Genomic DNA, 56,990 nt, shown 5'->3' with positions numbered 1-56,990 from the left:
AATCGGCCGAACCGAGCAGCATGGCGTGCAGCACGTCGGCAAGGCTGCCTTGCTCGATGAGCGCACCGAGGGGCATCGAGCAGGCCTCACCCGCCGCCACCCCGCTGCCCTGCAACCAGATCTGGCGCACCGCCAGCAAGCCGCCCCCCAGCGCCAGGCCCAACGCCGCAGCCGCATAGCGACGCGCACCCGGCTGACCCGGTGCATGCAGGCGCGCGGCCAGGCAGACACCGGCAAACACAACCAGCAATACACGCTGGCTCTGGCACAGCGGGCAAGGCACCAGCCCTTTGGTGAATTCGAGGTAAAACGCACCGGCGAGAATCAGTAACGACGCGACGAAAGCCAGGGAGAACAATGAGCGCAAACAGGCCAATGGCATGGCAAGTCCAGGTGCGGGAAAGACATGTAACAACGGTAGAGGAAAATCGAGCCTTGTTTCAAGGCACGACAGGCGCGATAAATCGCTGAAACATAAGGGAAGTGTCGAAGAGTTGAGGTGGATATTTCCTCTGTAACTCAGCGAAAAGTTACCCACCCCCGCAACCAGCCAAACAGTACGGGTTTAACCTGGGGCTAAACCCGTACGACGTCAGGCCCGGACGGCTTCAGGCAGAGGCAAGGCCAGCAGGCGCTCATCCAACAGGCCCAGGCCCTCCTGAAACAGCTGGTTGCTGCGCTCGGTGTCGCCCAGGCCGGCCAGCAGACGGGCCAGCTCGGCGCAGGCCTCAGGGTTGCGCTGCCGGCGCAGGCTGTCTTCGAAGTAGTCGCGCGCCTTGCCCCACAGACGATTCTGCAGGCTCAGACGACCCAGGGTCAGCAACAGGCTGGGATCGTCCGGGTGCTGCTTGAGCCAGCCCTCGGCCGTCTGCAACTGACGCGCCGGGTCGCCGCCTCGCACCAGCCCGTACAGCCGGGCCAGGTGGCTTTCGTATTCGCGCTGCAGGGCCGTACGCAGGACCTTCTCGGCGTCGCTTTCGGCGCCCAGCTGGCGCAGTTGCTCGGCATACGCCAGCACCAGTTGCGGCTCCTGGCGTTGTGCCGAGGTCAGTTGCTGCCAGGCACGTTCAAGGGACTGCTGTGCGGTCTGGTCGTCCTGATCGCGGCGTGCGGCCAGGCTCAGGTTTTCGCCCCAGGCCCGCCGCTCCAACTCGCCCAGTTCCGCGGCAGACAACACCTTGTCCTTGCGCAGCTCCGGCAGCAGGCGGATCACCGCGCTCCAGTCGCCACGCTGCTGGTACAGACGCTGCAACTGGCGCAGCACCTGCACGTTGTGCGGGTGGCGCTCGTGCATCGCCTGCAGGGTCACCAACGCTGCCTCGGTGTCACCGCGGTCGACCTGCAACTGCGCGTGGGTCAGGGCGATGGCCAGCTCGGCTTGCGGCTGGCGTTCCAGGGCACGTTCCAGCAGGTTGTCGCTGTCCTCGGTGCGCCCCAGTTCGTTGGCAGCGCGGGCCGCCCCGAGGTAATAGAGCAGCGGCTGGCGTTCGGCCTCGGCAGCGCGATGCAGATGGCGCTGGGCACTGGCCCAGCGGCCCTCGGCCAGGTCCAGTTGCCCCTGCTCGATGGCCAGGCGTGTACGCCGGCTGCGGTTGCGCCGCGACCATGGGTTGACCACCCCGCCCGAGGTGAACACCAGGCCCAGCACGAAGCGCACCATCAGCACCACGAGCACCACGGCCAGCAGCAGGGCCAGGGTCGCCCACAGGCTCGACTCGTAGCGGAAGCTGTCGTAGGCGATCAGCACGTATCCGCTATGCCGGGCCACGGCGATACCCAGCAGGGTCGCGGCGACGATCGCCACCACCACCCACAGGTAGGCACGTTTCATGGGGTGCCCTCCTCATGACCTTGTGCCGCCGGCTGGCGCGTGATCGATTCTTCGGCGGGCAGGTGGCGACGCTCGAGGTAGGCCTGGACCGCACCGAGGCTGTCGGCCAGGTCCGGCGTCACTACCGACACCGGCTCGTTCGCCACCGCGTTGAGCTGTTCGAGCATCGACTGGCTCTGCTCGTTGTCGTGGTTGAAGTTGGCCAGCAGCACGCTGCGCGCTTCATCCAGCGCCTGGGCATAGACCTTCGGCTCGCCGTTGAGCGCGGCCCACTGCGCCTGCTCCAGGGTCAGGCTCAGGGCCAGGCGCACCTGGTTCAGGGCCTGGCCGGCCAGCAACGGCTTGACGTTCTTGTCGGCATTGAAATCGATACGGAAGTAGCGCGACAGCTGCGCCCACCACTGTGACCAGCGGCTGGCACCGTCGCCGTCGGCAGCCAGGCCGAACAGCGGTTCGCCGCCTTCTTCGAATTCGGGGGCCATGGCGGTGAGCTGCACTACCTGCTCGCGCAGCGCGGCCAGCTTGAGGAACAGCCCGGTGCGGTCCGGTTGCTTTACGCTGTTCAGGGTGGCCAGGCTGCGTGCCAGCTGTTCGCGGGCAGCGAACGAGGCCGGGTCGCTCTGCTCGCGCAGGATCTGGTCGGCGCCTTCGACCAGCGCTCGAGCGCTGGTGATGTCCTGCAATGCCGACAGGCGCAGGCTGGCCAGGCGCAGCAGGTGCTCGGCCTCGGCCAGGCGCCAGTCCTTGCGGCTGGCACCGAGCACGGTCTCCAGGCGCTGGCTCAGACGTTGCTGGTCGCCCTGCAATTGCGCCACCAGGCGCCGGCGCTCTTCGAGCTCGGCGGCCGGTGGCAGGTCGGCCAGGCGTGACGACAGTCGCTGCTCGCCCTGCTGCAAGGCCTGGGCCTGGGCATTCAAGGCCTGCAATTGTTCGCTCTGGAGCTGGTTGGCGCCCTGCAGGTGGCGTACCTGCCAGACACCCCAGCCACCGATTGCGACACCTGCCGCACCCAGCAGCAGGGCGAACAGTGCCAGACCGGTGCCGGCCCGCTTGGCAGGGGCGGCGGGCGTTTGCGCGGGCGCTTCTGGCGCCGGCTGCAGATCATCGTTGGGCAAGGCAGTTTCGCTCACGTATCCATCCTTTGCATTGGGGCACCTCGCCAGACAGCTTAGCGCCTTAGGAGGCGGGCGCAGGGGTTTCCTGCAACGCCGCCAGCAAAGCCGTGGCACTGGCACCACGGCAATCCACTACATTCTGTGCGCCAGCGGCGCGGGCCTGCTCGGCAACACGCGGGCTCGGCACGAACAGCGGCCACGCGGCCAGTCGCGACCAGTCGCTGCCAGCCAGCTGGCGCAGGTGTTCAAGACCCTGCCCACTGCTGACCACCACGCCGTTCAGGCGTTCCGCATCGATGCGTCGCATCAGCGTGCCGACCGGGTACTCGGGCAGGCAGCGGCGGTACAGGGGCAGATAATCGACACTAGCACCCTGCGCGGTCAATCGCTCGGCCAACAGCTCGCGACCGTCTTCGCCGCGCATGATCAGAAAGCGCGGCTGGGGCTGTGCGAAAACTTCCTGCAGCCGGGTCAGCTGCAGCAGGGCTTCGCTGTCATCCCCCTGTGGCGGGAAGTGCACTTCGCAGCCATGGGCCTGCAGGATCGCGGCGGTAGCCGCCCCCACCGTGAACCACGGCAGGGCCGGCGTGCGGGGCCAGTACTGGTCGAGCAGGGCCAGGCCGAGCCGGGCTGCCGGCTTGCTGACCACGATGACCGCAGCATAGTCGGCCAGGCCGAGCACGGTGCTGCGCTGCGCATCGGTCACCGGCAGCGCTTCGATCTCGAGCAGCGGCAGGCTGCTGCCGAACACCCCGGCCTGGGCCAGGGTCGCGGCCAGTGCCACGCAGTCGTCGGCCGGCCGGGTCAGCAGCAGGCGCCAGCCGTTCACGGGTGGCCGGCCTCGCCATACACCGCCTTGAGAATGTCTTCGGCGCCCTGGTTCAGCAGGTCTTCGGCGACGCGTACACCCAGTGCATCCGCGTCTGCGCGCGGTGCACGTGCCTCGGCGCTGAGCAACAGGCCACCGGCCGGCTCGCCCACCAGGCCGCGCAACCACAGCTGCTCGCCCTCGAGCACGGCGTAACAGGCGATCGGTACCTGGCAGCCGCCGTTGAGGTGCTTGTTCATGGCCCGTTCGGCCACCACGCGGTCAGCCGTATCGGCGTGGTGCAGCGGCGCAAGCAAGGCATGGATTTCGGCGTCGGTGGTGCGGCACTCGATGCCTACCGCGCCCTGGCCACCGGCTGGCAGGCTGTCGTCGACGCTGATGCTGGCGGTGATGCGGTCTTCGAAACCGAGGCGGATCAAACCGGCAGCCGCCAGGATGATCGCGTCGTACTCGCCGGCATCGAGCTTGGCCAGGCGGGTGTTGACGTTGCCGCGCAGGAAGCGGATCTCGAGATCGGGGCGGCGGGTCAGCAACTGCGCCTGGCGACGCAGGCTGGAGGTGCCGACAATGGCGCCTGCCGGCAGTGCATCGAGGCTGGCATAGGTGTTGGAGACAAAGGCATCGCGCGGGTCTTCGCGTTCGCAGATGCAGAACAGGCCCAAGCCTTCGGGGAAGTCCATCGGCACGTCTTTCATCGAGTGCACGGCGATGTCGGCTTCCTGCTCCAGCAACGCGGTTTCCAGCTCCTTGACGAACAGGCCCTTGCCGCCGATCTTCGACAGTGGCGAGTCGAGCAGCTTGTCGCCGCGGCTGACCATCGGCACCAGGGTCACCACCAGGCCGGGGTGTGCCTGTTCGAGGCGGGCTTTTACATAGTCGGCCTGCCACAGGGCAAGGGCACTTTTGCGCGTGGCAATGCGGATTTCACGAGTGGACATGGATCGATCCGTACGAGATAGATGCGCGGGATGATAACAGCTCAATCCGGGCTGCTAGCAGATCTATGTCAGTGGAGGGGTCGACCGTCCCTGGTCAAGCAGTGCTCCCGCCCCGCCCTAAAGCTGCTGCATCATCTTGCGTACGCCGGCCACATGGCGGCGGCTGACAATCAGGGCATCGCCATTGAGGCCCTTGAGAAAAAGCTGGAAATGCCCCAGCGGCGTGCGCTGCAGGCGTTCGATACGGTCGCGGGCCACCAGCGCGTTGCGGTGGATACGCACGAAGCGCTCGCCGAACTCGTCTTCCAGAGCCTTGAGCGGTTCGTCCAGCAGCACCTCGCCGCCCTCATGACGCAAGGTCACGTACTTGTGATCGGCGATGAAGTAGATCACCTGGTCGATGGGAATCAGCTCGATGCCCTTGCGGGTCCTGGCGCTGATGTGGCTGCGCGGCCCGTTGCCGCTTTCGGCGCCGGGGCGGGTCAGCGCCGCCAGCTGCACGCGGTTCGGGCGCTCGGCCTTGCGCAGCGCGTCGCGCAGGGCATCGGCCTGAACCGGCTTGAGCAGATGGCCCAGGGTGCTGTCCTTGAACGCCTGCACGGTGAATTCGTCATCCCCCGTACAGAACACCACGGCCGGTGGCGCTTCGCGCTCGCACAACCGGGCCGCCACCTGCAGCCCGTCCATGCCGGGCATGCGGATGTCGAGCAGGACCACCTCGGGCTTGAGGCTGTCGATCAATGCCAGGGCCTCTTCGCCATTGGTGGCGCTGGGCTCCAGCACGGTATAGCCCTCCAGCTCGCCGAGCATTCGGCTCAGGCGTTCCCGGGCTTGGGGTTCGTCATCAACGATCAGGACATTCATATAGCGCTGGATTCCTGCGTGAGTCTCGCACAAGGATAGCGTAGACAGGTGAAGTGACGACCGTCACGGCGATCCACGCTCAGACTCGCACGAGGGCTAAAGATTCACTGGGAGGGCGAAACCTGCCAATCCTCTGTCCAACTGTAGACGGTTGCAGGCACGCTGCCGTTCAATCGATAAATATCCTTTTGCATCGCCCCTGTCGTGGCCCCCGGCTGCGACACAAACCCGCAGTTGCGCCGACCGCCGAGCCCCGTGAGCCCCGGCAACCCTGCTATCATCTGCGCCACTTTTTCCGTTCACGCCTTACACGAGTGAATCCATGAGCACCGACAAGACCAACCAGTCCTGGGGCGGCCGTTTCAGCGAGCCGGTCGACGCCTTCGTCGCCCGCTTCACCGCCTCCGTCACCTTCGACCAGCGCCTGTACCGCCACGACATCATGGGTTCGATCGCCCACGCCACCATGCTGGCCAAGGTCGGCGTGCTCACCGATGCCGAGCGCGACAGCATCATCGACGGCCTGACCACCATCCAGGGCGAAATCGAGGCCGGCAACTTCGACTGGCGCATCGACCTCGAAGACGTGCACATGAACATCGAGGCACGCCTGACCGACCGCATCGGCATCACCGGCAAGAAGCTGCACACCGGGCGCAGCCGCAACGACCAGGTGGCCACCGACATCCGCCTGTGGCTGCGCGACGAGATCGACCTGATCCTGGCCGAGATCACCCGCCTGCAAAAAGGCCTGCTGGAGCAGGCCGAGCGCGAAGCCGACACCATCATGCCGGGCTTCACCCACCTGCAGACCGCCCAGCCGGTGACCTTCGGGCATCATCTGCTGGCCTGGTTCGAAATGCTCAGCCGCGACTACGAGCGCCTGGTGGACTGCCGCAAGCGCACCAACCGCATGCCGTTGGGCAGCGCCGCACTGGCCGGTACCACCTACCCGATCGACCGTGAACTGACCTGCTCGCTGCTGGGCTTCGAAGCGGTGGGCGGCAACTCGCTGGACGGCGTGTCCGACCGTGACTTCGCCATCGAATTCTGCGCGGCGGCCAGCATCGCGATGATGCACCTGTCGCGCTTTTCCGAAGAGCTGGTGCTGTGGACCAGCGCGCAGTTCCAGTTCATCGACCTGCCGGACCGCTTCTGCACCGGCAGCTCGATCATGCCGCAGAAAAAGAACCCCGACGTCCCCGAGCTGGTACGCGGCAAGACCGGCCGCGTGTTCGGCGCCCTGACCGGCCTGCTGACCCTGATGAAGGGCCAGCCGCTGGCCTACAACAAGGACAACCAGGAAGACAAGGAACCGCTGTTCGATGCCGCCGATACCCTGCGCGATTCGCTGCGGGCATTTGCCGACATGATCCCGGCGATCAAGCCAAAGCACGCGATCATGCGCGAAGCCGCGCTGCGCGGGTTCTCCACCGCCACCGACCTGGCTGACTACCTGGTACGCCGCGGCCTGCCGTTCCGTGATTGCCACGAGATCGTCGGCCACGCGGTGAAGTACGGCGTGGACACCGGCAAGGACCTGGCCGAGATGAGCCTGGACGAACTGCGCCAGTTCAGCGACCAGATCGAGCAGGACGTGTTTGCCGTGCTGACCCTGGAAGGCTCGGTGAACGCTCGCAACCACATCGGCGGCACCGCACCGGCCCAGGTACGTGCAGCCGTGGCCCGCGGCCAGGCGCTGCTGGCCAGCCGCTGAGGCATTCGCCAGGCCCGTCTGGCGGGCCTGGCTGCGCTGAAGTCAGCGCTTGCCGGTACGCACCATCTCGAGGAAGGCCGGCATCTGGGCTTCCTTGTCTGCGGCGTTTCTCTGCACGTTGGGGTTCTGCTTGAAGTGTTCGAGCAGGGCCTTGGCCTGCGGGAAGTCCGCCAGCACATCCATATCGAACACCTTCTTGCCCACCGCATACGCCAGGTCGACGCTGTAGCAGAACAGGATGTCCGCCAGGGTCATCTGCTCGCCCGCCACATAGGGAGCGAAGGCACCGTTGCGCTTGAGGGCGGCAAGACCCGCCAGCAGCTCGGCCTTGGCCTTTTGCTTGATGGCCGGGTCCACCTGGGCACCGAAGAACGCCTCGGGGTAGCAGGCTCGGGCCGGCAGCTCGATGTACAGCTCGATCTCCTTGGCCAGTTCGCGCACCTTGGCCTGGGCGAACACGCCCTCGGGCAGCAGCGCCTTGCCGGGCTGGGTCTGCTCGATATAGTCAAGGATCAGGTTGGTCTCACTGAGAAAGCCGTGCTCGGTCTCCAGCACCGGCACCTTGCCGCAGGGGCTGATCTTCAGTGATGCGGGGCCGGGGCCGCCGAAAAACAGCACCTCTTCGAAGGGCACGCCCTTTTCCAGCAGCGCCAGTTTGACCATGTTGTAGTAGTTGCTGACTGCAAAACCGTGAAGCTTGAGCATGAAACATGCCTCCAGGCCGAAAGGGGTTGGCCTGGCCTTTATAGACGCTACCGCAGGCACTGACCAGCATCATGCAGTTGCTCGATAGCCAGGCATTGGCGTGCACTGCATGGCAAACTGGATGCCCATTCCGAGGAGAGCGCCCATGAGCGAGCCCACCGATATCGACAATGACGAAGAAGCGTTCGCCGAATCGACCCTGATCCAGGCCATCGAGAACCAGATCGAGAACGACAACCCGCCAGCGGCCAAGGCCACGTTCAACAAGCTGACGCTGGTGGGCTACGAGCGCGAGGACATCCTCAACCTGATGGCCCACGTGCTGGCCTGCGAGATCGACGCCATGCTCGAGGACGACCGAGCGTTCGATACGCAGTGGTACGAAACCGCCCTGCGTGCGCTGCCTGAGTTGCCACCCGAAAAGGACTGAAGCAATTACCGGCTGGCGTGGCTACACTGCAACTTCATGTACCCCTGCAAGGGTGCTGCCCTCCACTTCAGGAAAGTCCGGAGTATCTATGTCGTTTACCCCCGAGCTGATTGCCGAACTGGAAATACTCGCGCTGTTCAACCTGGACAGCACGCAGGAAGGACTGAAAGTCCATGCCACCGCAGCACCCCAGGCGATTGCCGCCGCCAAGCGCCTGTTCTCCAAGGAACTGATCACCCAGGAAGACGGCGGCTACCTGACCCCGCTGGGCCGCGATGCGGCGCAGAACGTACAGCAGTTGCTGATCATCCTGAACACGGTCGCCGAGCCGGCTTGAGAGCTTCGCTGAAGCCTTCGCCGGCAAGGCCGGCTCCTGCAGATCGGTACAGGAGCCGGCCTTGCCGGCGAAGGCCACAACCGGTCAATACGTCAGGCGCTGACAAAATGGCGCCAGAAACCAAATAGATTTCAGCCCCTCGCCCCGTAGCGGCTAAACTCGCCATTGCTCCCGTGATGGCCAGTTAGAGCCCTGCAATGAACCACCCCCACGAAATTCGACCCGACCTCGACGAAGGCATCGATCGCAAGGTGCTCAGCCAGTTGCGCAAGCGCTTCCTGGCCATCAACCAGGGTCGACTGGCACGCGCCATGGAAGGGTTGTCGAGCCGCCAGCAGCAGGTGCTCAACCTGCTGGCGCTGTTCTTCCACGTCAATCACCCGCTGCTGCCCGGCTACGTATCGGGCACCACTCCGGCGGGAATCTCGTGCTACGAGCCCGACGTCGAGGCGCTCGCCGAGGCCCAGCGCCTGACCCGCTCGTTCACCTACCGCAAGCGCCACGGCCAGCCACCGCGCCCGCTGCTGGGGCTGTACCTGATGGGCAGCCTGGGCACCCTGGCCCAGGCCGATGAAAGCGACATGGACGTGTGGCTGTGCCACGCCCCCGGGCTCAGCGAGGCCGAGCTGAGCGAGCTGCGCAGAAAGTGCGTGTTGCTGGAGGTCTGGGCCGCGTCCCAGGGCGCCGAACTGCACCTGTTCCTGATCGAGCCGGAGCGCTTCGTCACCGGCGAGCGCAATACCGCACTGAGTTCCGACGACTGCGGCACCACCCAGCACTACCTGCTGCTGGACGAGTTCTACCGCACCGCGCTGTGGCTGGCCGGGCGCACGCCGCTGTGGTGGCTGGTGCCGGTCTACGAGGAAGGCAGCTACGCGCATTACACCCAGACCCTGCTGTCCAAGCGCTTCATCCGCGCCGACGAGAACCTGGACCTCGGCCACCTGGCCCACATCCCGCCCGGCGAGTTCGTGGGCGCCGGGTTGTGGCAGCTGTTCAAGGGCATCGAGTCACCCTACAAGTCGCTGCTCAAGCTGCTGCTGACCGAGGTGTATGCCAGCGAACATCCGCACGTGCAGTGCCTGAGCCTGCAGTTCAAGCAGGCAGTGTTCGCCAACCGCCTCGACCTCGACGAGCTGGACCCGTACATGATGGTGTACCGGCGTATCGAGCAGTACCTGCTGCACCGCGGCGAGGCCCAGCGCCTGGAACTGGTGCGACGCAGCCTGTACCTGAAGGTGAACAAGAAGATCAGCCTGCTGGCGCGCCAGCGCAGCGGCGGCTGGCAGCGCGACCTGCTCGAGCGCCTGACCCGCGAGTGGGGCTGGGACGAGCGCCAGCTGATGCTGCTGGACAGCCGCAGCCAGTGGAAGGTGCGCCAGGTGGAAGCCGAACGGCGCATCCTGGTGGCCGAACTCAACCACAGCTACCGTTTTCTCGGCCAGTTCGCACGCAACCCTCAAGCTGCCACGCGCCTCGACCAGCGCGACCTCAACGTGCTGGGCCGACGCCTCTACGCCGCCTTCGAGCGGCGCGCCGGCAAGGTCGAGTTCATCAACCCGGGCATCGCCCCGGACCTGGCCGAAGACACCCTGACCCTGGTCCAGGCACCCAATCGCCAGGAGCCTGGGCAAACCCACTGGAGCCTGTACAGCGGCAACCTGAACGCCCATGAGTGGGAGCAGTTCGTGCCGTTCAAGCGCTGCCGCGAATTGCTCGAACTGCTGGCCTGGGCGCACCGCAACGGGGTGATCGACAGCACCACGCGCCTGGCGCTCAACCCCGGCAGCAGCGACCTGAGCGAGTACGAGCTGTTCAACCTGCTGGGCAGCCTGCAGCAGAGCGTGGCCCTGCCGTTCAAGGAAGTCAGCGAGGCGCGCCTGCTGCAACCGAGCGTGGCGGACGAGATCCTGCTGCTGGTCAACGTCGGCATCGACCCGCTGCAGCATCACCGCGACCTCAACATCCTGATGACCACCGAGCGCACCGACTCGCTGAGCTACGCCGGGGTGCGCGAGAACCTGGTGCTGACCCTGGACCAGGTGACCCTCAACAGCTGGAACGAAGTGCTGGTGCAGCGGTATGACGGCGAGCACGCCCTGATGCGCAACCTGCGCGACTACCTCAACAGCCTGGGCAGCAAGGGCCACCTGCCTACGCTGAACGTGCGCTGCTTCTGCCACAACCGCGCCCAGGCCATCGCCCAGCGGGTCGAAGAGGTGTTCGCCACCGCTCAGGCGCTGCTTGCCGAAGGCCTGGGGCATCGCTACCTGATACAGGTGCAGCAGCACACCCATGTACTGGAATTGCACCACGGGGCGGTCAACCTGGTCAGCCTGGACAGTCAGGATGCACTGTTGGCGTACCTGGGCGAGGAACGTGCCGAGTACACCCCGCTGCATCTGGACGCCAACGTGCTGGAAGACCACGACCTGGCGCTGGTGCTGCCCCAGGGCCAGCCGCAGTGCCTGCAGGTGTTCTACCGGGTGCAGGAGAACTGGGCCGACGTCTACGTGCTGGATGAATTCAATGCGCTGTGGCAGCAACGCCTGCCCTACCACGACGACAGCAGCCTGTTGCTGCCGCTGCAGCGCTTTCTGCAATCGGTGGTGTTCCGGCACAACGCACGGCTGCCGCTGGAAGAGCTGCCGGCACAGGGCGCGCTGGACATCCTCTACTATCAGCTGTCGCCCTCCGGTATCGGCCGGGCACGCCAGCTGGAGCCGCGCCAGGCACCGCCCACCACGCTGGGCAGCACCGCCTACGAAGTGCAGGCGATCATCCAGGCAGGCGTCGAAGACGCCTTGCAGGTGACGTTGTACTGCAACCAGAAGGAGTTTTCGGAGCTCGAGTATGGCGACCAGCTGTATGCGGTGGTCGCCCGCGAGATCGTCGGCCAGCGCCGTGACGCCCAGCGCTACCGCTGCTACATCACCGACCTGGACCTGTCCGACCTGCTTGCCGAAGGCCAGGGCTCGAGCATCCTGTACCTGCGCTACAAGCAGGAACTGGAGCGGGTGCTGAACCAGGCGCTGGAAGCGGCCTGATCAGAGGTCGAAGTCGCCTGCGGCTTCGGGCTGGTACTCGACTTCGAGCAGCTTGAGCTTGAGGGTCTTGCCGCCGGGCACCGGCCAGTCGATCTGCTCGCCCACCGACAGGCCGAGCAATGCGCTGCCCATCGGCGCCAGGATCGAGACCGTGCCTTCGGCGCCGGCGTCCTTCGGGTACACCAGGGTCAGGTGGTAGTCCTTGCCGCTGACTTCATCGCGGCAATGCACGCGCGAGTTCATGGTCACGACACCGGCCGGAACCTCCTCGTGGCTCACTACCTGCTCGGCGCGGTCCAGCTCGTCCTGCAGGGCGAGCACACCCGGCGAGTCCTGCGTCTTTTCATCGAGGCCATCGATCAGACGCTCGAGACGCTGTACGTCCAATCGGGTGAGGATAAGGGAAGGCTTGGTGCTCATGATCCAGTCAGACTCCTTGTTCATGGGTAAAAGTGCTGGGCGTTATAAAGCAAAACCCCGCCCAAGGGCGGGGTTTGCATGTTTTTCGGCCAGGCCGATCAACCTCGACACTACCACAGCACAATAAATACACAAGAGGCTCGCCGTCGCAGCCTAGCCGGCCGCCTGGCGTCGTGCCTGTGCCTGGGCGCAGATCTCGCGGCGGCGCTGGTCGTCGGCGCTGCGCCACTGGCGAATGTCCTCGACATGGCGAAAGCAGCCCAGGCACACCTTGGCCTCGTCCAGCCGGCACAGGCTGATGCAGGGCGACGGCACCGCCGGGCTGACATTGCTGTACAGCGGCTTGGCCGGTTTGGCAGCAGTGCTCATCTCAGATCTCGTCGAAGTCGAGCTTTTCGCCGACCCGCTCCCAGACGATGCGCTCGAGCATCTCGCCGAGCAGTTCCTCGGTCTTCTCACAGGTCCATTTGCCGCTGGCTTCGTCATAGTCGAAATGGAAACCACCCGACCTGTCGGCCAGCCACAGCTGGCGCAGCGGCTCCTGGCGGCTGAAGATCAACTGGCTGCCGTTGTCGAACTTGATGGTAAGAACGCCCGCCGAGTTCTCCATGTCCAGGTCCAGGTCGGTTTCATCGAACAGGTCTTCCAGGGCCTGTTGGGTCGCGTCGACCAGGTCGTGAAAACGCGCTTCGCTCAAACTCATTGCAAGAACCTCGAAAATGTCTGCACACACGCAAGCCGGGCAAGATACGAGCGCCGCGCCACGAATGCAAAGGTTAACGCCCGCAGCCGACACCCTGCACGGGCGCCTGTCCGACGGCGCAGCGGCTACATAGGCAAGGCGCCGGGCGCTCGGTATACTCGGGCGCAATACTGCTTAAATTCAAAGGATTTCGCCATGAAGCGCCTGATTTCCTCCCTCGCGGCGCTAGTCGCGATTGCCTGCCTCGTCTCCGCTTGCGGTCAGAAAGGCCCACTGTACCTGCCTGAAGACGGCAAAGACGGCAAAAAGTCGCAATCGCACCAGCACTGATTAAGGGATCCCCATGGACGCTTTCAACTACCGCGACGGCGAGCTGTTCGCGGAAGGCGTGGCGCTGTCGGCGATTGCCGAACGCTTCGGCACGCCTACCTACGTGTACTCGCGGGCGCATATCGAAGCCCAGTACCGTAGCTACGCCGATGCATTGCAGGGTGTTTCGCACCTGGTGTGCTTCGCCGTAAAAGCCAACTCCAACCTCGGCGTGCTGAACGTGCTGGCACGACTGGGCGCAGGCTTCGACATCGTCTCGGGCGGTGAACTGGAGCGTGTGCTGGCCGCCGGCGGGCGCGCCGACCGTGTGGTGTTCTCCGGCGTGGGCAAGACCCGCGACGACATGCGCCGCGCCCTCGAAGTGGGCGTGCACTGCTTCAACGTCGAGTCCACCGACGAGCTGGAGCGCCTGCAGGTGGTTGCCGCCGAAATGGGCGTACGCGCGCCGATCTCGCTGCGGGTCAACCCGGATGTCGATGCCGGCACCCACCCGTACATTTCCACCGGCCTCAAAGAGAACAAGTTCGGTATCGCCATTGCCGATGCCGAAGAAGTCTACGTGCGCGCCGCGCAGCTGCCGAACCTGGAAATCGTCGGCGTCGACTGCCACATCGGTTCGCAGCTGACAACGCTGGAGCCCTTCCTCGATGCCCTCGACCGCCTGCTGGCGCTGATCGACCGCCTCGGCGAGTGCGGCATCTACCTGCGCCACCTGGACCTGGGCGGCGGCGTGGGCGTGCGCTATCGCGACGAAGAGCCGCCACTGGCCGGCGACTACATCAAGGCCATCCGCGAGCGCGTGGGCGACCGCGACCTGGCGCTGGTATTCGAACCGGGCCGCTACATCGTGGCCAATGCCGGCGTGCTGCTGACCCGCGTCGAGTACCTCAAGCACACCGAGCACAAGGACTTCGCCATCGTCGACGCGGCGATGAACGACCTGATCCGCCCGGCGCTGTACCAGGCCTGGATGGACGTGACCGCCGTGCAGCCGCGTGATGGCGAGCCGCGCAGCTATGACGTGGTCGGCCCGATCTGCGAGACCGGCGACTTCCTGGCCAAGGACCGTGCGCTGAACCTGGCCGAAGGCGACCTGCTGGCCGTGCATTCGGCCGGTGCCTACGGTTTCGTCATGAGTTCGAACTACAACACCCGTGGTCGCTGCGCCGAAGTACTGGTGGATGCCGATCAGGCCTTCGAAGTGCGCCGTCGCGAAACCGTGGCCGAGCTGTTTGCCGGCGAAAGCCTGCTGCCGGAGTGACCCCATGCTGCTGCGTTTTACCAAGATGCACGGCCTGGGCAACGACTTCATGGTCCTCGACCTGGTCAGCCAGCACGCGCACATCCTGCCCAAGCACGCCAAGCAATGGGGTGACCGGCACACCGGCATCGGTTTCGACCAACTGCTGATCGTCGAGGCGCCGAGCAATCCGGACGTGGACTTTCGCTACCGGATCTTCAACGCCGACGGGTCCGAGGTCGAGCAGTGCGGCAACGGTGCGCGCTGCTTCGCGCGCTTCGTGCTGGACAAGCGCCTGACGGCGAAAAAGCGCATCCGCGTCGAGACCAAGAGCGGCATCATCGAACTCGATGTGCGCGGCGACGGGCAGATCAGCGTCGACATGGGCCCACCGCGCCTGGTGCCGTCCGAGATCCCCTTCGACGCCCCCGCCCAGGCCCTGAGCTACCCGCTGGAAGTGGCCGGTCGCACGGTCAACCTGGCTGCCGTGTCGATGGGCAACCCCCATGCGGTGCTGCGCGTCGACGACATCAACAGCGCCCCGGTGCACGACCTCGGCCCGCAGATCGAGAACCACCCGCGCTTCCCGCAGCGGGTCAACGTCGGCTTCCTCCAGGTCATCGACCGCCACCGCGCCCAGTTGCGCGTGTGGGAGCGCGGCGCCGGGGAAACCCAGGCCTGCGGCACCGGTGCCTGCGCCGCGGCGGTGGCTGCCATCAGCCAGGGCTGGATGGATTCGCCGCTGCTGATCGACCTGCCCGGAGGGCGCCTGTCCATCGAATGGGGCGGCCCGGGCCGGCCTGTAGTGATGACAGGCCCTGCCGTACGCGTGTATGAAGGACAGGTTCGCCTATGAGTGAGTACCAGCCATGACCGACCAGCCCCACACGCCCACCGCAGAGCCCGACGCCTCCGACGCCCAGGGCTCGACGCCCAGCGTCGGGGCCCAGGACGTGGTGGCTTACCTGCGTGCCAACCCGGCGTTCTTCGCCGAGCATGACGACCTGCTGCTGGAGCTGCAGGTCCCTCACCAGCGCGGCGACAGCGTGTCGCTGGTGGAGCGCCAGCTCAAGCTGCTGCGCGACCGCAACATCGAGATGCGCCACCGCCTCTCGCACCTGATGGACGTGGCCCGCGACAACGACCGGCTGTTCGAGAAGACCCGCCGGCTGATCCTCGACCTGCTCGACGCCGACAGCCTCGAGGCCGTGGTGATGGCCGTCGAGGACAGCCTGCGCCAGGAGTTCAAGGTGCCGTTCGTGAGCCTGATCCTGTTCGGCGATACCGTGGCCCCCGTGGGCCGCTGGGTCAACCCGACCGAAGCGCAACAGGCCATCGGCGGCCTGCTGTGCGCGGGCAAGACGGTCAGCGGCACCCTGCGCGACCACGAGCTGGACTTCCTGTTCGGCGAGGCCCAGCGCCCCGAAGTCGGCTCCAGTGCCGTCGCCGCGCTCGACTATCAGGGCCTGCATGGCGTGCTCGCCATCGCCAGCCACGACCCGCAGCACTACAAGAGCAGCGTCGGCACCCTGTTCCTGAGCTACATCGCCGAAGTGCTCGGCCGCGTGCTACCGCGCTTTACCCAGACCCTGCGCCCGGTACGCTGATGGAGCGCCAGCTGGACGCGTTCATCGCGCACCTGCGCAACGAGCGCCAGGTGTCGGAGCATACCCAGCTGGCCTACCGGCGTGACCTGGCCAACGTGCTGGCCTACTGCGGGAAAACCGGCATCGCCAGCTGGAGCGCCCTGCAGATCCAGCACCTGCGCCAGTTCGTGGCGCGCCAGCACCATGCCGGGCAGTCGTCGCGCAGCCTGGCGCGCATGCTTTCGGCGGTGCGCGGCCTGTACCGCTACCTGAACCGCGAAGGCCTGTGCGACCACGACCCGGCCAACGGCCTGGCCGCGCCCAAGGGCGAGCGCCGGCTGCCAAAGACCCTCGATACCGACCGCGCGCTGCAATTGCTCGAAGGCGCTGTGGACGACGACTTTCTCGCCCGCCGCGACCAGGCCATGCTCGAGCTGTTCTACTCCTCGGGCCTGCGCCTGTCGGAGCTGACCAGCCTCGATCTCGATCAGCTCGACCTGCCAGCCGGCCTGGTGCAGGTGCATGGCAAGGGCAGCAAGACCCGCGTGCTGCCGGTAGGCCGCAAAGCCCGAGAGGCACTGGAAAAGTGGCTGGCGCTGCGCGGCATCAGCGCCCCGCAGGACAACGCGGTGTTCGTCAGCCAGCAAGGCCGGCGCCTGGGCCCGCGGGCGATCCAGCTGCGGGTCCAGGCGGCGGGCAGCCGCGAGCTGGGGCAGAACCTGCACCCGCACATGCTGCGCCACTCCTTCGCCAGCCACCTGCTCGAATCGTCCCAGGACCTGCGTGCGGTGCAGGAAATGCTCGGGCATGCCGACATCGCCACCACGCAGATCTACACTCACCTGGACTTCCAGCACCTGGCGAGCGTCTATGACAGCGCCCACCCAAGGGCCAAACGCAGCAAGGACAGTGACTCATGAGCATTCAGCTGATCACCTTCGACCTGGACGACACCCTGTGGGACACCGCCCCGGTCATTGTCAGTGCCGAGGCCGTGCTGCGCGACTGGCTGGCGGCGAATGCACCCGACCTGGGCGCGGTGCCGGTGGAGCACCTGTATGCCATTCGCGAGCGCCTGGTGCAGGCCGAGCCGGGCCTGCGGCATCGCATCAGCGCCTTGCGGCGCAAGGTGCTGTTCCATGCCATGAGCGACGTCGGCTACAGCGAAGCCAGGGCCCACGCCCTGGCCAACGAGGGCTTTGAAGTGTTCCTGCATGCGCGCCACCAGGTGGATATCTTCCCCGAGGTGCAGCCAGTGCTGGAGGTGCTGCGCCATCGCTACACCCTGGGCGTGGTTACCAATGGCAATGCCGACGTGAGGCGCCTGGGGCTGGCCGACTATTTCAGGTTCGCCCTGTGCGCCGAGGACCTGGGCATCGGCAAGCCCGACCCGCAGCCGTTTCTCGAAGCATTGCGCCAGGGCCAGGCCGAGGCCGGCAATGCCGTGCATATCGGCGACCACCCGGGCGACGACATCGCCGGAGCCCAGCAGGCCGGCCTGCGCGCGATATGGTTCAACCCGCAGGGCAAGGCGTGGACGGCCAAGGGGCAGCCGGATGCCGAGATCCAGCGCCTGTCGCAGCTGCCTGAGCTGTTGCTCAGTTGGCGTTAGCCCCGCTGGCCCCATCGCGGGTCAAGCCCGCTCCCACAAGGGTTGCGGTGATCGTTGTAGGAGCGCGCCTGCCCCGCCATAGCGTCAGCAGCGGCAACCGATAACGCCACCCACAAAAAAGCCCGCAGCGACGGCGGGCTCTTCTGTTCGACGGCACCCCTCAGATAGGACGGCTACCGTACTTGTTGTCTGGCTTCTTGGGCGGATCGGCGACCACGTTGGCCTCCACTTCCTGCACCTTGCCGCCACGCGACAGGAACTCTTCCATCGCCTTGGCGAGCGCGTCGCGCTCCTTCTGCTTGGCTTCCATGCTGGGCATTTCGTCGACCGAGACCGCAGCCTTGGACTTGCCCTTGGCTACCGGTGCGGGGCTGTCGTCACCGCTGTCATCGGCAACGTCGTCGGCAGCCGCTTCCAGGCCTTCATCGGTATCGTCTTCGTCGCCCACTTCGAGGTCGTCGTTTTCCAGATCATCGTCGCTCATGTTCTACCTCATGACTTGCGAAAAGCAGATAAGTTATAGACCAACAGCGCCAGGTGCGGCCACTGCCGGAAAAATCCAGGGCCACGGGTAGCCCGCGGCCAGCGGCGCCCGCCCTACCGCCTGGCGAGCACCGTGCGGGCCCGTGCAGGGCCCGACAAAAAGAAAGAGCTGCCGGCATTGCTTCACCAGCTGACCCCGCCGTGAGCGGCCTGTTCAATGCCAAGCCTAGCAAAGGGTATCGAAGTGCGCGGACAGGTCATCCGCACCCTACGGCGCGCATTCTAGCGTGATGTGTGAAAAAGCAAAGTGCCTAAATATCCTTGTTCGCTGTAAGTTTTATGCTTGATGGCCATTACAGCGTCAAGCGCCTGCAAATGCCCCCGTGGAAACCGTTTGCGTGCCCTTGGATGGACAAAATCCAGGCAAAAAAATGCCCGGCAAGCCGGGCATGTTTTTTCGAGCATGTTACAGGTTGTAGCCACGCTCGTTGTGCTGCGCGAGGTCGAGGCCGACCGCTTCTTCCTCTTCGTTGACCCGCAGGCCCATCACCAGGTCCAGCACCTTCAGAATCACGTAGGTGACGATGGCGGTGTAGATCACCGTGAAGCCCACGCCCTTGGCCTGCACCCAGACCTGTGCGCCGATATCTTCGACGGTACCGAAGCCGCCCAGTGCAGGGGCCGCGAACACGCCGGTGAGAATCGCGCCGACGATGCCGCCGATGCCATGCACGCCGAAGGCGTCCAGGGAGTCGTCATAGCCCATCTTGCGCTTGAGGCTGGTGGCGCAGAAGAAGCACACCACACCCGATACCAGGCCGATCACCAGCGCGCCCATCGGGCCTACGGTGCCCGCAGCCGGGGTGATCGCCACCAGGCCCGCCACCACACCGGAGGCGATGCCCAGGGCGCTGGGTTTGCCGTGGGTGATCCACTCGGCGAACATCCAGCCCAGCGCAGCGGCGGCCGTGGCGATCTGGGTCACCAGCATGGCCATGCCGGCGGTGCCGTTGGCAGCGGCTGCGGAGCCGGCGTTGAAGCCGAACCAGCCGATCCACAGCATGGCCGCGCCCATCAGGGTGTAGCCCAGGTTGTGCGGGGCCATCGGGGTGGTCGGGAAACCCTTGCGCTTGCCCAGCACCAGGCACGCCACCAGGCCTGCGATACCCGCATTGATATGCACCACGGTGCCACCGGCAAAGTCCAGTACGCCCCAGTCCCACATCAGGCCGCCGGCACCGGACCAGACCATGTGCGCGATCGGTGCGTAGACCAGGGTGAACCACACGGCCATGAAGATCAGCATGGCCGAGAACTTCATGCGCTCGGCAAAGGCACCGACGATCAGGGCCGGAGTGATGATGGCGAAGGTCATCTGGAAGGTGATGAACACCGCCTCGGGGAACAACGAGGTCAGGCTCGCGGGGGTGACGCCGGCCAGGAAGGCCTTGGAGAACCCGCCGACGAAGGAATTGAAGTTGACCACGCCCTCTTCCATACCCGTGGTATCGAACGCCAGGCTGTAGCCGTAGACCATCCACAGAATGCTGATCAGGCCGGTGATGGCGAAACACTGCATCATCACCGAAAGCACGTTCTTGGAACGCACCATGCCGCCGTAGAACAACGCCAGGCCCGGGATGGTCATGAACAGCACCAGCGCGGTGGCGGTCAACATCCAGGCGGTGTCGCCGGAGTTGAGCACGGGGGCGGCTGCCTCCTCTGCCATGGCCATGCCAGGCATTACGAGGGACAAAAGGGCTCCTAGCCCTGCGAACTGACGCAGAGTCATATTGTTATCTCCTGGGGCGTTGGGGTTTGGGGCGGCGTTACTTAGATCGCGTCGGTATCGGTTTCACCGGTACGGATGCGGATGGCCTGTTCCAGATTGACCACGAAAATCTTGCCGTCACCGATCTTGCCGGTGTTGGCCGCCTTGGTGATCGCCTCGATGACCCGGTCCAGGTCCTTGTCGTCGATGGCGACATCGATCTTCACCTTGGGCAGGAAATCGACTACGTATTCAGCACCGCGATACAGCTCGGTGTGGCCTTTCTGCCGTCCGAAGCCTTTGACTTCCGTGACGGTAATGCCCTGCACGCCGATTTCGGACAGCGACTCGCGCACGTCGTCCAACTTGAATGGCTTGATGATGGCAGTGACTAGCTTCATGAAACTCTCTCCCGAATTGGTGGACTTGCCCCAGGAAAACAAACCCGTCTCAAGTCTAAGCGCAGTGCCTGGCTTTGTAACGCTTCGTCGGCCTCAATCCCAAGGCCCGACACCAGTGCATGAGTCACTTGGCTCTAAGCAGAAACCTTGCCATGTCTGCCAAAGCCACCAATTACAACGGCTTGCGTGCCTTGCTTGGAATTGGCCAGTCGCCAGCAGGGCAAACACGCACAAAAATGGTGCGCTACCGATCGGGGGAATGCGCGAAAAGCGTGCGGGGCGAGCGGGCGTGGGGTGCGTGTTACACTGGCCGCCTCTTTGCATTTACCGGACGGACCAACATGCTCGCGCCCAAAGCCTTTCTCGATGCCCTGAGCGACCAGGCCTCGCGCCTGTTCAGCGGTGACACCGCGCAGCCGCGCAGCGAACTGGAAAGCCAGTTCAAGGCGCTGCTGCAAAGTGGTTTCAGCAAGCTGGAACTGGTCAGCCGTGAGGAGTTCGACAGCCAGATGGTAGTGCTGGCCCGCACCCGCGCACGCCTGGAGGCGCTGGAGGCCAAGGTCGAAGAGATGGAAGCGCGGCTGAACCCGGCGGCTGCCGAGTAGAGCGCAGCGCAGCCTTCGTCGGCGGGGCCGGCGCCTGCAGGGTCATGCAGGGGCCTGCCTCACCTTCTCATACCGCACATCCCCCTCCTCCAACTGCGCCACCACCTCCCACCCCCAAGCGGCGATAGAAGCCATTGGCACGCACGCCGTCGCGGCCCGAAGGCTGCACCGGGGCGCCGTGATCTTGACCAGCGCTCCTGGCCCCGTCAACCGCTGCAAAACCTCGACTCACTCTCCCCCGCGCACCCTGCGCGCGCACCACTATCCTTGCCCCAGCCGCAGGACGCGGCATTGTCCCGATCATGGAGTGTGCATGTCCCTCGCCCTTGTCCACAGCCGCGCCCAGGTGGGCGTACTGGCCCCTGCGGTCACCATCGAAGCGCACCTGGCCAACGGCCTGCCCAACCTGACCCTGGTCGGCCTGCCCGAAGCCACGGTAAAGGAAAGCAAGGACCGTGTGCGCAGCGCCATCCTCAACTCCGGCCTGGAGTTCCCCGCGCGGCGCATCACCCTCAACCTCGCCCCCGCCGACCTGCCCAAGGATGGCGGACGCTTCGACCTGGCCATAGCCCTGGGCATCCTGGCCGCCAACGGGCAGATGCCGATCGCCTCGCTGCACGCAGTGGAATGCCTGGGCGAGCTGGCGCTGTCGGGGGCGGTGCGCTGCGTGCAGGGCGTGCTGCCTGCCGCCCTTGCCGCCCGCGAAGCCGGGCGCGCCCTGGTGGTGCCACGGGAGAATGCCGAGGAGGCCTGCCTGGCTTCGGGCCTGGTGGTGTACGCCGTAGACCACCTGCTGGAACTGGTCGCGCACCTCAACGGCCAGCAGCCCCTCGAACCCTACAAGGCCAACGGCCTGGTCCTACACAGCCAGCCCTACCCCGACCTCAACGAGGTGCAGGGCCAGCTTGCCGCCAAGCGTGCCCTGCTGGTCGCGGCGGCCGGGGCCCACAACCTGCTGTTCAGCGGGCCACCCGGCACCGGCAAGACTCTGCTCGCCAGCCGCCTGCCCGGCCTGCTGCCACCGCTGAACGAGCGCGAAGCGCTGGAGGTGGCGGCCATCCAGTCGGTCGCCAGCCCGCTGCCGCTCAACAGCTGGCCGCAGCGTCCGTTTCGCCACCCGCATCACTCGGCGTCGGGGGCCGCACTGGTCGGCGGTGGCAGCCGCCCGCAACCCGGCGAGATCACCCTGGCCCACCATGGCGTGCTGTTTCTGGATGAGTTGCCGGAGTTCGAGCGGCGCGTGCTGGAAGTGCTGCGCGAGCCCCTGGAATCGGGCGAAATCGTGATCGCCCGGGCCAAGGACAAGATCCGCTTCCCGGCCCGCTTCCAATTGGTGGCGGCGATGAACCCCTGCCCCTGCGGCTACCATGGCGACCCCACCGGTCGCTGCCGATGCAGCAGCGACCAGATCCAGCGCTACCGCAACAAGCTCTCCGGCCCGTTGCTTGATCGCATCGACCTGCACCTGACCGTCGCCCGTGAAGCCACGGCGCTCTCGCACTGCACCGACAACGGCCCCGCCAGTGCCCACATCGCAGGGCAGGTGGCTGCCGCACGCGAACGACAACAACAGCGCCAGGGCTGTGCCAACGCCTTTCTCGAGCTGCCCGGCCTGCGCCAGCACTGCGCGCTGTCCGCTGACGATCAGCAATGGCTGGAAACCGCGTGCGAACGACTAACCTTGTCGCTACGGGCCGCGCACCGCCTGCTCAAGGTGGCGCGTACGCTGGCCGATCTGGAAAAGGCCGCACACATTGCGCGTGTGCACCTGGCCGAGGCCCTGCAGTACCGCCCCGGGCCTTAGGTGCCTTGACGCCCATCGGTTTGTGCAATGCCGGGCGCAGCCTCATCATGCGCCCTCACTGTTCAACGCTGCCGCCGTAGCAGCCCCCTGGAGCCGAGCGATGCCACACGAAGGCAGCCTTTTGCAAACAGCCGTCATCTTCCTGCTTGCCGCGGTCATTGCGGTGCCCCTGGCCAAGCGTTTGCAACTGGGCGCCGTGATCGGCTACCTGCTCGCAGGCGTCGCCATCGGCCCCCAGGTCCTGGGGCTGATCCGCGACACCGAAAGCGTCGCGCACATTTCCGAGCTGGGTGTGGTGCTGTTGCTGTTCATCATCGGCCTGGAGCTTTCGCCGCGCCGCCTGTGGCTGATGCGCAAATCGGTGTTCGGCGTGGGGCTGGCGCAGGTGCTGCTGACGGGCGCCGTGATCGGCGCCATTGCCCTGTTCGGCTTCGGCCAGCCGATGCCCGCCGCCGTGTTCGTCGGCCTGGGCCTGGCGTTATCGTCCACCGCCCTTGGCCTGCAGAGCCTGGCCGAAAGCAAGCAGCTCAACGCCCCCCATGGACGCCTGGCCTTCGCCGTGCTGCTGTTCCAGGATATCGCGGCCATTCCGCTGATCGCCCTGGTGCCCCTGTTGGCCGCCAGCGGCCCGGACACCAGCCACGGCGACAGCCTGGCACATGGCCTGAAGGTGTTCGCCAGCATCGCGGTGGTAATCGTCGGCGGCCGCTATCTGCTGCGCCCGGTGTTTCGCATCGTCGCCCGTACCGGGCTGCCGGAAGTCTCCACCGCCACCGCGCTGCTGGTGGTGATCGGTACCGCCTGGCTGATGGAAGAAGCCGGCATCTCCATGGCACTGGGCGCCTTCCTCGCCGGCCTGCTGCTGGCTGACTCCGAGTACCGCCATGAGCTCGAATCGCAGATCGAGCCCTTCAAGGGCCTGCTGCTCGGGCTGTTCTTCATCAGCGTGGGCATGGGGGCCAACCTGGGCATGCTGCTGCAGAGCCCGGGCCTGCTGTTGGGCCTGACCCTGTTGCTGGTGGCAGTCAAGTTGCCACTGTTGATGCTGGTCGGCCGCATCGGGGGGCTGAACGCGGGCAATGCGTTGCGCCTGGGGGTGGTACTGGCGGCAGGCGGCGAATTTGCCTTCGTGGTATTCAAGCTGGGCAAGGATCAGGGCCTGTTCGACACCTACACCTATGACCTGCTGCTGATGACCATCACCCTGTCGATGGCCGTCACGCCTCTGTTGCTGCTGGCCTGCACGCGCCTGCTCAAGCACCGCCAGGCACCCCGTGAAGTGCCCGAGCAGTACCGGCAGATCCAGACCGACGCGCCGCGCGTGGTAATCGTCGGCATGGGGCGCATGGGCCAGATCGTCTCGCGCATATTGCGTGCCCAGAAGATTCCCTTCGTTGCCCTGGACACCTCGGTGGACGCCATCGAGCTGACCCGCACCTTCGAGCAGGCACCGGTATTCTACGGCGACCCGCTGCGAGCAGAAGTGCTGCATGCCGCCAAGGTGGGCGAGGCCGAGTACTTCGTGATCACCACCGATGACCCCGAAGTAACGACCCGCACCGCTGAACGGGTCAAGCGCCTGTACCCGCACCTCAAGGTGCTCGCCCGTGCGCGTAACCGCCAGCATGTGCACAAGCTGACCGATGTGGGCGCGGTGCCGATCCGCGAGACGTTCTACTCAAGCCTGGAAATGACCCGTCGCGCCCTGGTGGGGCTGGGGCTTTCCGAAGCGCAGGCAGCAGACCGTATCCAGCGCTTCACCGAACATGACGAGCAGGTGCTGGAAACCCAGGGCCTGGTGCGCAATGACCGCGCCAAGGTCATGCAGAACGCCAAGGAAGCACGGGCGGAGTTGGCGCGGCTGTTCGAGTCGGATGCAGACTGAGCGCTACAGCAACGCGCTCAAGCGCAGCTGCGACGCCTGCGAGCAGAACACCAGCCGCGCATCCCCGGCCGACATCACCACGGGCACCAGGTCCAGGCGAATGCGCGGCAGCAGGCGGTTGAGCATCTGCTGGCAATCCCGGCGCAGGTAGCTGTCTTCGCCGGTCAGGCGGCTGACCAGGCGGAAAGTCAGCGAGTCCCGCGCCAGTACCAGCAAAATGTAGCGCCGTGTGCCGGTCTCGCGCAGCAGCCACACGCCGGTCGCCAGTTTCAGCAGCGGCGTGAGCGTCTCGATCAGCTTGTTGCGCTCCACGGGCACCAGGTCGTGGGGCACCCACTCGCCGTCTTCACCGTCATCGTCGCTATCGGCACGCTGCAGGGCATCGGCCTCGCGTCGATAGTGCTCGGCCGCGCCGCGGTCATCGCTGCGCAGGGCCAGCACGCTGAGCTTGCGCAGGCTGTACAGCTGCAACGGCCCGCGCTGCTCGGCCACCTGCCGCCACAGTGCTGCTGCGGCGTCCGGGTGCCCGGCCTGGGCATGACACTCGGCCAGCTGATAGCGCACCGCCGCGTCCGGCGCCTGCTGCAGTGCGTCTTCCAGCAAACGCTGCGCCTCATCGCCCGCCTCGCCAAGGGTGCGGTACAGCCAGGCCAGCCGGGCAATCTCGTGGCCCGACAGCGCACGGATACGCCGTTTGCGCTGCAGGTCGTGCTGCTCGGCCACCAATGCCTCGCGCTCGTCACGGGCGCGCTGGCAATGCCGGGCATTGTCATCGGCCTGCTGTTCGTCCAGGCGCTGCGCCAATGGCAGGTGCTGCTCACCCAGCCAGGCCTGCGCCGCGCTGGGCTGGCTGCGCTGCCACACCAGTGCCGCATCGGGCTGATCGGGTGCCCCCCCCAGCGCCGCCAGGCGGTCGGCCAGCGCCGGGTGGGTATCGCTGTCGTCGGTCTCGTTGCACAGTGCGCCATGCAGCCAGCTGCGGGCCTCGGCAATGTCCTGCGGCAGGCTCGGCGCACCGCTGCGGGCCAGGTCGGTCAATGGCGTGGCGCTGCCGTCAAGAAACACCTTCGGCCAGAACGCCTGCTCCAGTGCCCGCCCCTGCAAGGCCAGGCCGACCAGCGCCTCGCGCATCGCCTCGACCCCGCCTACCCGCGCCGCCTCGGCGTCGGCCTGGTACTCGCAGCGCCGCGCAAAATCCATGCTCACGGCCAGAAAACGCGGCACGTACCAGCCCACGAACAGACGCAGCGGCGCGCTCGACAACGAGCGATGGCGCTCCAGCCGCTCGCTCGCCGCCTGCCATTGCAGCCGTGCGAAATACACGCGGCTGGCATAGCGGCCATGACGCTGGGCGATGTGCGCGCACTCATGCGCCAGGATCGCCGCACAGGCCCGCGGCGACAGCGTGTCGAGCAAGGGCAGGCCCAGCCACATCACGTTGCGCGTCCTGCGAAACAGTACGTGGTGCTGGCGGATACTGGCGTTGAAGTCGTCGTTCAGGTACACCGCATCCAGCGCAGGCGCGCCGAGTGCCAGGCGCAACCGCTCGATTTCCTCGAACAGCTGCGGCGCGTCCACTGCCTGCAGGGCGATGCCGTCCTCGCTGGAATCGGCACGCGTCGCAAAGGGCAGCTTGAGCATGCTGTAGCCGAACATGCCCGCTGGCAGGGTCACGAACCCGGCCAGCAGCCCCGCAGCACCGGGCAGCCACATGCACATCGCCAGCGGCAGCGCGCACAGGGCCAGCCCGCCCACCAGCAGAAAGCCGTTGCCCAGCAGCAGCCAGGCACGAAGTCGCAACCGTTGCAGTGCGGCCATGGGCGTTACTGCGCCGGCTTGGGCGGCAGGTCGTCGGCGCCGACCTTGCCACGCCCCAGGAACGCACCGAACACGCTGGTGACACTCTTGAGCAGGCTGTGGGAGTTGAGCACCTCGTACTGGACTTCTTGGATGCCTTCGTTGTCGGGCAACTGGGTCACGGCATGCTGCGCCCACTCGATGGCAGCGAAGCGGCTTTGCTGAACGCCCTGCCCGCGCAGGTAGGCCAGTGCGATCTCGGCACTGGTACGCGCCGAGACCCAGTCATCGTCACAGTCGACCAGCGAACGCAGGTACTTCACGCCGGTTTCCTGCTCTTCGGCAGTGCCGAAGTCGCGCAGCAGGATGCCGATGCGGATGCGCGCGCGCTGTTCTGCCCGCGACGATTGGCGGGCGCCTTCGAACAGGCGCAGCACCTCGTCGAGGTTGGCACGCACACGCATGTCCAGCTCGTCGTCGAAAAGCTTTTTCCAGGCCAGGTTGAACATGCTCTGCGGGCAGCCGTCCTGGGCACCGCGCTCCAGCCAGCGCAGGCTTTCGCCCTCGTCCACATAGCGTTGCGGGGCCTCTTCACGGGCACCGGTGTGTACCTCGTGCAGGAAATAGGCCGCGCCCGGCAGGCCACGCTCGCCCCATTGCACCGCCAGGAAGTAACCCTCGTCGTGGCGCCCACCGTCCCACAGGAATGACGGCAGGCTGACGATGTCCAGGCCCGAGTCCCCCAGGTCGTGTTCGCCCAGCACCCGCGCGCGGTCCAGCAAGGCCGGCACACACTGCGGGTCCTTGTCGAAACCCCACAGGCCGAACTGGTGACCGACAGCCTTGATCGCCACCGGCACGCCCAACTCGTTCATCGCGCACATGCGCTCGACCGCCACCTTGAAGGCACCGGTTTCGTCGGCCATGTTGGCCACCATGGTGAGGTAGACGAAGCTGTGGAACGGCCCCTCGACATGGCGGAAGTATTCGCCTTCGGGGAAGGCCTGCACGCTCGCGACCTGCATCGCCATCGCACGTGGCTGGTTGTCCAGCGAATAGCTGCAGAACTGGCCGAAGTAACCCAGCGCATAACCGCGGTAGGCTGGCAGCAGGTCGCGCTGCAGCCAGGCCTCGAAGTGCTCGAGGTACTCGCGTGCAGCGTTGAATTCCTCCTTGGCGGGGTAATCCTCGTGGATGTCGTAGAACGCCAGCCAGCGGATCGCATTGCGCTGCGCCTCGCTCAGCGCGGCGCACAGCGGCCCGCTGGCAAAGCCTTCGATGTCTTCGTAGCTGCCGCCCCAGCGCGGCAACAGGTAGTTGGCATAGTTGAGCAGCGCTTCCAGGCAGTCCGGGCGCCACTCCATCACGCGGTGCAGCCAGTAATCCTGACCCTGGTCCATCTCGTGCGCCTGGCGTTGCGGCAGGCCGGCCGGCAGCGCCGTGGGGGCCTGTTGCAAGGGCGTCAGGCCGTAGTGGGCCAGGTGTTCGACCGCCATCTCCAGCAGTTCGGGGTCCTGGTTGTCGCTGGCCATGCCCTTGGCAGGCTCGCCACCGAACAGCGCGTTCAGCCACGCCGGCTCATGGAAGTGCGCGCACAGCTCCATCAGGGTGACGCCTGCAGCCACCGGCTGCGGCGAACGTTCGAGCGCCGCCAGCAGGTGCACCGCCGACAGTTCACAGGCCAGCGCCGCGCCCAGCCAGCAGTCGTCGGTCACGCTGTTGGCCCAGCCGTTGCCGCGGATATTGCCGGCGCGGCCATAGCAGTAGTTGCCCAGGAACAGGCGCGGATGGAAGGCATCCGGGCAGGCGGCGACCCACGCCTGCAGAAAGCGTGCGATCTCCGGCGCCGGGGTCACACTGAAGTCGAACAGCGTGCCGGTGCGGGCGGTGTCCAGATAATGGTGGGTACCAGGCTCAGCGCTGCTCCACTCGGCCTGCAGGGTATCGAAATAGCTGTTCAGCTCGGCGAAGGACTCGGTACGAACCAGGTCACGCAGGTGGAGGCGAATATGGGGAATGTTGTGCAAGTGGCACCCTTCAAGTCCGTTTTAGCGAGCGCGTTCAGCGCAAAGGCGCTCATGATGGCGGCGAAGGCTAAACGACACTACCGATTGGATCCAGTCCAATTGAAAAAATCGCGGGTGTTAATGATTCTCGACCGGGCGCGAGCGGTACGGGGCGTTGAAAATGCGGGCAGGTGGACGGCATGCGGGCAATGCCGAAGGCCATCGACCAGGGCATCCCTGTCGATGGCCGCGCACTGGAGCGGGGGTTACAGCAGCACGCGCAGGCACTGCCCGGCGTGGTACAGCGAAAAGCCGGTTTCGTAGAAGCCGGTGCGCAGCAACGGGGCCGATACCGGTTTCATCGGGGCGAACGGGATCGGCAGTGCATCCGGATCGTCCTGCAGCAGGTACTGTGCGAAGGCCTTGCCGATCACAGTACCGGTGGTGTTGCCACGGCCGTTGTAACCGGTGACCGCAACGATGCCCGGGGCCGGTTCGAACAGGCGCATCAGGTGGTCCGGGGTGAAGTCGATACAGCCGGTCCAGTGCATTTCCCAGTCGACCTTGCCCAGTTGCGGGAAGTAGTGCCCCTGGATGCGGTCGGCCCAGCTGCGCACGAACCACGCCGGCTTGTTGTCGACCCGGCCCATGCTGCCCAGCAGCAGGCGGCCCTGGTCGTCGCGACGGATGCTGCTGAGCACCGTGCGCGTGTCCCACGAGCCCTGGCCGTGCTTGAGCACGTTGTCGGCCGCAGCGCCCTGCAGGGGCTTGGAAGCCACCTGGTAGTAGTAGCCGCGAAAGTACTGCTTCTGCAACGCGGTCCAGTCGCCCTCGGTGTAGGCACCGGTGGAGATCACCACCTTGTCGGCGCTGACCGCGCCATGGGCAGTCTTCACCAGCCAGGCGCTGCCTTCGCGGGTGAGCCCGGTGACAGCGGACTGTTCGAACACCTGCCCACCCAGACGGCGTACCGCAGCGGCCAGGCCACGGGTGTAGCCCATGGGGTTGATGGTGCCGGCGCGGCGGTCGAGCAACGCGGCGGAAATCTTGTCGGTACCGCAGTATTCCTGGCACTGCGCACCGGTCAGCAGCTCGACATCGGCACCGCGTCGGCTCCATTGCTGGTGACGCGATTGCAGGTCGGCTACGCCGTTGGCGTTGTGCGCCATGTGCAGGGTGCCTTCGTTGCGTGCCTGGCAGTCGATGCCCAGGCGTTCGATCATGGCGAACACCTCGGCCGGGGCTTCACCCAGTACCTTGTTCAGGCGGCTGCCCTGTTGCTGGCCCAGGGTGGCCTCGACATCGTCGGGGCGGATCCAGGTGCCGGCATTGACCAGCCCGACGTTGCGCCCCGAGCCACCATGGCCGATGACACGGGCTTCGAGCAGCGCGACGGACTTGCCCTGCTCGAGCAGGTTGATGGCCGTGCACAGACCGGTGATACCCCCGCCGATCACGCACACATCGGCCTTGATCTGTGCCGTCAGTGCAGCGGCAGGCGCCGCAGGCGGAGTGACGAACTCCCACAGACATTCTTGACGCAGGTCGGTCATGGCCGCCTCCGTTGGTTGGCCTTGGAACGGGAAGTACCCTTCACCGGCAAGGCCGGCCCCTACACGGTTGCGGTAGGAGCCGGCCTTGCCGGCGAAGGGGCCGACGCGGTTATCAGTCGAACACGATGCCCTGCGCCAGCGGCAGCTCGCGCGAGTAGTTCACGGTGTTGGTCTGACGACGCATGTAGGCCTTCCACGAATCGGAACCCGACTCACGGCCACCGCCGGTCTCTTTCTCGCCACCGAACGCGCCACCGATCTCGGCACCGCTGGTGCCGATGTTGACGTTGGCGATGCCGCAGTCGCTGCCCGCCGCGCTCTGGAAGCGCTCGGCCTCACGCAGGTCGGTGGTGAAGATGCACGAGCTCAGGCCCTGTGGCACTTCGTTGTTCAGGCGCAGCGCTTCGTCGAACTCGTCATAGGCCAGCACGTAGAGAATCGGCGCGAAGGTTTCATGGCGCACCACGTCGCTCTGACCAGGCATCTCGACGATCGCCGGGCTCACGTAGTAGGCATCCGGGTACTGCTGCTGCAACTGGCGCTCGCCACCGAACACGCTGCCGCCTTCATCACGGGCACGGGCCAGGGAGTCCTGCATGGCGGTGAACGAACCCTTGTCGATCAGCGGGCCGACCAGGTTGTCCTGGCGCGGGTCGCCGATACGTACCTTGGCGTAGGCGGCTTTGACGCGGGCCACCACTTCGTCCTTGATGGAGCGGTGCACGATCAGGCGACGCAGGGTGGTGCAGCGCTGCCCGGCGGTACCCACGGCGCTGAACAGAATGCCGCGCACGGCCAGGTCCAGGTCGGCGCTCGGGGCCAGAATCATTGCGTTGTTGCCACCCAGCTCGAGGATGCTGCGACCGAAGCGTGCCGCCACGCGTGGGCCGACTTCGCGCCCCATGCGGGTGCTGCCGGTGGCGCTAACCAGCGGTACGCGCGGGTCGTCGACCAGTGCCTGGCCGGCGTCGCGGTCGCCGATGATCAGCTGCGCCAGGCCTTGCGGCGCTTCGCCAAAGGCTTTCAGGGCTTTTTCGAACAGCGCCTGGCAGGCCAGTGCGGTCAGCGGGGTCTTTTCCGATGGCTTCCAGATCACGGCGTTGCCGCATACCAGCGCCAGGGTGGTGTTCCACGCCCACACGGCCACCGGAAAGTTGAAGGCGCTGATCACGCCAACCACACCCAGCGGGTGCCAGGTTTCACGCATGTGGTGGCCCGGGCGCTCGGAGGCGATGGTCAGGCCATACAGCTGGCGCGACAGGCCGACGGCGAAGTCGCAGATGTCGATCATTTCCTGCACTTCGCCCAGGCCTTCCTGGGTGATCTTGCCGGCTTCGATGGATACCAGTTCGCCCAGTTGCGCCTTGTGCTCACGCAGCACTTCACCAAACAGGCGGATCAGCTCACCGCGACGCGGCGCCGGCACGTTGCGCCAGGCCAGGAAGGCCTGTTCGGCCTGTTCGATCTTACCCAGTACCTGAGCCTTGGACTCCAGGTGCACCGAGGCAATCGCGCTGCCGTCGATCGGGGTGTGAACGGGATGGTTGCCATGGGTGTAGGCAGAGGCCGGTACACCCAGGCGGTCGAGCAATCCATCAACCATTATTCTTCTCCTGCAAGGCGGTGAGTGGTTGTAATTGGTGATGGGATCAGTATTAATCCGATCACTCTGGCGCTACAAACGACCTTTATTCTGCACATCATTCCGCCAGGTAATGATTCGACGGGTGAGTGATACCGCTATGTCCAAACGTCTGGTGCCGTCGATGGCCGCCCTGCAATGCTTCGAGGCGGCCGCCCGACACCTGAGCTTCACCCGCGCTGCGCAAGAGCTGCACCTGACCCAGAGCGCGGTGAGCAAGCAGGTGGCGCAGCTCGAAGACATGCTGCGCCATCATCTGTTCCTGCGGATCCGCCGACGCCTGCAGCTGACCCCGGCGGGCGCGCTGTACCTGGCCGAGGTGAACAAGATCCTCACCCAGGTCGACATGTCCAGCCGCTACATCCTGTCCTACGGTCAGCAGACCGAAGTGCTCAAGGTGGCCACCCAGCCGAGCTTCGGCGTGCGCTGGCTGATCCCGCACCTGAAGGGCTTCGGCAAGCGCTACCCGAATATACACCTGGATATCTGCAACGAGATGGAGCCTTTCGCCCTGCTGCAGAACACCGCCGACGTGGTGTTCTTCTATGGCCAGGGCACCTGGCCAGGGGCCACGTGCATCGAGCTGTTCGGCGACGAGGTTGTGCCGGTGTGCGCCCCGGAACTGCTGCAGGGGCATACCCTGACCGAGGCCGGCGAGCTGGCCGAGCGCGTGTTGCTGCAAAGCACCTCGCGCCCGGAGGCCTGGCACGAGTGGTTTCTGGAACAGGGCCTGCACTCGGCCAACAGCTACCACGGCCCGCGCTTCGATACCTTCTATATGTGCGTGGGCGCCGCGTTATCGGGCTGCGGCGTGGCGCTGGTGCCGCGCTATCTGGTGGAGCAGGAACTGGCCGAGGGCAAGCTGGTGATACCGTGGCCCTACGCGATGCGCAGCAGCGGCGCGTACTTTGTGGCGTTCGCCGAGCATGCCGCCGAGGTACCCAAGGTGCGCAGCCTGGTGGAATGGATCCGTGAACAGGCGACCGCGCCGAGGTCCTGAATTACAGGAATGATCCCTCGAATTTTTTTCGCTTGTGCCCGGCCTGCATTCCTCGCTTTCATGTAAGGGTGACTTTTACCACCAGGAAGCTTTCGATGCCCGCTCAAGATTTCGTCAGCCCGGACAGCATTCGCGCGCAGTTTTCCGCGGCCATGTCGCTCATGTACAAGCAGGAGGTGCCGCTCTACGGCACCCTGCTGGAACTGGTGAGCGAGATCAATCAACAGGTGATGACCCAGCAGCCCAAGGTGGCCGAGGCGCTACGCTGGACCGGCGAGATCGAACGCCTGGACCAGGAACGCCACGGCGCCATCCGCGTCGGCACCGCCCAGGAACTGGCGACCATCGGCCGCCTGTTCGCGGTGATGGGCATGTACCCGGTGGGCTACTACGACCTCAGCTCGGCCGGCGTACCGGTGCACTCCACCGCGTTTCGCGCGGTGCACGAGCAGTCGCTGCACATCAGCCCGTTCCGCGTGTTCACCTCGCTGCTGCGCCTGGAGCTGATCGACAACCCGGCCCTGCGCGAGCTGGCCGCATCGATCCTGGCCAAGCGGCAGATCTTCACCCCGCGTGCCTTGCAGCTGATTGCCCAGTTCGAAGCCGACGCAGGCCTGAATGCCGCCGACGCCGAGGCGTTCGTCAATGAAGCACTGCACACCTTCCGCTGGCACCACGACGCGACGGTCACGGCCGAGCAGTACCAGCAACTGCACGACCAGCACCGCCTGATCGCCGATGTGGTGGCCTTCAAGGGCCCGCACATCAACCACCTGACGCCGCGCACCCTGGACATCGATGCGATCCAGGTCGGCATGCCGGCCAAGGGCATTCCGCCCAAGGCCGTGATCGAGGGCCCGCCACCGCGTTGTTGCCCGATCCTGTTGCGTCAGACCAGCTTCAAGGCCTTGCAGGAGCGCGTGGCATTCACCGACCAGCAGGGCAGCGAAGGGGGCAGCCATACCGCACGCTTCGGCGAGATCGAGCAACGCGGCGCGGCGCTGACCCCCAAGGGTCGCGTGCTGTACGACCAGTTGCTGGACGCAGCGCGGGCCGACCTGGGCGGCGTGCCGGCCGAGGCCAATGCCGAGCGCTACATGAGCCTGCTGGGCAAGCGTTTCGAAGCCTTCCCGGACGACCTGGCGCAGATGCGCGAGCAGGGGCTGGCGTACTTCCGCTACTTCCCGACCGAAGCCGGCCTGAGTGCCCGCGACCAAGCGCAGCGGCCGACCTCGCTGAACGCGTTGATCGAAGCCGGGCATGTGCACTTCGAAGCCCTGGTCTACGAGGACTTCCTGCCGGTGAGTGCGGCGGGGATCTTCCAGTCCAACCTGGGCGAAGGCGCGCAGAGCGAGTACGGCAGCAATGCCAACCGCGACGCGTTCGAGCAGGCTCTGGGCAAGTCGGTGCAGGATGAGCTGGCGCTGTATGCCGAGAGCGAGCGGCGCTCGCTGGCAGCGTGTGCGCAGGCGTTGAACCTGCCTGGGCTGATTTAACAGCTTCGCCGGCAAGGTCGGCTCCTACACTGCAGGAGCCGGCCTTGCCGGCGAAGGGGCCCTCAATGCCCCACCTCAAACCGCCCCACTTCTGCCCGCAGCTGCCCCGCCAAGCCCTCCAGCTCCCGCGCCGTAGCCGCCAGGTTGGCTGCCACCTCGCGCTGCTCGCTGTTGGCCAGCGCAATACTCTGCAAGTTGCTGCTCAGCAACGTCGCCGTGCTGCTCTGCTCCTGAGTCGCGGTGGTGATCGCGGCAAACTGCTGCCCCGCCGCCCGGCTCTGCTCGTCGATGCGCGCCAAGGCCTCGGCGACCTTGGCATTGCGTTGCAAGCCGTCCTCCATCAAGCGGTTGCCCTGCTCCATGGTGCTGATGGCGTTGCCGGTCTCCTGCTGAATGCTGGCGATCATGCCGGAGATCTCGTCGGTGGCTTCGCGGGTGCGCGCCGCCAGGTTGCGCACCTCGTCCGCCACCACGGCGAACCCGCGCCCCTGCTCGCCCGCCCGTGCCGCCTCGATGGCCGCGTTCAGCGCCAGCAGGTTGGTCCGCTCGGCAATCGAGGTGATGGTGCCGACAATGCCGCCAATCTCCTTCGAGCGCACCCCAAGGGTATCGATCACTGTCGCGGTGCTGCCCAGCGCCTGCGCGATCTGCTGCAACGAGGTGGACGCTTCGTCCATCGATGCACGGCCAATGCGCGTCTGCTGCGCGTTGTCCTGGGCCATGCGTTCGGTGCTGCCCATGTTGTCAGCGATGTTCAGGGAGGTGGCGCTGAACTCCTCGACTGCACCGGCCATGCTGGTGATTTCGCCCGACTGCTGCTCCATGCCCTCGCAAGCACCCGACGACAGCCCCGCCAGCGCCTGAGCACGCTGGCTGACCTGCTGCGAGGCATCACGAATGTGCAGCACAGTGCTCGCCAGCGCTTCGCTCATCTGATTGAAACTGCGCGCCAGTTGGCCGATTTCGTCGTGGCTGGCCACCGCCAGGCGGGCACTCAGGTCGCCCGCGCCCAGGGCCTGGGCCTGACGCACCAGGTCGGCCAGCGGCCGCAGCTTGCGGCGCAGCAGCCACAGGGTGGCGCCCACCGCCAGCATCATGGCCAGCAGGCTGCCAATGGCCAACCTTGCGCCCACGCTCCAGGTCACGGCACGAATCTCGGCCCTGGGCATGCTTGCCAGTACTGTCCACGGGCCGTCGGCAAAGGGCATGGCCACGCTATAGAGGGTTTCGACCCCATCGTTCCAGAAGCGCCCTTCCCCTGCATGCGCGGCAAACCCGCCCAGTTGGTGGGCAGCCAGTGCCGTGTCGCTGACACCTGCCGGCGCCACCAACCAGTGTTGCTGTTCGTCCAGCAGCGCCAGCGAACCCGTCTGGCCGATACGGAAGCGCCGGAGGTTGTCGAACTGGGCGTTCTGCGCGTCGGTATAGTCGAAGCCGACGAACAGGACCGCGATGACCCGACCCGACACGTCACGCACCGGTGTGTACTGGGTCATGTACGAGCGCTCGAACAGCACGGCACGCCCCACGTAGGGCTGCCCGGCCATCAGCCGCGCGTAGGCCGGGTGCTGGTGATCGAGCTGAGTGCCGATGGCGCGGCTGCCGTCCTGCTTGGTCAGCGATGTGCTGATACGAATGAAGTCCTCACCGCTGCGCACGAACACGGTGGCAACACCCGCCGTCATCTGGCGAAAGTCGTCAACCTCGCGAAAATCGTTGTTCAGCGCATGGTCCGCCAGGTACAGCGCCGGCGTGGCCACTCCGGCCACGCTGAGTGACTGGTCGGAGGCAAGCCGCAGCCCGCCGGCAAAGCGTTTTTCGAACAGGCCACTGAGGCGCTGGGTACTCTCGCGCAAGGTGCTGTGGAACGTGTCGAGCTGGTCGGCGAGCAGCCGTGCCTCGCTGGCCAGGTGTTCCTGGCGGGTGATCAGGTTGGCGCTGTCGAGCGAGCGCAGGGCAAACAGCGTACTGCCGGTAATGACGACCGCCAGCACGGCGGCCAGGGCAATACCGAGTTGCGAGGCAATTCGGGCACGGGGTTGGGACATGGAAGCTCCTGGCAATGGGGGCCGGATCATCCTGATCACGCTGCACCGTCGGCATGGGGAAGTGGAGCCATTCTGGTTGCGGCTCTCGACCCCACTGATTCGGCGGCGTCATCGATTACTTGAGTGCATCACAGGGATATTCTGCGCAAACGTTCAATCGCCGATGTTGGGCTCATTTGCCCCCAGTATCTGCACCTTGGGCAGGTCCATCGCACGGGCCTCGCCCTGCAGGAAGTCGCTGAGCCGGCGCAGACGCTCGCCACCGGGACGCGTGCGTGGCCACACCAGGTAGTAATTCAGGCCGCTGGCCACCGCCGTCGGCCAGGGCAGGCTCAGGCGCCGCTGGGCGACATCCTCGGCCACCATCAGCAAGTCCCCCATCGACACACCATACCCTCGCGCGGCAGCGATCATGCCCAGCTCGAGGGTATCGAACACCTGGCCGCCCTTGAGCGAGACCTGTTCGGTCAGCCCCATCTGCGCCAGCCAGCTGCGCCAGTCGCGCTTGTCGGGCGTGGGATGCAGCAGTTCGCAGGCCTTCAACTGCTCCACGTCCCAGGGCGTCTGATCAAGCAGCGCGGGCGCACCCACCGGTATCAGCAGTTCAGGGAACAGCGGGCTGACTTCCCAGTCCGGCGGAAAATGCCCGTCGCCCAACAGCACTGCGCAATCGAAGGGTTCATGGTTGAAATCCACATGGTCGACGTCCATCCAGGCACTGGTGAGCTGCACCTCGTTGCCCGGCTGCAAGTGGCGAAAACGGCTCAGGCGCGCCAGCAGCCAGCGCATGGTCAGGGTCGAAGGGGCCTTCATGCGGATCACCCCATCTTCGCTGTGCAGGGTGTTGCAGGCACGCTCAAGTGCGGCGAAACCCTCGCGCACACCGGGCAACAGCAGGCGCGCCGCCTCGCTCAACTGCAGGGTGCGGCCATTGCGCAGAAACAGCCGGCAGGCGAAGTGCTCCTCCAGCGTGCGGATGTGCCGGCTGACCGCACTCTGGGTTATCGATAACTCATCGGCGGCACGGGTGAACGAACTGTGCCTGGCAGCGGCCTCGAACGCCCGCAAGGCGTAGAGAGGCGGTAAACGGCGTGACATGCGGGCGTGCTCCAGCAATGAAATACGGGTTGGCACGGATCATACTCACATGAGTTTTAATCATGCCAATGATCGTTTTTATCCTTTTGTGCAATGGCCCGCAAAGGCCGAGAATCCACGGCTTACCCTTCCCTTTTCAGGAGCTGCATCATGCAGGCTGCGCCCGTTACCGAACTCAAGGCATTGCTACGGCTGGCCGGGCCGCTGATCGCCTCGCAGTTGGCGCACATGCTGATGCTGCTCACCGACACCCTGATGATGGCCAAAATCAGCCCCGAGGCCCTGGCTGGTGGCGGGCTGGGCGCGGCCAGCTATTCCTTCGTGTCGATCTTCTGCCTGGGAGTGATTGCCGCCGTCGGTACCTTGGTCGCGATTCGCCAGGGTGCGGGCGACAACCCCGGTGCCACGCGCCTGACCCAGGCCGGGCTATGGCTGGCCTGGGGCATGGCCATCGTCGCCGCGCTGGTACTGTGGAACCTGTCGCCGGTGCTGCTGATGCTGGGCCAGACACCGGGCAACGTGGCTTTTGCCAGCCAGTTCCTGCTGGTGCTGCCGCTGGCCCTGCCCGGCTACCTGAGCTTCATGGCGTTGCGCGGGTTCACCAGTGCACTGGGGCGTTCGACGCCGGTGATGGTGATCAGCCTGGTCGGCACCGTGGTCAATTTCCTGCTCAACTACGCCTTGATCGAAGGCATGTTCGGCCTGCCGAAGCTGGGCCTGATGGGCATCGGCCTGGTGACCGCGCTGGTGGCCAATGCCATGGCCATCGCACTGGCGCTGTACATCCGCCGCCATCCGGCCTACGCGGACTTCCCGATACGCCAGGGCCTGAGCCGCCCGCACCTGCCGGCGTTGCGCGAGCTGTGGCGCCTGGGCCTGCCGATTGGTGGCACCTACACCGTGGAGGTCGGGCTGTTTGCCTTCGCAGCGCTGTGCATCGGCACCATGGGCACCACCGACCTGGGCGCGCACCAGATCGCCCTGCAGATCGTGTCGACCGCGTTCATGATCCCGGCGGGCCTGTCATACGCGGTGACCATGCGTGTGGGCCTGCATTACGGCGCCGACCGCCTGCTGGCGGCGCGTCAGGCCGGGCGCGTGGGCATCGGTTTTGGCGCGGCGATGATGCTCGGTTTCTCGCTGCTGTTCTGGCTGATGCCCGAGGCGCTGGTGGGGCTGTTTCTGGACCGCCAGGACCCGGCCTTCGCCGATGTGATCCGGGTGGCGGTGAGCCTGTTGATGGTGGCGGCGTGGTTCGAGCTGTTCGACGGTATTCAGACCATCGCGATGGGCTCTATTCGCGGGCTCAAGGACGCCAAGACCACGTTCCTGGTGGGGTTGGCCGGGTACTGGCTGATCGGCGCACCGGCGGCGTGGGTGTTCGCGTTTCCCATGGGCGGCGGCGCGGTAGGCGTGTGGTGGGGGCTGGCGCTGGGGTTGGCGTGTGCGGCAATCGGGCTGACGGTGGCGTTCGAGTGGCGGATGCGGCGGTTGCTGGGCAGTTCGCAGATGGCACAGGTTTCTGTACAACCTTGAGGGCCTGTTCGCCGGCAAGGCCGGCTCCTACCCTGTTTCGCGCATGCCGGCGACGGGGGCTACAGCGCCACTGCGCCCTGCCCCGCCCCCTGCACCAGATACTCGACCAGTTGCTCGATCGGCAACGGCCGGCTGATCAGAAAGCCCTGCACCTGGTCGCAGCCAAAGCTGCGCAGCAACGCCAGCTGTTCCTCGGTCTCCACGCCCTCGGCCACCACCTCCAGGTTCAGGTTGTGCGCAAGGTTGATCATGGCGTGCACCAGCTTGCGGTTCTCTTCGCGCTGCTCCATGCCACCGACAAAGCTGCGGTCGACCTTGAGCAGGGCGATCGGCAGGCTGTTCAGGTGCACGAACGACGAAAAGCCGGTGCCGAAGTCATCCAGCGAAAACCGCACCCCCAAGCGTCCCAGCGCGTCCATGGTCTGCTTGACCAGGTCGTTGCGCCGCATCACTGCGGTCTCGGTCAGCTCGAACTCCAGCCAGCCCGCATCCACCCCGTGCTCGACGATCAGCCGCCCCAGCGTTGCCAGCAGTTGGCTGTCCTGAAACTGGCGAAATGACAGGTTGACCGCCATGTGCAATGGCGCCAGCCCCTGCTCGCGCAGTGCCTGCATGTCGCGCAGGGCACGCGAGATCACCCAGTAGCCCAGCGGCACGATCAGCCCGCTCTGCTCGGCCAGCGGCACGAATTCGCTCGGTGGCAGCAGGCCACGCTCGCTGTGGCGCCAGCGCACCAGTGCCTCCAGGCCGACGATGCGCCCGTCGCTCAGGTCCAGGCGTGGCTGGTAGTGCAGTTCCAGTTCGTCGCGGCGCAGGCCTCGGCGCAGCTCGCTTTCCAGGTCGGCCAGGCTGCGTGCGTTGCGGTTGATGCGCTCGTTAAAGATGTGAAAGGTGCAGCCCTGGGTGCTCTTGGCCTGCTGCATGGCGATGTGCGCGTGCCACATCAGCGGGTCGGCACCAGCCTGCGCACGGGCATGCGCCACGCCCAGGCTGCACCCCAGCAGCAGGCTTTCGCCGTCAATCCAGTAGGGTTCGGCCAGGGCCTCGGTGATGCGCTCGGCCATCCACTCGGCACGCTGCGGCTCGCGCCGGGTGTCGATCAGCAGGGCGAATTCGTCGCTGCCCAGGCGCGCCACCTGATCGCCTGCCTCGAGCTGGCGCTTGAGCCGGCTGACCACCTGCAGGATCAGGCGGTCACCGGCCTGGTGGCCGAGGGCATCGTTGGCGTGGCGGAAGTTGTCCAGGTCCAGGTGCCCGAGGGCCACACCACGCCCGTCGTTTTCGGCCAGGCGCGCGGCCAGCAGGGTCTGGAAGCCCTGGCGGTTGGCAATGCCGGTCAGCGGGTCCTGCTCGGCCAGGCGCTGCAGGGTGGCTTCGAGCACACCCCGCTCGCGCACATGGCGCAGGCAGCGGCGCAGCATGTCGCCGCTCAGCTGCTCGAACACCAGCCAGTCGCTCACACCCGGCGGCGCCTCGGGCGGCTCCTGCTCCAGCAGCAGCACCATGGGCAGGTCGCAACGCCCGGGCGCCGGCTGCAAGCCCGGGGTGGCCAGCACCAGCGCGTTGCGGTCGCGGGCGAACAGGCTGTCGACCGCGTCCCAGCCGGGTGCGGTCACCAGCACCGCGCCACCGCCCAGCGGCAGCAGGCATTCACCAAGGGCAACGGCCCAGTGCGGCCCGTCCGCCAGCAGAAGCAGACGCAACGGTTCGACAAGCGTAGACAAGCTGGCTCCTTAGCACGAGAACGCGGTCAATGACGATGTGGGCGGGATGCTCGATCCTGAACCATCAAATGTAAATGGTTTTCACTTTAACTCACGACATTCCTTCGTCCTGATCCCGCGGTATTTCGCCACGCATCCTGCGGGAAAGTATCAAAAGCGGCAAATTAAGATCGCGTGGTACGTCACACTGTCAGACGGTCGCGGCACAATTGCTCTGCGCCTGCTAAAATGCCCGGCTATTTTTCAGCGACCCCCGGTTAACGTCATGTCCCGACTCAACCCCCGGCAACAGGAAGCCGTGAGCTACGTCGGCGGCCCTCTTTTGGTGCTCGCCGGTGCTGGCTCCGGCAAGACCAGCGTGATCACGCGCAAGATCGCCCACCTGATCCAGAACTGCGGCATCCGTGCCCAGTACATCGTGGCCATGACCTTCACCAACAAGGCGGCGCGCGAGATGAAGGAGCGCGTGGGCACCCTGCTGCGCGGCGGCGAGGGGCGCGGCCTGACGGTATCGACCTTCCACAACCTTGGCCTGAACATCATTCGCAAGGAGCATGAACGGCTGGGCTTCAAGCCGGGTTTCTCGATTTTCGACGAAACCGACGTCAAGGCCCTGATGACCGACATCATGCAGAAGGAATACTCCGGGGACGATGGCGTCGACGAGATCAAGAACATGATCGGCGCCTGGAAGAACGACCTGATCCTGCCGCCCGAGGCCCTGGAGAACGCGCGCAACCCCAAGGAGCAGACCGCCGCCATCGTGTATGCGCACTATCAGCGCACGCTCAAGGCGTTCAACGCGGTGGACTTCGACGACTTGATCCTGCTGCCGGTCAAGCTGTTCCAGGACCACCCCGACATTCTGCAGAAGTGGCAGAACAAGGTGCGCTACCTGTTGGTGGACGAATACCAGGACACCAACGCCAGCCAATACCTGCTGGTGAAGATGCTGATCGGTACGCGCAACCAGTTCACCGTGGTGGGCGACGACGACCAGTCGATCTATGCCTGGCGCGGCGCGCGCCCTGAAAACCTGATGCTGCTCAAGGACGACTACCCGTCCCTGAAGGTGGTGATGCTCGAGCAGAACTACCGCTCCACCAGCCGCATCCTGCGCTGCGCCAACGTGCTGATCTCCAACAACCCCCACGCCTTCGAGAAGCAGCTGTGGAGCGAGATGGGCCACGGCGACGAGATCCGCGTGATCCGCTGCAAGAACGAGGAAGCCGAGGCCGAGCGCGTGGCCATGGAGATCCTCAGCCTGCACCTGCGTACCGACCGCCCGTACAGCGACTTCGCCATCCTCTACCGCGGCAACTACCAGGCCAAGCTGATCGAGCTGAAGCTGCAGCACCACCAGATCCCCTACCGCCTGTCGGGCGGTAACAGTTTCTTCGGCCGCCAGGAAGTAAAAGACCTGATGGCCTACTTCCGCCTGCTGGTGAACCCGGACGACGACAACGCCTACCTGCGCGTGATCAACGTGCCGCGCCGCGAAATCGGCTCCACCACCCTGGAAAAACTCGGCAACTACGCCACCGAGCGCAAGGTGTCGATGTATGCCGCCAGCGAGGAGCTGGGCCTGGGCGAGCATCTGGACAGCCGCTTCACCGATCGCCTGCAGCGCTTCAAGCGCTGGATGGACAAGGTACGCGAGCAGGTCGCGCTGGAAGACCCGATCGCCGCGCTGCGCAGCATGGTGACCGACATCGACTACGAGAACTGGATCCGTACCAACAGTTCCAGTGACAAGGCCGCGGACTTTCGCATGGGCAACGTCTGGTTCCTGATCGAGGCGTTGAAAAACACCCTCGAGAAGGACGAGGAAGGCGGCATGACCATCGAGGAAGCCATCGGCAAGCTGGTGTTGCGCGACATGCTCGAACGCCAGCAGGAAGAGGAAGAAGGCGCCGAGGGCGTGCAGATGATGACGCTGCATGCCTCCAAGGGCCTGGAGTTTCCCTACGTGTTCATCATGGGCATGGAAGAGGAAATCCTCCCGCACCGCTCCAGCATCGAGGCCGACACCATCGAGGAGGAGCGGCGCCTGGCCTACGTGGGCATCACCCGCGCACGCCAGACCCTGGCCTTCACCTTTGCCGCCAAGCGCAAGCAGTACGGCGAGATCATCGATTGCGCGCCAAGCCGCTTCCTCGATGAATTGCCCGATGACGACCTGGCCTGGGAAGGCCTGGACGATACACCCACGGAAGTCAAAGCCGTGCGTGGCAATACGGCCCTGGCCGATATCCGCGCCATGCTCAAACGATAGATAATCCACCTTTGCCCTGGCTTGTTGCCGGGGCCTTTTGGCTACATCGAGGAATTACACCAGTGGAAGCACTGCACCAGAAGATTCGCGAAGAAGGCATCGTGCTTTCCGATCAGGTTCTCAAAGTCGATGCGTTTCTCAACCATCAGATCGACCCTGCGCTGATGCAACTGATTGGCGACGAGTTCGCCCGTCTGTTCGCCGATGCGGGCGTGACCAAGATCGTCACCATCGAGGCCTCGGGGATTGCCCCGGCGGTGATGACCGGTTTGAAGCTGGGCGTGCCGGTGATCTTCGCCCGCAAGCACCAGTCGCTGACCCTGACCGAGAACCTGCTGGTGGCTTCGGTGTACTCGTTCACCAAGCAGACCGAGAACACCGTGGCGATTTCGCCGCGTCACCTCAACAGCAGCGACCGCGTGCTGGTGATCGACGACTTCCTGGCCAACGGCAAGGCGTCGCAGGCGCTGATCTCGATCATCAAGCAGGCCGGCGCAACCGTGGCCGGGCTGGGCATCGTGATCGAGAAGTCGTTCCAGGGCGGACGTGCCGAGCTGGACAGCCAGGGCTATCGCGTCGAGTCGCTGGCCCGGGTGAAGTCGCTGGACGGTGGTGTGGTCAGCTTTATCGAGTAAGGCTTACCGACCGCTTCGCCAGCAAGGCTGGCTCCTACAGGTGCTCCACCGCCTGCAGGAGCCGGCCTTGCCGGCGAAAGCGTTCTACGCGGTAGTTTGCAAAGCCGCCAGCAGCAACCGCTGGTACAGGTCCTCCTTCAGCCCGTCCGGCTCGCTCAGGCCCATGCGCCGCAGATGCCCGGGATACCGCTCCGGCCCCGGCGCATCCAGTGCCGCCTTGCCCAGCTCCAGCGCCTCGCTCAACTTGAACTTGCTCTTGAGCCAGTTCAGCGCGCGCAGCAGGTCCTTCTCTTCAGCGGTGAAATCGCTGCCCAGCGGATACTCGGCAAACAACCGCGCATGCCGCCCACGCAATGCCTCCAGCCGCTGCGGCGTGTTCTGCGTGAAGCGCGCATCCAGCTCGAAATCCTGCGCCAGCTTGCCGGCCTTTTTCGCCTGCTCCATCAGCCCGGGCTGGAACCGCGAATCGCTGATCGCCAGCAACCGCGCAATCACCTCGGCGTCGGTCTGCCCGCGCAGGTCGGCAATGCCGTATTCGGTCACCACGATATCGCGCAGATGCCGCGGGATGGTGCAGTGCCCGTAGGTCCACAGCAGGTTGGAACTGACCTCCCCGCCGGCTTCGCGCCAGCTGCGCAGCAGCAGGATGGAACGCCCGCCTTCCAGCGCATGGGCCTGGGCGACGAAGTTGTACTGCCCGCCCACCCCGCTCAGTACGCGACCGTCCTCGAGCTGGTCGGCCACCCCCGCCCCCATCAGGGTCATGGTGAACACCGTGTTGATGAAGCGTGCATCGCGGCGCTGTTCGCGCTTGAGGGCCTCGTCACCGTACAGCTCGTTGATGAAGCTGATCGCGTGCATGGCAAAGGATTTGCGCTGCGCCAGCGGCATCTCGCGCAGGCGCTGGTAGAACGCCTGCGGCCCGAGGAAGAAACCGCCATGCACCAGCACCCCGTCGGCCACCGGCCGGCGCACCACGCCCGCCTCCGCCAGCGCGAGCAATCCGTTCACGAACATCTCGCTGCAGCCATACAGGCCCTGGGCAAACGGCGCAGTGCCGCCTTCACGCTCGATCAGCACCTGCCAGGGCGCCAGGTCGAGGTCGGCGAGCAGCGCCTGGTACTCCGGCGCGTCCCCCTGGCGCGCCAGCAACGCGGCGGCCAGCGCATCACCCATGGCGCCGATGCCGATCTGCAGGGTGCCGCCGTCGCGCACCAGGGTGCTGGCGTGCACGCCGATGAAGTGGTCCTGGGTGGTGACGGGCATGTTCGGCGTGGAGAACAGCCGAGTGGTTTCCGGGGCGTCGATCAACAGGTCGAAATCGTCCTGCGCCAGTTCGCTGTCGCCCGGCATGTAGGGCAGCTCGTCGTGCACGTGCCCCAGCATCAGGATGGTTTCGCCGGCTGCACGCCGGCGCGCGATCATTGGCAGCAGGTCGAGGGTGATGTCGGGGTTGCAGCTCAGGCTCAGGTGCCCGGTGCGCTCGGGGTGGGCGGCAACGATCTGCGCCACCAGGTTCAGGCCCTTGGCATTGATGTCGCGGGCCGCATGACTGTAGTTGCTGCTGACGTAGTCCTGCTGGGCCATGTGGCTGTGCAGCATGCTGCCCGGCTGCATGAAGAACTGCTCGACGCGGATGTTGGCCGGCAACCGGTCGCGGCGCAGGTCCTGCAGGTATTCCAGTTCGGGGTAGTCGGCGAACACGCGCTCCACGAAGGGTTCGAGAAAGCGCCGCTGCAGGCCGTCACCCAGGTCCGGGCGGCCCAGGCTCAGTGCGGTGTAGATGGTCAGTTGCCGCTCGGGCAGCTCACGCACCCGTGCATACAGCGCATTGACGAAGCGGTTGGGCTTGCCCAGGCCCAGTGGCAGGCCCATGTGGATGTGCGCCGGCAAACGCGCCAGCACTTCGTCCACGGCGATCTCGATCGAACAGCGGTGCGCCATCTCGGCCTCCTAGGCATCCGTGATTCCAGGGTTGGACCGAGCATGCCCCGCGTTTGCTGCAATGGCCAGCGTCAGAAACGACAAAGCCCGCACGTGGCGGGCCTTGTAGCTGCAGCGTCGGGCTTACTTGAGGCCGGACATCTTCTCGATGGCGGCCTTGAGGTCGTCATCCGAGCAGTCGGCACAGGTGCCTTTTGGCGGCATGGCGTTGATGCCGGTGATGGCCTTGGCCAGGATGCCGTCCAGGCCGCCCTGGTGGTCGGCGCGCTCTTTCCAGGCGGCGGTATCGCCGATCTTCGGTGCGCCCAGCAGACCGCTGCCATGGCACGCGTTGCAGTGCTTGGCGATGACTTCATCCGGGGTCTTGGCACCGCCACCGCCGGCAGTGGCGGCCACTTCCATGCCCTTGCATTCCTGCCCTTGTACACACACCTGACCGACCGGCTCCAGCCGCTTGGCGATGTCGTCATTGGTCACAGCCTGGGCGTTGACGGCCCATAGGGCTACTACGGCTGCTGGTACGGCCAGCATTGTCTTGATTAGATTCACGCGTACACCCTCATGGTGGCTAGTCACGCCCGCGGCCACGGTTTCGCAGGCCGCGCAAGTATAGCGGGAACCCCGCCTCACCGAAACAACCCTAAAGACCAAAGGGGTTTAGCCGCGACAATCCGCCGCGCATTGGCGACGCGCGTGGGCTCAGAAGTTGGCCGGGGTGGCGGCACTGATCAGCCGGGCCGGCTCATCGTAGGGATTGCGGAATCGATGCGGCTTGGTGCTCTCGAAATAGTAGCTGTCGCCCGCCTCGAGGATGAAGGTTTCAAGCCCCACCACCAGCTCCAGGCGCCCTTCGAGCAGAATGCCGGTCTCTTCGCCGTCGTGGGTGAGCATCTCTTCGCCGGTGTCGGCACCGGGCGGGTAGATCTCGTTTAGAAAGGCAATGGCGCGGCTGGCGTGGGCCTTGCCGACCAGCTTCATGGTGACTGCGCCGTCGGATATATCGATCAGTTCGTTGGCCTTGTACACGATCTGGGTCGGGTTCTCGGGCTGCAGCTCTTCGGAAAAGAACTCCACCATCGACATCGGAATACCGCCCAGCACCTTGCGCAGCGAGCTGATCGAAGGGCTCACGCTGTTCTTCTCGATCATCGAGATGGTGCTGTTGGTCACGCCCGCCCGCTTGGCCAGCTCGCGTTGAGACAGGCCTTTGAGCTTGCGAATGGCTTGCAGTCGTTCACCGACGTCCAAGGCCTGGGCCCTCCTAAACGAACACGTGGGGTCGAAATTGAACGGTATCATCGCAACAGCGTTCAGTATTTACAACACTTCGACCCGCAGCCCGTCCGCTTTGGCGCCTCAATTGCCGCCGTACACCATCGGCACCCGACGCAGGTTGCAGAAGATCTGATACGGGATGGTGCCCGCCTGGATCGCCACGTCGCTGGCCAGCACGTGCTTGCCCCACAACTCCACCGGGCTGCCCAGCCCGGCCTCGGGCACATCGGTGAGGTCGATGCACAACATGTCCATCGACACGCGGCCAATCAGCTGGCTGCGCTTGCCGGCCACCAGCACCGGGGTACCGGTGGGTGCCAGGCGCGGGTAGCCGTCGGCATAGCCCATGGCGACCACACCCACGCGGGTGGGGCGCGGGCTGATGAATTTCGCACCGTAGCCCACCGGCTCGCCGGCCGGCAGTTCGCGCACGCAGATCACTTTGGATTCCAGGGTCATCACCGGCTGCAGGCGCTGAGCCTGGGCCTGCGGCACCTCGAAGGGCGTGGCGCCATACAGCATGATGCCCGGACGCACCCAGTCGCTGGGCACCTGCGGCCAGCCCAGCACGGCCGGCGAGTTGCGCAGGCTGACCTCGGCACTCAGGCCCTGGCGCGCGGCTTCGAACACCGCCACCTGCTCGCTGCTGGCCGTGCTGTCGAGTTCGTCGGCACGGGCGAAGTGGCTCATCAGCACGATGCGCGCCACCTTGCCGCTGGCCAGCAGACGCTGGTAGGCGCCGTGGTAGTCCTTGGGGTGCAGGCCGACGCGGTGCATGCCGGTGTCGAGCTTGAGCCACACGGTGATCGGGCGGGTCAGGCCGGCCTGTTCGATGGCTTCGAGCTGCCACAGCGAATGCACCACGCACCACAGGTCCTGCTCGGCAATCAGGGGCAGCTCGCTGGCTTCGAAAATGCCCTCGAGCAGCAGCACCGGGGCCTTGATGCCGGCAGCACGCAGCTCCAGCGCCTCTTCGATGCAGGCCACGGCAAACCCGTCGGCCTCGCCCTCCAGCGCCTGGGCGCAGCGCACCGCGCCGTGCCCGTAGGCGTCGGCCTTGATCACGGCCAGCGCCTTGGCGCCGGTCAGTTCGCGGGCGAGTTGATAGTTGTGGCGCAGCGCTTGGAGATCGATCAGGGCACGGGCGGGACGCATGACGGCAGCCTTCTGGCAGTCGGGTGAGTTGGGTAACGGATTACGGCAGGGCGGCGACGATCGAGATCTCGACCAGCATCTGCGGATTGCACAGCCGGGCCTGAACGGTGGCGCGGGCCGGGGCATTGCCTTTGGCCAGCCACTGGTCCCACACCGTGTTCATGGCCTGGAACTGGGTGTCGATGTCGCTGAGGTAGATGGTCGCCGACAGCACGCGGCTCTTGTCGGTACCGGCCAGGTCCAGCAGCCGCTCGATGTTGGCCAGAACCTCGCGGGTCTGCTGGCCGACGTCGCCGTTCAGGTCATTACCCACCTGGCCCGACAGGTAGACGGTGCCGTTGTGGGTAACGATCTGGCTCATGCGCTCATTGGTGAGCTGGCGCTGGATTGACATGCTTTGCAGTCTCCTGACTGTTGCTGTAGCGGGAAATGTCGAGGCCTTCGGCGCTGATCTGCGGCTTCTTGCGCGCCATCAGGTCGGCCAGCAGGCGACCCGAACCGCACGCCATGGTCCAGCCGAGGGTGCCGTGGCCGGTGTTCAGGAACAGGTTGCGAAACGCCGTGGCGCCCACGATCGGCGTGCCGTCGGGGGTGGTCGGGCGCAGGCCGGTCCAGAAGCTGGCCTGGCTCAGGTCGCCGCCGCGAGGATAAAGGTCGTTGACGATCATCTCCAGCGTTTCGCGCCGACGCGGGTTGAGCGACAGGTCGAAACCGGCGATCTCGGCCATGCCGCCGACGCGGATGCGGTTGTCGAAGCGGGTGATCGCGACCTTGTAGGTCTCGTCGAGAATCGTCGAGGTTGGGGCCATGGCCGGGTCGGTGATCGGCACGGTCAGCGAGTAGCCCTTGAGCGGGTACACCGGGGCCTTGATGCCCAGCGGCTTGAGCAGTTGCGGCGAGTAGCTGCCCAGGGCCAGCACGTAGCGATCGGCGGTTTCCAGCTTGCCGTCGATCCATACGCCGTTGACCCGGTCGCCCGCGTGATCGAGGCGCTCGATGTTCTGCCCGAAGCGGAATTCCACGCCCAGGTCGCGCGCCATTTCGGCCAGGCGCGTGGTGAACAGCTGGCAGTCGCCGGTCTGGTCGTTGGGCAGGCGCAGGGCACCGGCGAGGATGTCGGTGACATTGGCCAGGGCAGGCTCCACGCGGGCAATGCCGTCGCGGTCGAGCAGCTCGTAGGGCACACCGGACTGTTCCAGCACGGCGATATCCTTGGCCGCGTTGTCCAGTTGCGCCTGGGTGCGGAACAACTGGGTGGTGCCCAGGGTACGGCCTTCGTAGGCAATGCCGGTTTCGGCACGCAGCTCGTCAAGGCAGTCGCGGCTGTACTCGGACAGGCGCACCATGCGCTCCTTGTTCACCGCATAGCGGTTGGCCGTGCAGTTGCGCAGCATCTGCGCCATCCACAGGTACTGGTCGATGTCGGCGGTGGCCTTGATGGCCAGCGGGGCGTGGCGCTCGAGCAGCCACTTGATGGCCTTGAGCGGCACACCGGGTGCAGCCCAGGGCGAGGCATAACCCGGCGATACCTGGCCAGCGTTGGCGAAGCTGGTTTCCATGGCCACCGCCGGCTGGCGATCGACCACCACCACTTCAAACCCCTGACGAGCCAGATAGTAGGCACTGGCGGTCCCGATGACGCCGCTACCAAGTACCAGAACGCGCATGTTGTTATCCCTCGAGGCGGCGTACCGCACACATTTGTTGTTTAAGGCATGGATGGGCGCAGTATAGGAAGGTAGAGGCAGTGCTTTTCACTATATAAAAGCCTATATTTGGCGAGAATTCTCGGCAGGGTCGGCTTTTACGGAGGGGCATCCACTATGAGAACCCAGCATCAAAGCAAACGTGAACTGGACAAGATCGACCGCAACATCCTGCGCATCCTGCAGACCGACGGGCGCATCTCGTTCACCGAACTGGGCGAGAAGGTCGGCCTGTCGACCACCCCATGCACCGAGCGGGTCCGGCGTCTGGAGCGCGAAGGCATCATCATGGGCTACAACGCCCGGCTCAACCCACAGCACCTCAAGGGCAGCCTGCTGGTGTTCGTCGAGATCAGCCTGGACTACAAGTCGGGGGACACTTTCGAAGAGTTTCGCCGCGCGGTGCTCAAGCTGCCCCACGTATTGGAATGCCACCTGGTATCGGGCGATTTCGACTACCTGGTGAAGGCGCGCATCTCGGAGATGGCCTCGTACCGCAAGCTGCTGGGCGACATCCTGCTCAAGCTGCCGCACGTGCGCGAATCCAAGAGCTACATCGTGATGGAAGAGGTGAAGGAAAGCCTCAACCTGCCGATCCCGGACTGAGCCTTACACCAGCACCTGGCGGGTGCTGGCGATGTACTGGTGCACCAGGCGCTCGGCCTGCGGGTCGATCATCTCGGCAGGGCCGCGACCATTGGGGCACGGCAGCCGCGGGGTAGTGCCGAACAGGCGGCAGATCAGCGGCCGCTCCTCGTACACCGTGCAGCCCTCGGGGCCCAGGTGCACACAGTTGAGCTCATCCAGCGCGGCCTGTTGCTCGGCCGCGCTCTTGCGTGGCAGGCGCGCCATTTCCTCGCTGGAGGTGGTCACCGGGCCGCAGCAATCGTGGCAGCCCGGCACGCAGGCGAACGACGGGATCTGTTCACGCAGGAAGCGGATCTTGTGACTGTTGCAACTCATGGCAGACTCGTGGCGGGAAAGGCTGAAGCGCCATTTTGCCCCACGGTTGCCTGCCGATCAAAGCACCGCCTATGCTGTGTCAAATTTTCCACACAGCCCTACCAGGATCCTTCAAACGTGCATACCACTTCCTACTACGCTGCCCACAGCGCCGGGCAACCGGCGTACCCGCCCCTGCAAGGCGAGCTGAACTGTGATGTGTGCGTGGTGGGCGGCGGCTTTTCGGGCCTCAATACCGCCATCGAACTGGCCGAACGCGGCCTGAGCGTGGTGCTGCTCGAAGCGCACAAGATCGGTTGGGGCGCCAGTGGACGCAATGGCGGGCAGCTGATTCGCGGGGTCGGACACGGCCTGGACCAGTTCACCCCGGTGATCGGCAGCGAGGGAGTGCGCAGCCTCAAACTGATGGGCCTGGAGGCAGTGGACATCGTGCGCCAGCGCATCGAACGCCATGCCATCGACTGCGACCTGACCTGGGGCTACTGCGACCTGGCCAACAAGCCACGGGAATTCGAGGGCTTCAGCGAAGAGATCGACGAACTGCGCGGACTGGGCTACACCCATGAGCTGCGCCTGGTGCAGCCCGACCAGATGCACACGGTGGTCGGCTCGCGTCGCTACGCCGGCGGCCTGGTGGACATGGGCTCGGGGCACCTGCACCCGCTGAACCTGGCGCTGGGCGAGGCCGAGGCCGCGCGCCAGCTGGGCGTGCAGGTGTTCGAGCATTCCCGTGTCACCCGCATCGAGCACGGCCCGCAGGTGCATGTGCACACCGCCAAGGGCTCGGTGCGGGCGAACACGCTGGTGCTGTGCTGCAATGCCTACATCAACGACCTGGACCGCGAGCTCAGTGGCAAGGTGCTGCCGGCCGGCAGCTACATCATCGCCACCGAACCGCTGAGCGAAGCCCTGGCCAACGAGTTGCTGCCGCAGAACATGGCGGTGTGCGACCAGCAGGTGACCGTGGACTACTATCGCCTCTCGGCCGACCGGCGCCTGCTGTTCGGTGGCGCCTGCCACTACTCGGGGCGCGATCCGCAGGACATCGGCGCCTACATGCGGCCCAAGATGCTCAAGGTGTTCCCGCAACTGGCCGACACCCGCATCGAATACCAGTGGGGCGGCATGATCGGCATCGGCGCCAACCGCCTGCCGCAGATCGGCCGCCTGCGCGACCGGCCCAACGTTTACTACGCCCAGGCCTATGCCGGCCACGGGCTCAACGCCACGCACCTGGCCGGGCGGCTGCTGGGCGAGGCGATCAGCGGCCAGCAGAGCGGGCGCTTCGACCTGTTCGCCCAGGTGCCGCACATCACCTTCCCTGGCGGCAAGCACCTGCGCTCGCCGCTGTTGGCGCTGGGCATGCTGTGGCACCGCCTCAAGGCACTGGCCTAGGGTCTCCAGAATGGCCTGAGACCTTCCTTCACGGCCTGTTCGCGGGTCAGGCCGATATCGCGCAGCTGCTCGGCATCGAGCTGCAGCAGCGCATGGCGTGAACGCCACCGCCGCATCATCACAGCCCAGCGACTCGGGCTGGCGGGCGCCTCATGTCGCGCCACCTCGCCTTTGGTGCACAGTGGCAGGCCTGCATCGCTCGCGCCGTTCATCGCTTCATTCCTCCAGGGTGGGTAACCGTGCAGCCATGATGCGCGGGGGCTGCAAGGCATTACAGATTCAACCGCCAGGTTTTATTTCCATACAGATGTGTCGATAACGGCGCTGAATGCTGTATTTTTGCCCAATCTGTACCGGTTGCCAGCCGCTTGCCCGCCCAGGAGTACGCCATGACCCTCTACGTCAACCTCGCCGAGCTGATTGGCGCACGCATCGAGCAGGGCCTCTACCGCCCCGGCGACCGCCTGCCGTCGGTGCGGGCCCTGAGCGTCGAGCATGGCGTGAGCCTGAGTACCGTGCAGCAGGCGTATCGGGTGCTGGAAGATCACGGGCTGGCGGCGCCCCGGCCCAAGTCCGGCTATTTCGTGCCTGACCATCGCCCACTACCCGCCCTGCCCGACGTCAGCCGCCCGGCCCAGCGCCCTGTGGATATCTCGCAATGGGACCAGGTGTTCGAGCTGGTGCGCAGCGTGCCGCGCAAGGACGTGGTGCAACTGGGCCGCGGCATGCCCGATGTCGGCAGCCCCACCCTCAAGCCGTTGCTGCGCAGCCTGGCGCAGCTGAGCCGGCGCCAGGACATGCCCGGCCTGTACTACGACACCGTCGCCGGCACCGAAGCCCTGCGCGAGCAGGTGGCGCGGCTGATGCTCGATTCGGGCTGCAGCCTGAGCACGGCAGACCTGGTGATCACCACCGGCTGCCAGGAAGCCCTGTCGATCAGCGTGCGCGCGGTGTGCCAGCCGGGCGACATCGTCGCGGTCGAATCACCGAGCTTTCACGGCGCCATGCAGACCCTCAAGGGCCTGGGCATGAAAGCGTTGGAGATCCCCACCGACCCGCTCACCGGCATCAGCCTCGAAGCCCTGGAGCTGGCCCTGGAACAGTGGCCGATCAAGCTGATCCAGCTGACCCCCAGCTGCAACAATCCATTGGGCTACATCATGCCCGAGGCGCGCAAACGCGCCCTGCTGACCCTGGCCCAGCGCTTCGACGTGGCGATCCTGGAGGACGACGTGTATGGCGACCTGGCCTACACCTACCCGCGCCCACGCACCATCAAGTCGTTCGACGACGATGGCCGCGTGCTGCTGTGCAGCTCGTTCTCCAAGACCCTTGCGCCCGGCCTGCGGGTGGGCTGGGTGGCGCCGGGGCGCTACCTGGAGCGGGTGATGCACATGAAGTACATCAGCACCGGCTACACCGCCACCCAGCCGCAGCTGGCGATTGCCGACTTCATCGAGGGCGGCCACTACCAGCCGCACCTGCGCCGTGTGCGCGGCCAATACCAGCGCGCCCGCGATCAGATGATCGACTGGGTGAGCCGCTACTTCCCCGCCGGCACCCGCGCCAGCCGGCCCCAGGGCGGCTTCGTGCTGTGGGTGGAACTGCCGGAAAGTTTCGACACCTTGCGCCTGAACCGGGCTTTACTAGAGCAAGGTGTGCAGATTGCGGTGGGCAGCATCTTTTCGGCGTCGGGCAAGTTCCGCAACTGCCTGCGCATGAACTTTGCCGCCCGCGCCACTGCCGAAATCGAAGCGGCCGTGCGCAAGGTCGGCGAAACCGCCATTCGTCTACTGGCCGAGGATGAGCGCGGCGGGTAACGTTGCGCCGCCCCGCGTGGTCCAACCCCCAACTGCCTTCCTGCTCAAGGACATGCCCCTTTGACCAAACCCAGGGCCTTCGCGCTGTTACTGATGCTGGCGCTCACCCTTGCCGGGTGCGCCACCTCCAGCACGCCCCGTACCGTGACCCAGGCCCTGCCCGCCAGCGACTCGGCCTTTGGCCGTTCGGTGCAGCGCCAGGCCAGCGCCCATGAGGGGCGGTCCGGCTTTCGCCTGCTGCCCAACAGCACCGAGGCGTTCCACGCCCGCGCCGAGCTGATCCGTAACGCCCAGAGCAGCATCGACCTGCAGTACTACATCGTGCATGACGGGCTCAGCACCCGCGCGCTGGTACACGAACTGCTGCAGGCTGCCGACCGCGGCGTGCGCGTGCGCATCCTGCTCGACGACACCACCAGCGACGGCCTGGACGAGGTCATCGCCACCCTGGCGGCGCACCCGAAGGTACAGATTCGCGTGTTCAACCCGCTGCACCTGGGGCGCAGCACCGGCGTGACCCGTGCCCTGGGCAGGCTGTTCAACCTGTCGCTGCAGCACCGGCGCATGCACAACAAGCTGTGGCTGGTGGACAACAGCATGGCCATCGTCGGCGGGCGCAACCTGGGTGACGAGTACTTCGACGCCGAGCCCAACCTGAACTTCACCGACATCGACATGCTGGGCGTGGGGCCGGTGGCCGAACAGCTGGGGCACAGCTTCGACCAGTACTGGAACAGCGCCCTGAGCCGACCCATTGGCGACTTCATGTTCAGCACGCCGAACGCCGACGACCTGCGTGTGAGCCGCGAGCGCCTGGAGGCTTCGCTGAGCGAGGCCAGGGTAAAGCGCAAGGCACTGTACGACCGCCTGATGGCCTACAAGACCCACCCGCGCCTGGATTCGTGGCGCAACGAGTTGATCTGGGCACACAACCAGGCGCTGTGGGATGCGCCAAGCAAGGTGCTGGCCCAGGCCGAGCCAGACCCGCGGTTGCTGCTGACCCAGCAGTTGGCGCCCGACCTGAACGACGTGCACCATGAGCTGATCCTGGTATCGGCCTACTTCGTCCCTGGCGAGACCGGCCTGCTGTACCTGACCAGCCATGCCGACGCCGGGGTGTCGGTGAGCCTGCTGACCAACTCGCTGGAGGCCACCGACGTGCCGGCGGTACACGGCGGCTATGCGCCGTACCGCAAGGCGCTGCTGGAACACGGGGTAAAACTGTACGAACTGCGCCGCCAGCCCGGCGACCCCAGCAGCGGGCGTATCCATCACTTCGGCAGTGCATCGGACTCGAGCCTGCACAGCAAGGCGATCGTGTTCGATCGGCAGAAGACCTTCATCGGCTCGTTCAACTTCGACCCGCGCTCGGTGCTGTGGAACACCGAGGTCGGCGTCCTGGTGGACAGCCCGCAACTGGCCGAGTACACCCGCGACCTGGCACTGCAGGGCATGGCCCCGGCGCTGAGCTATGAGCCGCGGCTGGTCGACGGCAAGCTGGTGTGGGTGACCGAGGACAATGGGCAGTTGCACACGTTGACGACAGAGCCAGGTGGGCTGTGGCGACGGTTCAATGCGTGGGTGAGCAAGGCGGTGGGGTTGGAGAGGATGTTGTAGGGTGAAATCTCCATGCTGTCGAACGCAGGTCGATGCTGCGCGAGCCGATCTGCGTGGAGTTAGCTCGTCAAGGGGTACCAGTGAGACCATGCCGCACGCTCTCGACACGAACCAAATCACAAGTAAATTTCAGTCGACTATTATCAACGCAGCGTATCTTTATAGCGACGGCCTCATCCACGACATCAAACGAAATTTCACAAATAACATTCTCATAGCCCCACTCGCTAAAATCGATACATTTACTCCCTATAAATGATAGTTCAATATAGACCGCATCATAATTTCTTGGCCACTTCACAGGGCTATTCTCAGGCTTTTCTCGAGTAACCAGCTTAATAGATAACCTTGGTTCATCCCGCCTGAAATTAACCTCTGTAATATCTGACCCTAGAAAATTTGGCATCCCTCCATATATCGTAGTCAATGCTTGCGGATTCATAACGTTAGGAAAATTCATTTACTTCTTATTCCGGCAAAAAAAATAGTAGTGTTGTACCATCGCCTCAACAGATACCGGATTCGCTCTGGAGTCAGTGCAGCTTGCTTGCGGCATTGGATGCCTGGAACGGCTGCCTTACCCGATTATTCTTACATGCAAATTCTTGTAGAAGTCCCAATGAATTACTAATTTTCTGTCAACCGACAAAAATAATGTATCAACAAAATCCAGTTCATCCACAAAGTCTAGCCACTCGTAAATACCTGTTTTCAACAAGGGGATTGCATTATCCATATGCATAACAAAAAAATCATGGAATGACTGAAAACCTATAGCTTCCAAAATTGAAATTAGTTCTCTTTTAAGATCGCTTCGCGAAACACTTTCATATGTTGTTTTGTTTTCTACACGATTCCAGTCAATGGAGGAACAGCTAATGGGGAAGTTGTCATTTATAACTTTAAAAACATCTACCTCTTCGTGATCGCTACATGCATGCAACTCGATAAACTCTTGACATTTTTTTGAGAAACCCATGGATTAAATCTCTTTACTATTTTGGTCACGGTTTTTCCTGAAGCATCAAAGCAAATGGTTCGCACATTTTTCTTTCTATTGAACGCATTGATGTGAGATTTATGTCTTTCATCATATTCCACCCGAAAACCTCGATACTCTCCACGAACTACTCTTCCGTTAAACGGTTGCGATCCAAATTTTGCTGGGTTCGGAACGCTACCTTTAGCTGTGATATGCGTGAAGCTAAGGGCATCATTCATTGCCTGATTGTAATCATCGTATATTTCATCACACTGTAGTTTTTCTTTTTTATTTTCTTGATCAGTGCATAAATTACATTTTTTCGTCAAGCCAAGTGGATCAACCCAATGTATTGGGATGGGTGCGTATTGATATACGTTCAAACCGCCTGAAAACCCGATCGGGTCCTGCCCAATAAACCGCCCAACCCTCGGATCATAGTACCGATACCGGTTGTAGTGCAGCGCAGTCTCACGGTAAAACCGTATCGGATTGCTCAGCCCGATCTGCCTCGCCCAAGCCGACCGCTCCTCATGCACCTCCCCCCCACGCCTTGTACTGCCCCGCCCACGCCACCGCCCCATGGTGGTCAGTCAGTTCCATCGGCGTGCCCAAGTGGTCGCACTGGTACCACGCAAGCGCGTCAAACGCCTGCGGCTGCATGTGCGTT

The 56,990-nt window shown here is 65.1% G+C and carries 51 protein-coding genes and 3 pseudogenes (1 of these 54 only partly in view); 22 read left to right on the top strand and 32 right to left on the bottom strand.

What is annotated here, in order from left to right; translation table 11 throughout:
• The 7 genes and pseudogenes from DN388_RS17385 to DN388_RS17355 form a co-directional block, all read right to left on the bottom strand.
• A protein-coding gene (locus tag DN388_RS17385) for a disulfide bond formation protein B (protein WP_043863374.1) crosses the window boundary here: on the bottom strand, nt 1-382 show its 5' portion. It extends 140 nt beyond the left edge of the window; the window shows 382 of its 522 coding nt (coding positions 1-382); it begins with the start codon at nt 380-382; the stop codon falls past the left edge of the window.
• A gap of 210 nt (nt 383-592) precedes the next feature.
• Nucleotides 593-1,831, bottom strand: coding sequence for a heme biosynthesis HemY N-terminal domain-containing protein (locus DN388_RS17380; RefSeq protein WP_255001376.1), 1,239 nt, complete (start codon nt 1,829-1,831; stop codon nt 593-595).
• Nucleotides 1,828-2,961: a uroporphyrinogen-III C-methyltransferase gene (locus tag DN388_RS17375; protein ID WP_043863372.1), complete on the bottom strand. Its 1,134-nt coding sequence runs from the start codon at nt 2,959-2,961 to the stop codon at nt 1,828-1,830. The genes DN388_RS17380 and DN388_RS17375 overlap by 4 nt, the downstream gene beginning before the upstream one ends.
• 46 nt (nt 2,962-3,007) lie before the next feature.
• A complete protein-coding gene (locus tag DN388_RS17370; RefSeq protein WP_078480664.1) occupies nt 3,008-3,775 on the bottom strand; it encodes a uroporphyrinogen-III synthase in 768 nt (255 codons plus the stop codon).
• On the bottom strand, nt 3,772-4,713 hold the full coding sequence (gene hemC / locus DN388_RS17365; protein WP_043863370.1) for a hydroxymethylbilane synthase: 942 nt from the start codon (nt 4,711-4,713) through the stop codon (nt 3,772-3,774). Before hemC ends, DN388_RS17370 begins: the two co-directional genes overlap by 4 nt.
• Before the next feature lie 117 nt (nt 4,714-4,830).
• The gene (locus tag DN388_RS17360; RefSeq protein ID WP_043863369.1) at nt 4,831-5,577 is read right to left on the bottom strand and encodes a LytTR family DNA-binding domain-containing protein; all 747 of its coding nucleotides are present in this window, start codon (nt 5,575-5,577) and stop codon (nt 4,831-4,833) included.
• A pseudogene (locus tag DN388_RS17355) lies at nt 5,574-5,681 on the bottom strand (sensor histidine kinase); the annotation flags it as partial. The pseudogene DN388_RS17355 and the gene DN388_RS17360, both read right to left, overlap by 4 nt.
• 218 nt (nt 5,682-5,899) lie before the next feature.
• Here DN388_RS17355 and argH point away from each other — a divergent pair.
• A complete protein-coding gene (gene argH / locus DN388_RS17350) occupies nt 5,900-7,294 on the top strand; it encodes an argininosuccinate lyase (RefSeq protein ID WP_043863368.1) in 1,395 nt (464 codons plus the stop codon).
• Between the two features lie 42 nt (nt 7,295-7,336).
• On the opposite strand, the gene DN388_RS17345 is transcribed toward argH, so the two are convergent.
• The gene (locus tag DN388_RS17345; RefSeq protein ID WP_043863367.1) at nt 7,337-7,999 is read right to left on the bottom strand and encodes a glutathione S-transferase; all 663 of its coding nucleotides are present in this window, start codon (nt 7,997-7,999) and stop codon (nt 7,337-7,339) included.
• 145 nt (nt 8,000-8,144) lie between these two features.
• On the opposite strand from DN388_RS17345, the gene DN388_RS17340 reads away from it, so the two are divergent.
• The 3 genes from DN388_RS17340 (at nt 8,145) to DN388_RS17330 (ending at nt 11,813) form a co-directional block, all read left to right on the top strand.
• On the top strand, nt 8,145-8,429 hold the full coding sequence (locus DN388_RS17340) for a hypothetical protein (protein ID WP_043863366.1): 285 nt from the start codon (nt 8,145-8,147) through the stop codon (nt 8,427-8,429).
• Between the two features lie 88 nt (nt 8,430-8,517).
• Nucleotides 8,518-8,766, top strand: coding sequence for a TIGR02647 family protein (locus DN388_RS17335; protein WP_043863365.1), 249 nt, complete (start codon nt 8,518-8,520; stop codon nt 8,764-8,766).
• Nucleotides 8,767-8,963: 197 nt separating this feature from the next.
• Nucleotides 8,964-11,813 carry a class I adenylate cyclase gene (locus tag DN388_RS17330; protein ID WP_255001368.1) on the top strand — a complete coding sequence of 950 codons (2,850 nt, stop codon included), beginning with the start codon at nt 8,964-8,966 and terminating at the stop codon, nt 11,811-11,813.
• Here the strand turns inward: DN388_RS17330 and rnk are convergent, their stop codons facing one another.
• The 3 genes from rnk to cyaY form a co-directional block, all read right to left on the bottom strand.
• Complete coding sequence (gene rnk / locus DN388_RS17325) at nt 11,814-12,233, bottom strand: nucleoside diphosphate kinase regulator (protein ID WP_043863363.1); 420 nt, start codon at nt 12,231-12,233, stop codon at nt 11,814-11,816.
• A gap of 153 nt (nt 12,234-12,386) precedes the next feature.
• Nucleotides 12,387-12,602, bottom strand: a complete 216-nt coding sequence (locus tag DN388_RS17320; RefSeq protein ID WP_054915485.1) for a DUF1289 domain-containing protein — start codon at nt 12,600-12,602, stop codon at nt 12,387-12,389.
• 1 nt (nt 12,603) lies between these two features.
• Entirely contained in the window at nt 12,604-12,936 is a 333-nt protein-coding gene (gene cyaY, locus DN388_RS17315; protein ID WP_255001366.1) for an iron donor protein CyaY, read from the bottom strand.
• A gap of 195 nt (nt 12,937-13,131) precedes the next feature.
• Here cyaY and DN388_RS17310 point away from each other — a divergent pair.
• From DN388_RS17310 to DN388_RS17285, 6 genes and pseudogenes are all read left to right on the top strand, one after another.
• A pseudogene (locus DN388_RS17310) lies at nt 13,132-13,263 on the top strand (lipoprotein); the annotation flags it as partial.
• 16 nt (nt 13,264-13,279) lie between these two features.
• Nucleotides 13,280-14,527, top strand: coding sequence for a diaminopimelate decarboxylase (gene lysA / locus DN388_RS17305; protein WP_043863359.1), 1,248 nt, complete (start codon nt 13,280-13,282; stop codon nt 14,525-14,527).
• A 4-nt stretch (nt 14,528-14,531) separates the two neighbouring features.
• A complete protein-coding gene (dapF, locus tag DN388_RS17300; protein WP_058541735.1) occupies nt 14,532-15,362 on the top strand; it encodes a diaminopimelate epimerase in 831 nt (276 codons plus the stop codon).
• A 13-nt stretch (nt 15,363-15,375) separates the two neighbouring features.
• The gene (locus DN388_RS17295) at nt 15,376-16,113 is read left to right on the top strand and encodes a DUF484 family protein (RefSeq protein WP_043863357.1); all 738 of its coding nucleotides are present in this window, start codon (nt 15,376-15,378) and stop codon (nt 16,111-16,113) included.
• A complete protein-coding gene (gene xerC / locus DN388_RS17290) occupies nt 16,113-17,012 on the top strand; it encodes a tyrosine recombinase XerC (protein WP_054915482.1) in 900 nt (299 codons plus the stop codon). Before DN388_RS17295 ends, xerC begins: the two co-directional genes overlap by 1 nt.
• A complete protein-coding gene (locus DN388_RS17285; protein ID WP_123753391.1) occupies nt 17,009-17,704 on the top strand; it encodes an HAD family hydrolase in 696 nt (231 codons plus the stop codon). Before xerC ends, DN388_RS17285 begins: the two co-directional genes overlap by 4 nt.
• Nucleotides 17,705-17,864: 160 nt before the next feature.
• Here the strand turns inward: DN388_RS17285 and sutA are convergent, their stop codons facing one another.
• From sutA to glnK, 3 genes are all read right to left on the bottom strand, one after another.
• Nucleotides 17,865-18,188, bottom strand: coding sequence for a transcriptional regulator SutA (sutA, locus tag DN388_RS17280; RefSeq protein WP_043863351.1), 324 nt, complete (start codon nt 18,186-18,188; stop codon nt 17,865-17,867).
• 465 nt (nt 18,189-18,653) lie between these two features.
• Nucleotides 18,654-19,979 (bottom strand): ammonium transporter, encoded by a 1,326-nt coding sequence (locus DN388_RS17275; protein ID WP_043863350.1) that lies wholly within the window; start codon nt 19,977-19,979, stop codon nt 18,654-18,656.
• Nucleotides 19,980-20,020: 41 nt separating this feature from the next.
• Entirely contained in the window at nt 20,021-20,359 is a 339-nt protein-coding gene (gene glnK / locus DN388_RS17270) for a P-II family nitrogen regulator (RefSeq protein ID WP_002555808.1), read from the bottom strand.
• Nucleotides 20,360-20,700: 341 nt separating this feature from the next.
• Between glnK and DN388_RS17265 the strand changes: the two genes are divergently transcribed.
• The 3 genes from DN388_RS17265 (at nt 20,701) to DN388_RS17255 (ending at nt 24,653) form a co-directional block, all read left to right on the top strand.
• On the top strand, nt 20,701-20,964 hold the full coding sequence (locus tag DN388_RS17265) for an accessory factor UbiK family protein (RefSeq protein WP_043863349.1): 264 nt from the start codon (nt 20,701-20,703) through the stop codon (nt 20,962-20,964).
• Nucleotides 20,965-21,277: 313 nt separating this feature from the next.
• Nucleotides 21,278-22,768 carry a YifB family Mg chelatase-like AAA ATPase gene (locus tag DN388_RS17260; protein WP_255001358.1) on the top strand — a complete coding sequence of 497 codons (1,491 nt, stop codon included), beginning with the start codon at nt 21,278-21,280 and terminating at the stop codon, nt 22,766-22,768.
• Between the two features lie 100 nt (nt 22,769-22,868).
• Nucleotides 22,869-24,653 (top strand): monovalent cation:proton antiporter-2 (CPA2) family protein, encoded by a 1,785-nt coding sequence (locus DN388_RS17255; RefSeq protein ID WP_255001356.1) that lies wholly within the window; start codon nt 22,869-22,871, stop codon nt 24,651-24,653.
• A 3-nt stretch (nt 24,654-24,656) separates the two neighbouring features.
• Here DN388_RS17255 and DN388_RS17250 read toward each other — a convergent pair whose 3' ends face one another.
• From DN388_RS17250 to DN388_RS17235, 4 genes are all read right to left on the bottom strand, one after another.
• Complete coding sequence (locus tag DN388_RS17250; protein WP_255001354.1) at nt 24,657-26,471, bottom strand: M48 family metalloprotease; 1,815 nt, start codon at nt 26,469-26,471, stop codon at nt 24,657-24,659.
• A gap of 5 nt (nt 26,472-26,476) precedes the next feature.
• The gene (locus DN388_RS17245; protein ID WP_116052415.1) at nt 26,477-28,477 is read right to left on the bottom strand and encodes a DUF4034 domain-containing protein; all 2,001 of its coding nucleotides are present in this window, start codon (nt 28,475-28,477) and stop codon (nt 26,477-26,479) included.
• Between the two features lie 245 nt (nt 28,478-28,722).
• Nucleotides 28,723-30,009: an FAD-binding oxidoreductase gene (locus tag DN388_RS17240; protein ID WP_255001351.1), complete on the bottom strand. Its 1,287-nt coding sequence runs from the start codon at nt 30,007-30,009 to the stop codon at nt 28,723-28,725.
• 112 nt (nt 30,010-30,121) lie between these two features.
• A complete protein-coding gene (locus DN388_RS17235; RefSeq protein WP_255001349.1) occupies nt 30,122-31,612 on the bottom strand; it encodes an aldehyde dehydrogenase family protein in 1,491 nt (496 codons plus the stop codon).
• 139 nt (nt 31,613-31,751) lie between these two features.
• Here DN388_RS17235 and DN388_RS17230 point away from each other — a divergent pair, with 139 nt between their 5' ends.
• Nucleotides 31,752-32,651: a LysR family transcriptional regulator gene (locus DN388_RS17230; RefSeq protein WP_043863342.1), complete on the top strand. Its 900-nt coding sequence runs from the start codon at nt 31,752-31,754 to the stop codon at nt 32,649-32,651.
• A 95-nt stretch (nt 32,652-32,746) separates the two neighbouring features.
• Nucleotides 32,747-34,147, top strand: coding sequence for a VOC family protein (locus tag DN388_RS17225; protein ID WP_255001347.1), 1,401 nt, complete (start codon nt 32,747-32,749; stop codon nt 34,145-34,147).
• A 62-nt stretch (nt 34,148-34,209) separates the two neighbouring features.
• Here DN388_RS17225 and DN388_RS17220 read toward each other — a convergent pair whose 3' ends face one another.
• Nucleotides 34,210-36,195 (bottom strand): methyl-accepting chemotaxis protein, encoded by a 1,986-nt coding sequence (locus DN388_RS17220; protein ID WP_255001346.1) that lies wholly within the window; start codon nt 36,193-36,195, stop codon nt 34,210-34,212.
• A gap of 153 nt (nt 36,196-36,348) precedes the next feature.
• Nucleotides 36,349-37,293, bottom strand: a complete 945-nt coding sequence (locus tag DN388_RS17215; RefSeq protein ID WP_043863339.1) for a LysR substrate-binding domain-containing protein — start codon at nt 37,291-37,293, stop codon at nt 36,349-36,351.
• 150 nt (nt 37,294-37,443) lie between these two features.
• Between DN388_RS17215 and DN388_RS17210 the strand changes: the two genes are divergently transcribed.
• Complete coding sequence (locus tag DN388_RS17210) at nt 37,444-38,829, top strand: NorM family multidrug efflux MATE transporter (RefSeq protein WP_058541723.1); 1,386 nt, start codon at nt 37,444-37,446, stop codon at nt 38,827-38,829.
• A 59-nt stretch (nt 38,830-38,888) separates the two neighbouring features.
• On the opposite strand, the gene DN388_RS17205 is transcribed toward DN388_RS17210, so the two are convergent.
• Nucleotides 38,889-40,553, bottom strand: coding sequence for a bifunctional diguanylate cyclase/phosphodiesterase (locus DN388_RS17205; protein WP_058541722.1), 1,665 nt, complete (start codon nt 40,551-40,553; stop codon nt 38,889-38,891).
• A gap of 265 nt (nt 40,554-40,818) precedes the next feature.
• Between DN388_RS17205 and rep the strand changes: the two genes are divergently transcribed.
• Nucleotides 40,819-42,828 carry a DNA helicase Rep gene (gene rep, locus DN388_RS17200; RefSeq protein WP_043863336.1) on the top strand — a complete coding sequence of 670 codons (2,010 nt, stop codon included), beginning with the start codon at nt 40,819-40,821 and terminating at the stop codon, nt 42,826-42,828.
• A 62-nt stretch (nt 42,829-42,890) separates the two neighbouring features.
• A complete protein-coding gene (locus tag DN388_RS17195) occupies nt 42,891-43,463 on the top strand; it encodes a xanthine phosphoribosyltransferase (protein WP_043863335.1) in 573 nt (190 codons plus the stop codon).
• Nucleotides 43,464-43,547: 84 nt separating this feature from the next.
• Here DN388_RS17195 and DN388_RS17190 read toward each other — a convergent pair whose 3' ends face one another.
• The 6 genes from DN388_RS17190 to dadA all read right to left on the bottom strand — a co-directional run bounded on the left by DN388_RS17190 (nt 43,548) and on the right by dadA (nt 49,504).
• Nucleotides 43,548-45,407: an acetyl-CoA hydrolase/transferase C-terminal domain-containing protein gene (locus DN388_RS17190; protein ID WP_255001341.1), complete on the bottom strand. Its 1,860-nt coding sequence runs from the start codon at nt 45,405-45,407 to the stop codon at nt 43,548-43,550.
• Between the two features lie 123 nt (nt 45,408-45,530).
• Complete coding sequence (locus tag DN388_RS17185) at nt 45,531-45,938, bottom strand: cytochrome c5 family protein (RefSeq protein ID WP_043863333.1); 408 nt, start codon at nt 45,936-45,938, stop codon at nt 45,531-45,533.
• Between the two features lie 168 nt (nt 45,939-46,106).
• Nucleotides 46,107-46,655 (bottom strand): cupin domain-containing protein, encoded by a 549-nt coding sequence (locus DN388_RS17180; RefSeq protein WP_043863332.1) that lies wholly within the window; start codon nt 46,653-46,655, stop codon nt 46,107-46,109.
• Between the two features lie 108 nt (nt 46,656-46,763).
• A complete protein-coding gene (gene alr / locus DN388_RS17175) occupies nt 46,764-47,837 on the bottom strand; it encodes an alanine racemase (protein WP_196932042.1) in 1,074 nt (357 codons plus the stop codon).
• A 40-nt stretch (nt 47,838-47,877) separates the two neighbouring features.
• Entirely contained in the window at nt 47,878-48,231 is a 354-nt protein-coding gene (locus DN388_RS17170; protein ID WP_043863330.1) for a RidA family protein, read from the bottom strand.
• Nucleotides 48,203-49,504: a D-amino acid dehydrogenase gene (dadA, locus tag DN388_RS17165; RefSeq protein WP_043863329.1), complete on the bottom strand. Its 1,302-nt coding sequence runs from the start codon at nt 49,502-49,504 to the stop codon at nt 48,203-48,205. Before dadA ends, DN388_RS17170 begins: the two co-directional genes overlap by 29 nt.
• A 156-nt stretch (nt 49,505-49,660) precedes the next feature.
• Here dadA and dadR point away from each other — a divergent pair, with 156 nt between their 5' ends.
• The gene (gene dadR / locus DN388_RS17160; protein ID WP_042121505.1) at nt 49,661-50,149 is read left to right on the top strand and encodes a transcriptional regulator DadR; all 489 of its coding nucleotides are present in this window, start codon (nt 49,661-49,663) and stop codon (nt 50,147-50,149) included.
• A gap of 3 nt (nt 50,150-50,152) precedes the next feature.
• Here the strand turns inward: dadR and DN388_RS17155 are convergent, their stop codons facing one another.
• Nucleotides 50,153-50,506 carry a YkgJ family cysteine cluster protein gene (locus DN388_RS17155; protein ID WP_043863328.1) on the bottom strand — a complete coding sequence of 118 codons (354 nt, stop codon included), beginning with the start codon at nt 50,504-50,506 and terminating at the stop codon, nt 50,153-50,155.
• A 117-nt stretch (nt 50,507-50,623) separates the two neighbouring features.
• On the opposite strand from DN388_RS17155, the gene DN388_RS17150 reads away from it, so the two are divergent.
• Nucleotides 50,624-51,901: an FAD-binding oxidoreductase gene (locus DN388_RS17150; protein WP_043863327.1), complete on the top strand. Its 1,278-nt coding sequence runs from the start codon at nt 50,624-50,626 to the stop codon at nt 51,899-51,901.
• Here the strand turns inward: DN388_RS17150 and DN388_RS17145 are convergent.
• Entirely contained in the window at nt 51,898-52,113 is a 216-nt protein-coding gene (locus DN388_RS17145; protein ID WP_078480636.1) for a DUF1127 domain-containing protein, read from the bottom strand. The genes DN388_RS17150 and DN388_RS17145 overlap by 4 nt on opposite strands.
• Nucleotides 52,114-52,290: 177 nt before the next feature.
• Between DN388_RS17145 and DN388_RS17140 the strand changes: the two genes are divergently transcribed.
• Nucleotides 52,291-53,721: a PLP-dependent aminotransferase family protein gene (locus DN388_RS17140; protein WP_043863325.1), complete on the top strand. Its 1,431-nt coding sequence runs from the start codon at nt 52,291-52,293 to the stop codon at nt 53,719-53,721.
• 93 nt (nt 53,722-53,814) lie between these two features.
• The gene (locus DN388_RS17135; RefSeq protein WP_058541849.1) at nt 53,815-55,338 is read left to right on the top strand and encodes a phospholipase D family protein; all 1,524 of its coding nucleotides are present in this window, start codon (nt 53,815-53,817) and stop codon (nt 55,336-55,338) included.
• A 67-nt stretch (nt 55,339-55,405) separates the two neighbouring features.
• On the opposite strand, the gene DN388_RS17130 is transcribed toward DN388_RS17135, so the two are convergent.
• The 3 genes and pseudogenes from DN388_RS17130 to DN388_RS17120 all read right to left on the bottom strand — a co-directional run.
• Complete coding sequence (locus DN388_RS17130; protein WP_078480634.1) at nt 55,406-55,798, bottom strand: immunity 50 family protein; 393 nt, start codon at nt 55,796-55,798, stop codon at nt 55,406-55,408.
• Nucleotides 55,799-55,915: 117 nt separating this feature from the next.
• Complete coding sequence (locus tag DN388_RS17125) at nt 55,916-56,317, bottom strand: hypothetical protein (RefSeq protein ID WP_167400222.1); 402 nt, start codon at nt 56,315-56,317, stop codon at nt 55,916-55,918.
• A gap of 329 nt (nt 56,318-56,646) precedes the next feature.
• Nucleotides 56,647-56,990, bottom strand: a pseudogene (locus DN388_RS17120) (RHS repeat-associated core domain-containing protein); the annotation flags it as partial.

This window comes from Pseudomonas sp. S12(2018) (assembly GCF_024355235.1).
Taxonomy (GTDB): Bacteria; Pseudomonadota; Gammaproteobacteria; order Pseudomonadales; family Pseudomonadaceae; genus Aquipseudomonas; species Aquipseudomonas palmensis.
Note: the sequence above shows the minus strand (reverse complement) of the source record. Positions and strands in the feature narration are given on the sequence as shown.

Bases quoted from the DNA above. Each gene is read 5' to 3' on its own strand.
- DN388_RS17380 (WP_255001376.1), bottom strand. From the start codon at position 1,831: ATGAAACGTGCCTACCTGTGGGTGGTGGTGGCGATCGTCGCCGCGACC.
- hemC (WP_043863370.1), bottom strand. From the start codon at position 4,713: ATGTCCACTCGTGAAATCCGCATTGCCACGCGCAAAAGTGCCCTTGCC.
- DN388_RS17360 (WP_043863369.1), bottom strand. From the start codon at position 5,577: ATGAATGTCCTGATCGTTGATGACGAACCCCAAGCCCGGGAACGCCTG.
- argH (WP_043863368.1), top strand. From the start codon at position 5,900: ATGAGCACCGACAAGACCAACCAGTCCTGGGGCGGCCGTTTCAGCGAG.
- DN388_RS17345 (WP_043863367.1), bottom strand. From the start codon at position 7,999: ATGCTCAAGCTTCACGGTTTTGCAGTCAGCAACTACTACAACATGGTC.
- DN388_RS17340 (WP_043863366.1), top strand. From the start codon at position 8,145: ATGAGCGAGCCCACCGATATCGACAATGACGAAGAAGCGTTCGCCGAA.
- DN388_RS17335 (WP_043863365.1), top strand. From the start codon at position 8,518: ATGTCGTTTACCCCCGAGCTGATTGCCGAACTGGAAATACTCGCGCTG.
- DN388_RS17330 (WP_255001368.1), top strand. From the start codon at position 8,964: ATGAACCACCCCCACGAAATTCGACCCGACCTCGACGAAGGCATCGAT.
- rnk (WP_043863363.1), bottom strand. From the start codon at position 12,233: ATGAGCACCAAGCCTTCCCTTATCCTCACCCGATTGGACGTACAGCGT.
- DN388_RS17320 (WP_054915485.1), bottom strand. From the start codon at position 12,602: ATGAGCACTGCTGCCAAACCGGCCAAGCCGCTGTACAGCAATGTCAGC.
- cyaY (WP_255001366.1), bottom strand. From the start codon at position 12,936: ATGAGTTTGAGCGAAGCGCGTTTTCACGACCTGGTCGACGCGACCCAA.
- lysA (WP_043863359.1), top strand. From the start codon at position 13,280: ATGGACGCTTTCAACTACCGCGACGGCGAGCTGTTCGCGGAAGGCGTG.
- dapF (WP_058541735.1), top strand. From the start codon at position 14,532: ATGCTGCTGCGTTTTACCAAGATGCACGGCCTGGGCAACGACTTCATG.
- DN388_RS17295 (WP_043863357.1), top strand. From the start codon at position 15,376: ATGACCGACCAGCCCCACACGCCCACCGCAGAGCCCGACGCCTCCGAC.
- xerC (WP_054915482.1), top strand. From the start codon at position 16,113: ATGGAGCGCCAGCTGGACGCGTTCATCGCGCACCTGCGCAACGAGCGC.
- DN388_RS17285 (WP_123753391.1), top strand. From the start codon at position 17,009: ATGAGCATTCAGCTGATCACCTTCGACCTGGACGACACCCTGTGGGAC.
- sutA (WP_043863351.1), bottom strand. From the start codon at position 18,188: ATGAGCGACGATGATCTGGAAAACGACGACCTCGAAGTGGGCGACGAA.
- DN388_RS17275 (WP_043863350.1), bottom strand. From the start codon at position 19,979: ATGACTCTGCGTCAGTTCGCAGGGCTAGGAGCCCTTTTGTCCCTCGTA.
- glnK (WP_002555808.1), bottom strand. From the start codon at position 20,359: ATGAAGCTAGTCACTGCCATCATCAAGCCATTCAAGTTGGACGACGTG.
- DN388_RS17265 (WP_043863349.1), top strand. From the start codon at position 20,701: ATGCTCGCGCCCAAAGCCTTTCTCGATGCCCTGAGCGACCAGGCCTCG.
- DN388_RS17260 (WP_255001358.1), top strand. From the start codon at position 21,278: ATGTCCCTCGCCCTTGTCCACAGCCGCGCCCAGGTGGGCGTACTGGCC.
- DN388_RS17255 (WP_255001356.1), top strand. From the start codon at position 22,869: ATGCCACACGAAGGCAGCCTTTTGCAAACAGCCGTCATCTTCCTGCTT.
- DN388_RS17250 (WP_255001354.1), bottom strand. From the start codon at position 26,471: ATGGCCGCACTGCAACGGTTGCGACTTCGTGCCTGGCTGCTGCTGGGC.
- DN388_RS17240 (WP_255001351.1), bottom strand. From the start codon at position 30,009: ATGACCGACCTGCGTCAAGAATGTCTGTGGGAGTTCGTCACTCCGCCT.
- DN388_RS17235 (WP_255001349.1), bottom strand. From the start codon at position 31,612: ATGGTTGATGGATTGCTCGACCGCCTGGGTGTACCGGCCTCTGCCTAC.
- DN388_RS17230 (WP_043863342.1), top strand. From the start codon at position 31,752: ATGTCCAAACGTCTGGTGCCGTCGATGGCCGCCCTGCAATGCTTCGAG.
- DN388_RS17225 (WP_255001347.1), top strand. From the start codon at position 32,747: ATGCCCGCTCAAGATTTCGTCAGCCCGGACAGCATTCGCGCGCAGTTT.
- DN388_RS17220 (WP_255001346.1), bottom strand. From the start codon at position 36,195: ATGTCCCAACCCCGTGCCCGAATTGCCTCGCAACTCGGTATTGCCCTG.
- DN388_RS17215 (WP_043863339.1), bottom strand. From the start codon at position 37,293: ATGTCACGCCGTTTACCGCCTCTCTACGCCTTGCGGGCGTTCGAGGCC.
- DN388_RS17210 (WP_058541723.1), top strand. From the start codon at position 37,444: ATGCAGGCTGCGCCCGTTACCGAACTCAAGGCATTGCTACGGCTGGCC.
- rep (WP_043863336.1), top strand. From the start codon at position 40,819: ATGTCCCGACTCAACCCCCGGCAACAGGAAGCCGTGAGCTACGTCGGC.
- DN388_RS17190 (WP_255001341.1), bottom strand. From the start codon at position 45,407: ATGGCGCACCGCTGTTCGATCGAGATCGCCGTGGACGAAGTGCTGGCG.
- DN388_RS17185 (WP_043863333.1), bottom strand. From the start codon at position 45,938: ATGCTGGCCGTACCAGCAGCCGTAGTAGCCCTATGGGCCGTCAACGCC.
- alr (WP_196932042.1), bottom strand. From the start codon at position 47,837: ATGCGTCCCGCCCGTGCCCTGATCGATCTCCAAGCGCTGCGCCACAAC.
- DN388_RS17170 (WP_043863330.1), bottom strand. From the start codon at position 48,231: ATGTCAATCCAGCGCCAGCTCACCAATGAGCGCATGAGCCAGATCGTT.
- dadA (WP_043863329.1), bottom strand. From the start codon at position 49,504: ATGCGCGTTCTGGTACTTGGTAGCGGCGTCATCGGGACCGCCAGTGCC.
- dadR (WP_042121505.1), top strand. From the start codon at position 49,661: ATGAGAACCCAGCATCAAAGCAAACGTGAACTGGACAAGATCGACCGC.
- DN388_RS17155 (WP_043863328.1), bottom strand. From the start codon at position 50,506: ATGAGTTGCAACAGTCACAAGATCCGCTTCCTGCGTGAACAGATCCCG.
- DN388_RS17145 (WP_078480636.1), bottom strand. From the start codon at position 52,113: ATGAACGGCGCGAGCGATGCAGGCCTGCCACTGTGCACCAAAGGCGAG.
- DN388_RS17140 (WP_043863325.1), top strand. From the start codon at position 52,291: ATGACCCTCTACGTCAACCTCGCCGAGCTGATTGGCGCACGCATCGAG.
- DN388_RS17135 (WP_058541849.1), top strand. From the start codon at position 53,815: ATGCTGGCGCTCACCCTTGCCGGGTGCGCCACCTCCAGCACGCCCCGT.
- DN388_RS17130 (WP_078480634.1), bottom strand. From the start codon at position 55,798: ATGAATTTTCCTAACGTTATGAATCCGCAAGCATTGACTACGATATAT.
- DN388_RS17125 (WP_167400222.1), bottom strand. From the start codon at position 56,317: ATGGGTTTCTCAAAAAAATGTCAAGAGTTTATCGAGTTGCATGCATGT.